This is a genomic window from Rummeliibacillus sp. GQ308, from assembly GCF_059759115.1.
Window position 1 is genome coordinate 115,343 of record NZ_JCAXDQ010000002.1, and the last position, 57,671, is coordinate 173,013.

Sequence of the window (57,671 nt, forward strand, 5' to 3'; positions counted from 1 at the left end):
ATCTCTACAGGTGCTGAATACAAAAAAATGGGTGTACCTGGCGAGAAAGAGCTTGGCGGCCGTGGCGTCAGCTATTGCGCTGTTTGTGACGGAGCATTCTTTAAAAATAAAAACTTGATTGTAGTTGGCGGCGGAGATTCTGCAGTCGAAGAGGGAATCTATCTAACACGTTTCGCGAACAAAGTGACAATCGTGCATCGCCGTGATCAATTGCGCGCGCAAAAAATTATTCAAGACCGTGCATTTGCAAATGAAAAAATTGATTTCATTTGGAACCATACAGTAAAAGAAATCCATGAAAACGATGGAAAAGTTGGCAGCGCAACGCTTGTATCTACAGTAGATGGTACAGAACAAGAAATGCCAATTGATGGTGTATTCGTTTATATCGGAATGCTGCCTTTAACAAAACCGTTTGAAGACTTAGGCATCTTAAACAAAACTGGTTATATTGAAACAAATGACTTAATGGAAACTTCTATTAAAGGCATTTATGCAGCAGGTGACGTAAGAGAAAAATCATTGCGCCAAATCGTAACAGCGACAGGCGATGGCAGTATCGCTGCGCAAGCAGTCCAACATTATGTAGAAGAATTAAAAGAAAAATTTGAGGTTCAATAATTGTAATATAAACTCTACATTGTTGACATCTCTCTGTTAAATAAAAGGGCTATAATATTCGCATAACCCCTTATAAGATTAATATTTCTTGTGGCTGATTCTTTTCGTTTTTTTAGGCGAAAGAGTCAGCTTTTTTTTCGATATTTTTACTAGGAAGAGTTATAGACAGGCTTTGTCCGATGGGGTAAACTGAGCGGATGTTAATTCCTTTGTACTCATGGTGCAGTAGCCTGTATAATATAATTATATGGACAAAGAGAAACGAGGTGTCGTGTGTGCAAAGAATCGCCAATTTATTAGTGATGAAAGACGATCAAGTACTATTATTAAAGAAGCCACGACGCGGCTGGTATGTAGCACCGGGCGGTAAAGTAGAGGGCGGCGAGTCGATTTTTGAAGCGGCGAGCAGAGAATTTTATGAAGAGACAGGCGCTTCTGCCATTCACCCCCATCTAAAAGGTGTATATACAATGGTCATTAAACGAGATGAAGAGATCGTGAATGAGTGGATGCTCTTTACCTTTGTGGCTCAAGATTTAGAAGGTGCCCCATATAAGGAAACACGTGAAGGGATACTTGAGTGGCATCCCGTTGAAGAATTAAAAACATTGCCTATGGCAGAAGGTGACCGTACAAATTTGCTTTATGCTGTTGAACAGACTGGTACTCAATATGGAACGTTTACATATACAGAAGACTTCCAATTGCTGGAGGAGCGCATTCAAATGTCCTCTGAAAGGAATGATGATCATGTCTAATCAAAACGCCGTAAACGAATTAATTATTATCACAGGAATGTCTGGTGCAGGAAAAACCTTGGCTATTCAAAGCTTTGAGGATCTGGGTTTTTATTGTATTGATAATTTGCCACCTGCTTTATTGCCAACATTCCTTAATCTAATGAAAGAATCCAAAAAGGAGATATCACGTATTGCAGCCGTAATGGATTTACGCGGCGGTGATTTTTTCTCCGCATTGAACGAAGCGCTAGAGCAGATTGAAAAAGAAGATTTAGTTGCGACAAAGATTCTGTTTTTAGATGCGGATGACGAGTCGCTTGTCAGACGCTATAAAGAAACAAGGCGTACCCATCCTTTAGCGGATAATGGACTGCCATTGATGGGGATTCAACGTGAAAGGGATCTCTTGGCAGATGTCAAAGAACGTGCGCAATATATTTATAATACAACGAGCATGAAGCCTAGAGAGCTTCGCGAACGCATCCGTGCCCAATTTTCAGAAGTGAATTCACGTCAATTTACAGTGAACGTCATGTCATTTGGCTTTAAACATGGCATGCCAATTGATGCGGATCTCGTGTTTGATATACGCTTTTTGCCAAATCCTTATTATATAGAGGGGCTCCGGCCAAAAACAGGATTAGATGAAGATGTTTCTTCATATGTATTGAAATATGACGATACAAAAGCATTGATTCAAAAGCTAACAGATTTGTTCCAATTTATGATTCCGCTTTATCAAAAAGAAGGGAAAACGCAGCTAGTTATTGCGTTTGGATGTACTGGCGGTCAACATCGCTCGGTTACATTAGCAGAGTACTTTGGCCATCTTTTGGACGAACAGGCTCCAACTGTTATTACCCACCGCGATATAGCGAAGAGAAAGGAATAATGCTATGCAAAAAGCACTTACGCGTGTTGCTATTATCGGCGGTGGCACTGGATTATCTACATTGCTTAGAGGCTTAAAAAAATGTCCCATTGATTTAACGGCAATCGTAACAGTAGCAGACGATGGTGGTAGCTCAGGGAGAATCCGAGATGATTTTCAAATCCCACCGCCCGGCGACATTCGCCAAGTAATCGCTGCGTTATCAGAGGTTGAACCACTGGTAGAAGAAATGTTCCAATATCGCTTTCAAGGAAAAGAAGAGCTAGGGGGCCATTCTCTAGGGAATTTGATGCTTACAGCGTTAACTGCTATAACGGGTGATTTTTCGCATGCAATCGCCGAAATGAGCCGAGTATTAAATGTACATGGCAAAGTGTTGCCTGCAGCCAATCAGAGAATCACGCTTATGGCTGAGCTTGAAAATGGAACGATTGTCAAAGGGGAATCTAAAATCCCTTCGTATAATCAAAGAATTCAGCGTGTATTTTTATCGCCGGCGGATGTGTTGCCGGTGCAGGAAGCAGTGAGCGCTATTGAGAGTGCTGATATCATTATTATTGGTCCTGGTAGCCTTTATACAAGCATCTTGCCTAATTTATTGGTAAATGGTATTCGTGAAGCTGTATTGAATGCAAAAGGCCATAAAATTTATATATGCAATCTGATGACGCAAGCAGGTGAAACCTCTCATTATTCTGCCGCAGATCATGTCCAAGCGCTAATCGATCATGTGGGTGCGAACTTCCTTCATACCATCTTGATTAACAAAGAAGAGCTTCCACTGTCAATTCGAGAAGCATACAGCAAAGAATTAGCGGAGCCTGTCAGGTTTGATGTGCCAAGACTTGAAGGAATGGGGCTAGAGGTCATTAAAAAGGATATAGCATCCATTCATGATGGCGTAGTGCGGCATGATGCCAATAATGTAGCAGCATGGATTGTAGAATATGCAACAAATTATCAACAAAAAAAGCAATCTTCGGCGAATTAGCGTCTAAAATATAACAAGGAAGGAGGGATCGCTATGTCATTTGCTTCTGAGACGAAAAAAGAGCTTACACAAGTGGAAGCAAAGGATAGCAGTTTAAAAGCGGAGCTCTCTGCCCTCATTCGAATGAACGGTTCATTATCGTTTGCCAATCGACAACTGAGCCTAGATGTCCAAACAGAAAATGCGGCTATTGCTCGTAGGATGTATACAATCATCAAGAAATTTTACAACTATCGAATAGAGCTTTTGGTGCGGAAAAAAATGAGGCTGAAAAAGAATAATGTCTACATTTGCCGCGTACGCGAAGGTGCAAAGGAATTGCTAGAAGAGCTGCAGATTGTAACAGGGAATTTTCTGTTTCATCATGATATCGAAGAAAAAATCATTCCTACACCTGATGAAAAAAGAGCTTATTTGCGCGGCGCATTTTTAGCGGGAGGCTCTGTTAATAATCCGGAGACATCATCGTATCATTTAGAGGTGTATTCTCTTTATAAAGAGCACGGTGATGCATTGATGGAACTGATGAATGTCTTCGAACTGAATGCCAAGACAATCGAACGGAAAAAGGGCTTTGTCACATATTTGAAGGAAGCAGAGAAAATTTCCGATTTTCTAAGTCTAGTGGGAGCTCATCAAGCGATGTTGAAATTTGAGGATGTTCGGATTGTTAGAGATATGCGCAATAGCGTGAATCGTCTAGTGAATTGTGAAACAGCCAATTTAAATAAAACAATCGGTGCTGCTATTAGACAAGTGGAAAACATACGCTTTATTGATCAAGCAATCGGGATCGATCAATTGCCTGAAAAACTTCAGGAGATTGCTAGGCTTCGAGTAGAGTATCAAGATGTGACACTAAAAGAGCTAGGGGAAATGGTCTCGACAGGCACAGTCAGCAAATCAGGTGTCAACCATCGTTTGCGTAAGATTGATGCGATTGCAGACTCACTTAGAGGCGGCGAGACAGCGAAAGTATAAAATAAGCTTACTGGAAGGATTGGATGATTGAATGGTAGAACAACAGGCAAAAGTAAATTTGAAATCAGGTTTGCAAGCAAGGCAAGCCGCTTTATTTGTTCAAGAAGCAAACCGCCATGCAGCTGATATTTTCTTGCAAAAAGACGATAAGAAAGTAAATGCCAAAAGTATAATGGGCATTATGAGTTTGGCGCTAGCACATGGAACACCTGTTATTTTAAGCGCAAGCGGAGATGATGAGGATCAAGCTCTTTCTAATCTAGTCCAACTTATTGAAGTTGAAGAGTAACACTATCAACTATTGAAAAAGCCTCTATTCGCAAAAAATGAATAGAGGTGATTTTTTTTATACCGAATTGGGTATAAATAGTATAGTTCTCCCTTATTGCACAGATCCTCATTTCTTGGATTTGTGCGTTGTTTTTGTTTCTTCCTTTTTAGCTACAATAGACATAAGTGGAGAAATAAAAAACGCTGCCCGCCAAAGTTGGCAGCAACGCTTAAGAGGATTTCAATAACGCCCTCGGAGGGAATCGAACCCCCAGCCTAAGAACCGGAATCTTATGTTTTATCCGTTAAACTACGAGGGCATATATACTTAACGACTGTTTTATTATACAGATAAAACAAACAAATATCAATAGAGGAAAAAAACAATCGTAACATTTGACCTTTGTTGACCATAATGTGTAATATAATGGTACAGCTGAAGAAGAAGCTCAGCAAATGTCATTATGTATTCTATTTTTTAATTGAGGAGGCTATTTCTTATGAACTTAATACCTACAGTTATTGAACAAACAAACCGCGGTGAACGTGCCTACGATATTTATTCACGTTTATTGAAAGACCGTATCATCATGCTAGGCAGTGCAATCGACGACAATGTGTCAAACTCAATCGTTTCACAATTGCTATTCTTAGAAGCTGAAGACCCTGAGAAAGATATCTTCCTTTATATCAATTCTCCAGGCGGAAGCGTTACTGCAGGCATGGCAATCTATGACACAATGCAATTCATTAAACCAGATGTCCAAACAGTTGGTATGGGTATGTGCGCATCTATGGGCTCATTCTTGCTAACAGCAGGGGCTAAAGGCAAGCGCTATGCATTGCCAAACTGCGAAGTGATGATTCACCAACCTTTAGGTGGAGCACAAGGGCAAGCAACTGAAATTGAAATTGCTGCGAAACATATTCTTAAAACACGCGAAAAATTAAATGCAATCTTATCTGAACGCACTGGCCAACCAATTGAGGTTATTGCGCGCGATACAGATCGTGATAATTACATGAGCGCTGAACAAGCGAAAGATTACGGCTTGATTGACCATATTATGGAACGCAACGAGCTAAAATAATGAATTAAAAAAGGCTGCAACCATAGTCTAACTCTGGTTGCAGCCTTTTTATTTTATATAGGAAGTAGGGTGCTATTATTTAAAGAATATCTAATTGGGCAACGAGAGCTACTAGAATTTGAAGTAGTAATTGTAGGGAAATTGCAACGTCTGTATCTGTTGTTGTTACATTTACAGAGCGGGAGTTAACGATGACAAGTTTTTGGCGATTTGCTTGACGAATTTGTGCTCTTTGTAATAGCTCTTGTGTCACCGTTTCTGCACGGGAACTATCTGCGATTGTAATATTAACTACGATAGCAATGGCAACTTGTAAAGCTGCCTGAAGCGAAACAGCTACCTGAGTATCAGTTGTTTCAACGGTAATATCACATGAGTCACGAATAATAATAATCTCATTTGAAGATTGGTCAATATCCGCAACTTCAGTAGCATTGTTATTTATGTCCTCATTATTATTGTGGCATGGGTCACATGGGTGGTCCATGCTTGAGTCCATTGCAGACCACTTATTAGAATTCTCATATTCACTCATTTTCACCCCTCCTTTCATCTTTTATAGTAGATGCTTTCACCTTAGTTTTTGTATAGACAAAGAACACGGGTGAGGGATAAAATTTTATTTTTCTGTATCCTCATTTTCTGTTTTTGCCTGCTTCAGCTTTTCTCTTAGTGGGCTTGAAGGCTGTTCTTTAGGTTCTTTTTCAGTAATACTTTTGGTGTTGTTTGAGTTGATGAACTCCTCCACCTGTACTTTTAGTTGATCTACGGTTTTTTTAAGCTTTTCACGTTGATCATCTGATACCTTTGATCTAATTTCATCCATATTGACTTTGTTTTTTGAAAAAATATCCGCTATGAATATTTCAATAAATTGATTTGAAAGGCTGTATAACTCCTCGCGATTGTTCTTAAACAACTATTCCACCTCCCCTCTTATATTGCATATTCATAAGAGAGAAGAATGTCAGGGCAGATGTACCAGAATTTCGGTTATTCGTTTGAAAATAACTGTTTGGAATTAAAAAAACGTGTACCTCATGCAAGATTAGACAATACTAAAACCAAGCAGTCCATCCAATGGTAAATGAATGAACTGCTTGGTTTCAAAATTGTTCGTCGTTCTGTTCAATTCGGACAAGCCGCCAAATATAGTTGGCGATTTCCCTTGCTTCCGCTGCATGAGTTGTTTTGGCGAAAGCTTTACGAAACGGTGTTAAAAGCGCCTCGATAATGAAGTATTTGGGGTTCGATTCGCTTAATTCGCTTAACAAATAGCTTGCATATTCCAGACCCTTTTTGGAATCACATGGTCCTAATCCCTTAATGAAACCATCAAGCTGTTGTGTTACCATCTCCTGACTCATGATATGATGTTCTACATTATTCTTTATAAAATGTATAGTCTCAATACCGATAATGACTTCTTTCGTTTCAAGCATACGGGGGATAATAGCATCGATATTGCGAAGGGACATTTTGATGATAGCTTCTGGCTCTACATAGCGGTCTTCTGCAAAAATTAAAATACGGAGAGTATGCTGAATCATCGCAAATACTTGGATGGCACATTCATAGCTCATAATGCTGATTTCATCACCATATACTTCGACAAGTCTTTTGGCTAGCCATTCAAGTTCTTGGAGATGGTGGCTCATTAGGGCCATTCGTAATGATTCATCCTGTGAATTTGAAACAGATTCAAAAATCCGCATTAAATTTTGCTCACGATTAATCTGCATCAAGACGGCTATTTGTTTAGCCAGTATGTCAATATCCTTTATATCCTGGCCGAAGATTAATTCATGGCGTCGGATACTCGTTTCCTCTCGGCTTTCACGCAAGATGGCGATGAGGCAATCGTTTTTTGAAGGGAAATAATTATAGAAGGTTCCTTTAGAAATCTGGGCTCCCTGGATAATGTCCATTATAGAAGTTTCTTTGAAGCCTTTTTCAATAAAAAGCTGCCTCGCCACATCAAGAACTTTTCTTTTTCGCGTATTCATTTAGTCACCTTTTCGTCATAAATGATTTTAAATTATACCAGTAGTCTATACCAAAAACGCTTTCATATCAATGTTTTTGAGAGGTTAATAATTTTTAGTTGAAAAAAGTGAACTAGCGGTATAAAATAATAAACATCCAATAAAAATGAGATATAAAGAAGAGTGAGGGGAAAATATGAGTAATCAACAAAAACCACCTTATGGAATGATAGCCATTCTATTCGTGGGTGCTTTTGTTTCTTTTTTAAATAATACTTTAATGAACGTTGCCTTGCCGACCATCATGACAGACTTCGATGTTACTTACTCGCAAGTTCAATGGTTGTCAACAGGATATATGCTTGTGAGCGGTGTGTTAATACCGGCATCCGCATTTTTTGTCGTTCGCTTTAAGAACCGCCATTTGTTTATTGCAGCGATGTCTATCTTTACGATTGGTACAATTATCGCTGCTGCAGCGCCAAACTTTAGTGTTTTAATCGCAGGTCGTATGGTACAGGCTGCAGGTTCTGCTGCAATGTCACCACTTCTTATGAATGTAATGCTTGTCAGCTTCCCAGCTGAAAAACGTGGTTCTGCTATGGGGATCTTCGGTTTAGTAATGATCGCAGCGCCAGCAATTGGCCCGACATTATCTGGTTATATTGTCGAACATCATTCATGGCGCATGCTTTTTGAAATGATCATTCCATTTGCAGTGCTAAGCCTTTTGTTTGGTATCTGGAAATTGAAAAACGTAATGGATACAAGAAAAGTATCACTAGATTATCTATCTCTAGTATTCTCAACAATCGGATTTGGTGGCCTTTTATACGGCTTTAGTTCTGCCGGTGATAAAGGGTGGGGCGATCCACTTGTTTACGGTACGATTACAATCGGAGCGATTGCGCTTATTATCTTTATCTTTAAGCAACTTCGCATGGAAGAGCCGCTTTTAGATCTTCGAATTTACAAATATCCAATGTTCGCATTAGCATCAATCATCTCAGCAGTAGTATCTGTAGCGATGTTCTCTGGTATGATTTTAACACCTGCTTATGTACAACAAGTTCGTGGTATCTCGCCATTCCACGCTGGGCTAATGATGCTTCCAGGTGCGATTGTGATGGCATTCATGTCTCCAATCACTGGTAAGCTATTTGATAAATTTGGTCCGCGTATATTAGCTTTCATTGGTTTAACGATTACAACTGTGGCTACGTATTTCTTAACTAAATTAGAAGTAGATTCATCTTACACATATATCATTACTGTTTATACTGTCCGCATGTTCGGTATGTCTATGGTAATGATGCCGATTATGACAAACGGTTTGAACAGCTTGCCAATGTTGAAAAACCCACATGGTACAGCGATCAACAATACTGTTCAACAAGTTTCTGGTGCAATCGGAACAGCGATTTTAGTAACTGTTATGAATAACCACATCAAATCAAGTGCAACAGAACTAGCAGCTGAAGCGAAAGCAAAAGCTGTGAAAGCTGCTAAAAAAGCGGCTGAAGCAGGAATTACACCTTCTTCACCAACAGCGGAACAATTGGCTAAATTGAAAGCCCAAATTACACAAACAGCTTTGTTAGATGGTATTAACTACACATTTATGGTTGCAACCATTATTTCGGCTGTAGCTCTTGTGTTGTCTATATTCCTAAAACGTGTACGTGTCCAAAATATAAATAAACCTGAAATGGAACAAAAATAAGTAATAAAAAAGCGCTTTTGGTATTATGACCAAAAGCGCTTTTTGTATGCTGTTTTTATCCCGCATAATGGGAGTAACATTTGTTCAACTCACTAAAGATGGATGATTGAAGAAAATCCCTATCTCGTGTGAAGTTTCACCTTATTGCAATTGACTGCTTGTAGTGTCGTAGCAATTTGTAATTGTCACCGTATCTTGTGATGATAATTGAGGTACTTGGTAGTAGCCTTTGCGGTTTTGATAAATGGAGACTTCATACGCCATTTCAATGCAATTAGGGATTGAATCTGCTAACACGCGGCGTACAACAGGGTTTGTTGTTTCGAGAGAGGCAGCTAATTTAGCTGTTGCAGTAGCTTTATGTGAGCTCAATAAATAGCCTGAAATCATCTCGTCATTGAGTTCACTAGCTTGTGTAATTGGCTTTTTCGGTTGGCCTGGTTTAATGCCATAAGTAAATTTATTGTTTTCAGTCATTTCATAATGGCCTGTTGGTTGTGATGGATCACGTCCTGTTTTGAAGCATTCCACCAGAGTATTGTATTCGTCAACACAGAATTGATATTGACGGTCCATCATGTTGCGTAGCTCAGGATCTTGAATTTGATCGCGTAGCAATACGCATTGGTCTAAACCGCCGATTACAGTTGATAATGTTTCATGCATGTCCATTACTTCATGTGCGCCATGGTTGTACTTTGCTGAATCCACATGATACATTTCGTTTGATTGGTTTTGTTGGTTTGTCAAAGTAGTACCTCCTTTTTTTCGCGCTCTCACGCAGAAATAGTATGGACTGCTTCAATGCTTCCATACATTCAAAATCGCCAACCGTTTCGGTACACCTAACCAGAAGAATGTTTTATAATTTTTATTAAGGAGAAATAATATAGTAAGAAGACAGGAGGGAATGAATTGAAGAAACTTTTAGCACCTATTATTATCATTATTGCTGTAATTGCACTCATCGCTGCGATGCTAGTGCCACGATATAACAAGCTTGTCTCGATGGATGAGCAAGTTGATTCCAAATATGCACAAGTAGAGAACCAATTGCAAAGAAGGGTAGATTTGATTCCAAACTTAGTGAATACAGTAAAAGGATATGCGAAACATGAAGAAAGCATTATGAAAAGCATCGCTGATTCTCGTGCAAGATTGGCATCAGCCAAAACACCGCAAGACCAAGCGAATGCCAATGATGAATTAACCGGCAATTTGAATCGATTGCTTGTTATCAGTGAAAAGTATCCAGACCTAAAAGCGGATAAAAACTATCGCCAGTTAATGGATGAACTTGCAGGCACAGAAAATCGATTAGCTGTTGCGCGTGAAGATTATAATGAAGGCGTCAAAGAATACAATGGACTTGTACGCAAGTTCCCAGGAAGTCTAGTCGCAGGCATGTTTAATTTCGATAAACGGGAATACTTTAAAGCAAGTGCCAATGCACAAAATGCACCAACTGTTGATTTTGGAGACGATAATCAATGAAAAAGCGCAGATTCCTTTTAGGGGCAGTCTGTGCGCTAATCGCCTTACTAAGTTTTTCAGCAACCTCTCAGGCTAAGGGACAACTGCCTGAAATGGATTATTATGATGACACACCATATGTGCAAGATTTCGAGCATAAATTGTCCGATGACACACAGCAGGAATTAAATACGTTGGCGGAAAAACTAAATAAAGCAACAGGTGCCTCTATTGTCATTCTTACAACAGATACCCTGAATGGCTACGAGGCGCCAGAGTATGGCACTAAGGTAATCCGCAAATGGGGAATCGGCAGTAAGCAGAAAAACAATGGCGTATTAATATTTGCAAGCTTTGCACAAAAAAAGGGAGAGCGGGATGCATACATTTCAGTCGGCCAAGGCCTTGAAGGCGCATTACCAGACGGCAAAATTGGACGAATACTTGATGACTACATGTATCCTTATTTAGCCCAGGATAATTACGATGAAGCATTTCGTTCCGTCTTCATCAAAGTGTATAACGAAATAGCCAAAGAATATAATTGGAATGGGCAGTTAGATAACCCTCAAAAACCGGAAGAAGAGGAAGGCGGTCTTTCGACGACAACGATTATTATTTTAGTTATTGTCGGCCTTATCATTTTCTCTTTCTTCTCCAAAGGAAACGGAGGAGGCGGCCCAGGTGGACCTGGTGGAAGAGGACGCTATGATGACAGTAGCTTCCCTGGAGGCTTTGGAAACTTCGGCGGCTTTGGAAATGGTTCATCCGGTGGAGGTAGCGGTGGTGGCTTCGGCGGATTTGGCGGAGGCTCATCCGCAGGTGGCGGTGCAGGCCGCAAATGGTAACACAGTCTAAATAATGAATGTAGTGAGGATAACTATGGAAATCACGTATTACAGCAGGCCCAACTGCGGTCTTTGTGAAGAAGGGAAATTGCTGTTAAAGCTAGTATGTGAAGATTTTCCCTTCCAACTCAATGAAATTAATATTGAAGAAGATGAAGAAATTCATGAGAAATATATGCTAATGATCCCTGTCGTCATGAAAAACAATGAAATCATTCAGTATGGCCAGCTTGATTATGTAACATTGCTTGAAGGTATACAGGAGTAAGCGTATCGAAATGATTTTACAATAGAATAAGTCACTCAATTGAAATGGGAATAGCGAAGACTTCTACGGGAAAGCGAGACAGACGAGACCTCTCAGCGAGGAAAATCGTCGCTCGCCCGCGGAAGATCAGCTATTCCCACTTCTGCATATAAATATAAGAGAAGACTGCGGAGGAAAAGTGAGAAGGCTTGCCATCCGTCTGGAACAGAAATCAACAGGTACATTTTTCTTGCAAGAGCATCTTCTGGTGAAAAATCATTATATAGTTCAAAAATTTGCAAGTAACGTTCACAAAATGTATACTTATTTCAGGAAGTAAATTTTTTTATAGTAAGTGGGACATTTTTTAAAGTGCTGGGACAAAATTAGTCCCGTTAGTATGAGAGGAGAGAGAAAGGACATTATTACAGTATCTGAAGCTCAATTAAAAATAATGCCGGAAATGTCTGAACTTCTTCATACGCGTTATCGTTTTTTACAAATGATTGATATGTTGGGTCCTGTAGGCCGAAGAGGTCTTGCAGAGAATCTTTCTGTTGGAGAAAGAGAAGCCCGCAAAGAAACGGATTTGCTGCGAGAACAAGGCTTGATTATTGCAAGTCATTCCGGCATGAGAATATCCGAATCGGGTAAAGAAGTATTAGAGATTCTAAAGCCTCTTGTCTATGAATGGTCAGGCATTTCTGTAATGGAAAAACAACTGACTCAAAAATTAGGCATACAAAGAGTGCTTATTGTAGATGGTGATATCAATGAAACGCCTTCTATTAAAATCCTTCTTGGATTAGAAGCGGCCAAAGTGCTGAGCATGGTTGCGAAAGAGAAGGAAATCATCGCTGTGACAGGTGGAAGTACATTAGCTGCAATCGCAGACAGTGTAGCCCCGTCTGACCAGCCGAACAATTTGACTTTTATCGCAGCAAGAGGCGGCATGGGCGTCGATGATATGAGACTACAAGCCAACACGATTGCAGCGACATTTGCCCACAACTCAGGTAATGCTTATCGTACGTTGTACTTGCCAGAGCATTTAAGCGAGACAGCTTATAAAGCAATCATTGAAGAACCAATGGTCAAAGAGATGATTGATTTATATGATCGGACAGATGTTGTTATTCACGGCATCGGGTCGGCGATCGAAATGGCGTCAAGGCGAAATTCCACAGAAACAGAGAAAAGTAACCTTCTCGAGCATGGCGCTGTCAGTGAAGCTTTTGGTTATTACTTCGACGAATCGGGTAAAGCTGTACAAAGGATTCAAACTGTAGGGATCCAACGCGAACAAGTAAATAGGTGTAAAAGTATTATTGCGGTAGCAGGTGGGAAGAATAAAGCAGCAGCGATTCTTTCATACTTTAAACAGGGAGCAAATCAGACGATTCTCGTCACAGATTCTGCCGCAGCGAAGGAAATGCTTCACTTACTAAAATAACAATTTAACTGGAGGAAATAAAAATGACTTTAAAATTAGCGATTAATGGTTTTGGACGTATTGGCCGATTGGTATTCCGCGAAGCGTTTAAACGACAAGATATCGAAATCGTAGCAGTAAATGACTTAACAGATTCAGCTATGCTTGCACACCTTCTAAAATATGATTCTGTACACGGTATTTTAGATGCAGAAGTTTCTGCTGAAGGCGATGATCTAGTTGTAAATGGCAAAAAAGTTCGCGTTTACGCTGAAACAGATCCTGCAAAACTTCCATGGGGTGATTTGAATGTAGATATCGTTGTAGAATCTACAGGTCGTTTCACTGATTATGATTCAGCTCATAAACATGTGGAAGCAGGCGCTAAAAGAGTCATCGTTTCTGCACCTGGTAAAGACATGCCGACATACGTAATGGGCGTAAACAATGATCAATACAATGCAAAAGAAGATGTAGTTGTATCAAACGCTTCATGTACAACAAACTGCCTATCTCCAGTGGCAAAAGTGTTGGATGAACAATTTGGTATTAAACGTGGCATGATGACAACTGTCCACTCTTATACAAATGACCAACGTATCTTGGATTTACCGCACAAAGATTACCGCCGTGCACGTGCAGCAGCGCAATCTATGATTCCAACAACAACTGGCGCAGCTGTTGCGGTAGCAAAAGTATTGCCACAATTAAAAGGCAAATTAGATGGTATGGCGATTCGCGTCCCAACACCAAATGTATCTCTAGTTGACTTGGTAGTTGAATTAGAAAAAGATGCTACACCTGAATCAATCAACAGCGCATTGAAAAATGCATCAGAAAATGAACTAAAAGGCGTAATGGCTTACTCTGAATTACCACTTGTATCAATCGATTACAACGGCAATACTTCTTCATCTACAGTAGATAGCCTATCTACAATGGTGCTTGAAGGCAACCTAGTAAAAGTACTTGCTTGGTATGATAATGAATCTGGTTATTCTACACGCGTAGTGGACTTAGCGGAATACATGGCTAAACAAGGCTTCTAAGTCAAACTAATCGTCAAATGACACTGTGCGTAATCCTGCATGAACGGGCAGCATAACCACTACAAACTTATAGATAAACAAGAAAAACTAGTGGGAGACAACTGCCCGTATATGTGCAAATTATCGAAACGAAAGACAAGGAGATAAAAAATATCCCCTTTGTGTCAAGTTTCACTTATAATGGATTATGGCAAAAAAGGAGAAGCGTATTAACTGACTTCTCCTTTTTTTGCGAATGTAGTAAGCGCTTTATTCAATCATTTGATAATTGGAGGATTGGCAAAATGAATCAAAAAAAGACAATGAATGATGTAGAAGTACAAGGGAAACGCGTATTTGTCCGAGTTGATTTCAACGTACCAATGGAAGACGGTAAAATCACAGATGAAACACGTATTAAAGCAGCATTACCAACGATTCAAGCTTTAGTAGAAAAAGGTGCAAAAGTTATTTTAGCAAGCCATTTGGGTCGCCCAAAAGGCGAAGTAAAAGACGAATTCCGTCTAACAGCTGTTGGCGAACGCCTTTCTGAATTACTAGGCAAAAACGTTCAAAAATTAGACGAGTCTATTGGCGAAACTGTTGAGAAAGCAGTAGAAGCTATGCAAGATGGCGACGTTATCTTACTTGAGAATGTTCGCTTCCATAAAGGCGAAGAAAAGAATGATTCAGCACTTGCAGAAAGCTTTGCGAAGTTAGCAGATGTTTATGTGAATGACGCATTCGGCGCTGCTCACCGCGCACACGCATCTACTGAAGGTATTGCGAAATACTTGCCAGCCGTAAGCGGATTGTTAATGGAAAAAGAATTAGATGTATTAGGCAAGGCTCTTTCTAATCCTGAACGTCCTTTCACAGCTATCATCGGCGGTGCGAAAGTAAAAGATAAAATCGGCGTGATTGAAAATCTTCTTGAAAAAGTAGATCATTTAATTATTGGCGGTGGTCTTTCATACACATTCATCAAAGCACAGGGCTATGAAATCGGCACTTCATTGTTAGAGGAAGATAAGATTGAGTTAGCTAAATCATTTATTGAAAAAGCAGCTGAAAAAGGTGTGAAATTACATATGCCTGTAGATGCTGTGGTAGCAAACGAATTTTCGAAGGATGCAGAAACAAAGGTTGTCGACATTGATCAAATCCCAAGCGATTGGATGGGACTAGATATTGGACCGAAAACAGTTGAAGAATATGCAGACGTAATCAAAAATTCGAAGCTGATTATGTGGAATGGGCCAATGGGTGTCTTTGAAATGGACAAATTTGCAAACGGCACAAAAGGCGTAGCCAAAGCTATGGCAGAGACAAACGGCTATACAATCATCGGCGGTGGTGATTCTGCTGCAGCTGTTGAAAAATTCCATGTAGCAGATCAGATGGACCATATCTCAACAGGTGGCGGTGCCTCATTAGAATTTATGGAAGGCAAGGAATTGCCAGGCGTTGTAGCGCTAAACGATAAATAGTAAAAACAAATTGGAGGACGATTAGTGTGAGAAAACCAATTATTGCAGGTAACTGGAAGATGTATAAAACTTTATCGCAAGCTGTGGAGTTCGTACAAGAAGTAAAAACATCCATTCCTGAGAGTACAAAGGTAGACGCAGTAATCTGCGCACCAGCATTATTCTTGCCATCACTTGTAAAAGAGGCAGAGGGTTCAGCACTTGAGATTGGTGCTCAAACGATGCATTTTGAAAATGAAGGTGCATTTACAGGCGAAATTAGTCCAGCCCAATTAGAAGATTTGAAAGTAAACTATGTGATTTTAGGGCACTCAGAGCGCCGTGAATACAATAATGAAACAGATGAAAGCGTCAATAAAAAAGTGCATGCTGCATTTGAACATGGCATGACACCAATCATTTGCGTTGGCGAAACATTGGATGACCGCGAAAAAAGTCATACGATGGTGAAAGTGTCCTCACAAGTAGGTGCTGCATTAAAAGGTCTTACAAAAGATCAAGTCGCTAAAACTGTGATTGCGTATGAACCAATCTGGGCAATCGGCACAGGTAAAACAGCTACTTCAGAAGATGCCAACACAGTATGTGAAGGAATCCGTAAAACAGTTGCAGACATCGCTGGTGAAGAAGCTGCAGAAGCAGTTCGCATTCAATACGGTGGCAGTGTAAAACCTGCAAACATCAAAGAATTGCTTTCAATGGAACATATCGACGGTGCATTAGTCGGTGGTGCTAGCTTAGAGCCAGATTCTTATTTGCAATTATTGGAGGCGGGTGCAAATGCCTAACAGACCAGTAGCATTAATTATCCTTGATGGTTTCGGCTTCCGTGATGAAGTATTCGGGAATGCCGTGGCACAAGCGAAAAAACCAAACTTTGAGCGTTATTGGAATCAATTTCCGCATAATATGCTGACAGCTTCAGGTGAAGCAGTTGGTCTTCCAGCAGGACAAATGGGGAACTCTGAGGTCGGCCACTTAAATATTGGTGCAGGCCGAATTGTTTATCAAAGTCTTACAAGAATCGATAAGTCGATCCGAGAAGGCGACTTCTTTGAAAACAGCGCATTTTTAGATGCGATAAGATATGCAAAAGAAAAGCAATCTAAACTCCATCTCATGGGACTGTTATCAGATGGCGGCGTACACAGCCATTATGAACATCTATTTGCTTTGTTGAAATTAGCCAAAGACCAAGGGATTAAAGAAGTATATGTCCATGGTTTCCTTGATGGCCGTGACGTGGGTCCGAAAACAGCTGTCACATACGTGATGGAAACAGAACGCCAAATGGCTGAAATCGGCGTCGGCGAGTTCGCAACGATTAGTGGTCGTTATTATGCAATGGACCGAGATAACCGTTGGGACCGTGAAGAAAAAGTCTACAAGGCATTAGTGGATGGAGAAGGCGTCGAGGCAGAATCAGCTGTTGCAGGTGTAGAAGCTTCTTATAAAAATGATGTCACTGATGAGTTCGTTGTGCCATTTGTGATCAAAAAAGAAGGCAAACCTGTCGCAACCATTGAAGACAATGACGCGGTGATCTTCTTTAACTTCCGTCCAGACCGTGCGATTGAGCTTTCAACAGCTTTAACAAATCCATTGTTTGATGGCTTTGAAAGAAGCAAAAATCATCCTGAAAACTTGAAGTTTGTTTCATTCACGCACTATAGCGATACAGTCCTTGCTGAAGTAGCATTCCATAGCATCGATTTGAAAAATACGATTGGTGAAGTATTGTCTAACAACAACCTACGTCAATTGCGTATTGCGGAAACAGAGAAATATCCACATGTTACATTCTTTATGAGCGGCGGCCGGGAAGAGAAATTTGGCCTGGAAGAACGGATTTTAATCAACTCGCCAAAAGTAGCGACATATGATTTGAAACCTGAAATGAGCGCTTATGAGGTAACAGACGCGTTGGTAGAGGCGATTGAAGCGGATCGTTTTGACGGTATCATCTTGAATTTCGCCAATCCAGATATGGTTGGTCATAGTGGTATGCTTGAGCCGACAATTAAAGCGATTGAAGCAGTGGATGAATGCTTGGGACGAGTAGTGGATGCACTTCTTGCCAAAGGTGGCGCTGCGATTATCACAGCAGACCACGGAAATTCAGATGAAGTAGTAACGCTAGAAGGCATGCCAATGACTGCCCATACAACAAATCCAGTCCCTGTGATTGTGACAAAAGAAAATATTGTTGTAAGAAGTGGCGGAATTTTGGCAGATTTGGCTCCGACCATGTTAAAATTACTAGGAGTGGACCAACCACTTGAGATGACAGGAAAACCATTATTTTAAAACCAAGGAGAGTAAAAAAATGCCAATTATTACAGACGTACAAGCTCGTGAAGTATTAGATTCACGCGGTAACCCAACAGTAGAAGTAGAAGTATTTACAGAATCAGGCGCCTTCGGACGTGCAATCGTTCCATCTGGCGCATCTACAGGGGAATATGAAGCAGTAGAATTGCGCGATGGCGACAAAAGCCGCTACCTTGGCAAAGGTGTTTTAAAAGCTGTAGACAACGTAAACAACATCATTGCACCAGAACTAATCGGTAATTATTCAGTGCTTGACCAAGTATCAGTGGATGAGCACATGATCGCTTTAGACGGTACAGAAAACAAAGGTAAATTAGGCGCGAACGCAATCCTAGGCGTGTCTCTAGCTGTAGCACACGCAGCAGCAGATTACCTTGATATGCCTCTATACCAATACATCGGCGGCGTGAATGCAAAACAATTGCCAGTACCAATGATGAACATTGTAAACGGTGGAGAACACGCGGACAATAATGTGGATATTCAAGAATTCATGGTTATGCCTGTTGGCGCTGAATCATTCCGTCACGCATTACGCATGGGTGCTGAAATCTTCCATTCCTTGAAAGCAGTCTTGAAAGAATCAAACTACAGCACATCTGTAGGTGATGAAGGCGGCTTTGCACCAAACCTTTCTTCAAATGAAGAAGCATTATCTACAATCGTGACTGCGATTGAACGCGCTGGTTACAAACCAGGCGAAGAAGTAATGCTTGCGATGGACGTTGCATCATCTGAGCTATACTCAGACGAAGACAACAAATATCACTTAGCTGGTGAAGGCGTGACAAAAACATCAGAAGAAATGGTTGCATGGTATGAAGAATTAACATCTAAATATCCAATCATCTCAATTGAAGATGGTCTTGATGAAAACGACTGGGAAGGTCACAAAATGTTGACTGAACGCATCGGCAACCGCGTACAATTAGTAGGTGACGATCTATTCGTTACGAACACGAAAAAATTGTCTCGCGGTATTGAAGAAGGCGTAGGCAACTCAATCCTGATCAAAGTAAACCAAATCGGTACATTGACAGAAACTTTAGATGCGATTGAAATGGCGAAACGTGCTGGCTACACAGCTATCATTTCTCACCGTTCAGGCGAATCTGAAGATACAACAATTGCTGACATTGCTGTAGCTACAAATGCAGGACAAATCAAAACAGGCGCACCATCTCGTACAGACCGTGTCGCAAAATACAACCAATTACTTCGCATCGAAGATCAATTGGCTGGTACATCTCAATACAACGGTATTAAATCATTCTATAACTTGAAAAAATAATAGAACGATTATTTAAAACCTCCTATATTTTATAGGAGGTTTTTTTATTTATAGTGGCGAAAGATAGCTTATTGTCTTTTTAAGAAGCAATACGGGTTAAGCAGTATGAAACTAATTACAAAGCGAGGTTGATCTAAATGGAAAAGGTGACTCCATTCTTAATGTTCCAAGGTGGCAAAGCAGAGGAAGCAATGAATTACTACACTTCACTTATTGAGGATTCCGTCATTGAAAGTATTGTTCGGTATGGTCCTGGCGAAAATGGGGAAGAAGGAACCGTGATGCAGGCATCATTTTCATTAAAGGGACAAGAATTCATGTGCATAGACAGTGCGCCTGTCCACAATTTTACGTTTACACCCTCCTTCTCTATCTTCATTACGTGTGATTCGGAAGACGAGCTGACTTATCTTTATGAAAATCTCCTTGCAGATGGAGAAGCGTTAATGCCACTAGACAACTATGGTTTTAGTAAGAAGTTTGGCTGGGTGAATGATAAATTTGGTGTATCGTGGCAGATTAATCTTCCAAATGATTAATTGAAATAGAGTTTACAGAAGGGCAATATACGATTTTAAATCTCTCTAGAAGCTAAAAAACAATCAAAGATTTTTCTTAGTACACATTTCTTTACAGCCTCCTATCATTTGTGGGAGGCTTTTATTATAGGGAGAGGACAATATACTCTCTGAGAAATAAAACGTCCGAAACTAAACAATAGGAGTGATTGAATTGATCAGTAAAATGATTTTAGATGATAGAACGATACAATTAACTAATTATGAAGAAGAAAAAGTAAATGGATTATATAAGGTGTCAGTTGAGTTTGATGTGACAAGTGAAGAATATCATGATGTAGCAACACTGCTTTACAAAGGGACGTTTGATGTAAAGATACCGGAGAAAGATATAGCTTTTCGAGGGACCATCCATAACTATTCCACTTCTATTACAAACCTGTATAACGAAGGGGAAGTAGGACAGTATAAATTGACTCTGTTAGAAGTAAAGGATTGAGCTGAAATGAGGTTAAGCATACTAGACCAGTCACCTATTTCTTCAAATCAAACTCCACACGACGCATTGAATGAATCAATGAATTTAGCAAAAGCAGGAGAAAAGCTAGGTTATACGCGATACTGGATTTCCGAACACCATGATCTGCCTGGGCTTGCATGTTCTGCGCCCGAAGTGATGCTAAGCTATATCGGAGCTCAAACACAACATATTCGCATTGGTGCTGGAGCAATTTTATTGCCTTTCTATCGGCCTTTTAAAGTGGCAGAAACCTTTCATATGCTAGCCACATTATTTCCAAATCGCATTGACCTCGGGTTAGGACGAGCTCCAGGAGGATCAGCAGAAGCGACGAATGCATTGTCCGATAACTATTTGCAAAGTGTTTATAAATTTCCTACCGCGGTGAAGGAGTTACTTCATTTCTTAGACGACGACTTCCCAGCGGAAGCGGAATACTCTAAAATCTCTGCATCTCCTTTACCTGAACATCCGCCAGTACCTTGGCTTCTTGGTACAAGTAAAAAAAGCGCATTGCTCGCAGCAGAGAATGGCATGCCATATACGTTCGGCCATTTTATGAGTGACAATGAAGGTGCACCAATCGTCAAAGAATATAGGGAAGCCTTTATACCACGCAAAGAAGGGCAAACGCCACAAGTCATCGTCACCGTCTCTGCGATTTGCGCTGAGAGCACGGAAAAGGCAGAAGAAATGGCACTAAGCTCCCTCATCTGGTCTTTGCAAAAAGACAAAGGAGAAGGGCTGCAGGGTGTTCCTTCCATTCAAGAAGCGAAGCAATATCAGCTGACGGAAAAAGAAAAGGAATCGCTAAATAGTACGAGACAGAACATGATTATCGGGAATCCGCATGAAGTGAAACAGAAATTAAACGAATTGAAAACAATGTATGGAGCAGACGAAATTATGATTAATACCATCACGTACTCTCCGGAAGATCGGATTCAATCCTATCAACTCATTGCGAAAGAAGTATTGGGACTGCCAAACAGTGATAGTAAGAAGCATAGTTAAAATATTATCTCTCCAATCATGCGCTATCCTAGTAAAAGGATAAGCGCATGATTGGGGATAGGTATGACTGTAAGTAGCATGAGACGAAATGCAAATTAGGTAAGTATCACTCAATTCATGGTCAATCAATCAGCCACAGCATAACCTTTTGTGAAGGGAGATAAACTATGACCAAACAACATGTCATAACGAACATTTTATTATTCCTGATTTTTTTAGCCCTCCTGTTTATTGGCTTCCAAATTCACTCTGTATATAACCAGCTTGGAAACTTTAGTGAGCTTATGAGTTCTCTATTCTCGGATCAATAATTAGGGCAAACTTCTAATTTTTAAATTTTCTATCAAAAAATCTAGCAATGGCACTTCAAATTTTTACTTTTTTGTCGTAAAAGCTATAGAAGAATGTTAAAATAAAAGATAACTATAGGTTCTCACCGATGATTCATACAACATGACCGGAATAGTGTTTCGTTTTCCAGTAGGCATAGCTTTTGGTGTTGATCCTAAATTATCAAAACATAGTCTTCAAAAACTTAGTTTGCATTACATACAGCCAAAACTGTCGTGATGTTTTATCTGGAGGTGGAACTTTCTATGCATACAGTCATAATGACGCTTCTTCTAATTGTATCTTTAGGTTTGATTATTCTTGTGTTGCTGCAATCAAGCAAAAGCGAAGGGCTTTCAGCACTTTCTGGTGGCGCAGAGCAGCTTTTCGGTAAACAAAAAGCACGCGGAATGGATCTAATCCTTGCTCGTATAACAGTCGTGTTAGCTGTTTTATTCTTTATCTTAGCCATCGCCATTGCGAAAATTTAATGCATATATTCGCCTAGCCGCTTTATGGTTAGGCGTTTTTGCATATTTAGCTTATAATTAGTGGAATAGAGTGCGATTTGCGCTAGCAGATGAATGAGTTAGAAGGAGTGGACGCTTAATGAAAATCGTATTACCAGAACCATTCTTTTTCGAAGCAGGCCCACGCGCCGTATTACTATTGCATGGCTTTACTGGGAATTCAGCGGATGTACGGATGCTTGGCCGATATTTGGAAGAGAACGGCTACACATCACTTGCTCCTCAATACAAAGGACATGGCGTACCGCCGGAAGAACTGATACATACCAATCCAGATGAGTGGTGGCAAAGCGTACTGGATGCTTATCACACATTGTTGGATGCAGGCTACAAGGAAATTGCTGTGGCAGGATTGTCTCTTGGAGGCGTTTTTTCGTTAAAATTAGGTTATTCTTTTCCGGTTAAGGGAATTGTGACTATGTGTGCCCCGATGAGTATGAAGACGACCGATTTGATGTTTGAAGGTGTTCTTCAATACGCGGAACGATTCAATCGTTATTTTGAAAAAAATGATGAAGCGGCACAAAAAAGAATAGACTATCTAAAAGAACAAGGAATGCCTTCCTTAAACGAATTGCGGGAACTCGTATATGATGTACGCGAACACGTAGATGAAGTATATGCGCCAATCTTAGTGGTGCAAGGCAGGAAAGATAACGTGATTGATGTCCAATCTGCACCGTATATTTTTGAGACTGTAGAATCAAATGATAAAAAAATCAATTGGTACGAAGAGTCAGGGCATATCATTACATTAGATAAAGAACGTAAACAATTGCAAGAAGATATTCTAGATTTCTTAGAAACGCTTGATTGGTATGAGTAAAAAAAGTGACTTTGCAAATGCTACTTAAAGGAGGGAAGAACGATGAATACAGAATCAGTATTTGAAAAAAAATTATTAGAATTAATGAAAGACGAGGATTATAAGCCGCTGACTGTCTCAGAGCTAGAGGAACAACTCGGCTTGCAGGATGCGGTGGACTTCAAAGAACTTGTCAAAACGCTCGTTCAATTAGAACAGCAAGGAATGATTGTGCGTACAAGAACCAATCGTTACGGCATGCCAGAACGCATGAACTACCTGCAAGGGAAGTTTATCGGTCATGCAAAAGGGTTCGGGTTTGTTGCACCAGCAGAAGAAGGCATGGATGATGTGTTTATCCCGCCAAGCGACATCAACGGTGCTGTCAACGGAGATACCGTGCTGATACGCATTTCTTCAAATTCGTCAGGTGATCGCCGCGAGGGTTCGATTGTAAAAATCCTAGAACGTGGAATCACAAAGGTCGTAGGTACATTCCAAGCGAATAAAGGATTTGGCTTTGTCGTACCAGACGAGAAAAAATTGCCAATGGACTTATTTATTTCGAAGAACCATACGCTAGGTGCGATGGATGGCCATAAAGTAGTGGCTGAAATCATCGAATGGCCAGAAGACAATCGTTCTGCCACAGGGATGATTACCAAAATACTAGGCCATAAAAACGATCCAGGCGTTGATATCCTGTCGATTATCCACAAGCATGACATCACAGTGGATTTCCCGCAGGAAGTATTAGATGCAGCGAAGGCTGTACCGGAGGAAATCTCAGACAAAGATCGTGAAGGCCGCCGCGATTTGCGCGATCAAATGATCGTGACGATTGACGGTGAAACAGCGAAGGACTTGGATGACGCTGTCACTGTGACGAAAAACGATGATGGCACATACCGATTAGGTGTTCATATTGCCGACGTCAGTTATTATGTGCAGGATGGCTCAGCTTTAGACCGTGAAGCATATGACCGTGCTACAAGTGTTTATTTAACAGACCGCGTAATTCCAATGATTCCGCATCGTTTGTCCAATGGGATTTGTTCATTGAACCCACAAGTGGATCGATTGGCGCTTTCATGCGAAATGACGATCAATAAAAACGGTGAAGTGATTGACCATGAGATCTTCCAAAGTGTCATCAAAACGAGAGAACGTATGACATATACGAATGTGTATAAAATTCTGGAAGAAAATGATGAAGAATTAAAAGAACGCTATGCCGATCTTGTTCCAATGTTTGAAGATATGAGAGACTTAGCCAAAATCCTTAACAACCGCCGTATGAACCGCGGAGCAGTGGACTTTGACTTCAAGGAATCTTATGTCACAGTGGATGAAGAAGGCTGGCCGACAGATATCTTGTTACGTGAACGTACAGTCGCTGAGCGATTGATTGAAGAGTTCATGCTTGTTGCCAATGAAACAGTGGCAGAGCATATTGACCGCATGAATTTGCCGTTCATCTACCGAATTCACGAAGATCCTAAACCAGAGAAATTGCAACGCTTCTTCGAATTTATTACGAACTTTGGCTTAATCGTTCGCGGTACAGGGAATACAGTAGAGCCAAGAGCACTACAGGAAATCCTTGAGTCTGTGAAAGATATGCCGGAATATCCAGTAATTTCGACGATGATGCTTCGTTCGATGCAACAAGCCAAATACAGCCCTGAATGTCTAGGCCACTTTGGTTTATCAACGGAATACTACACGCACTTCACGTCACCAATCCGACGTTATCCTGACTTAATTGTCCACAGATTGCTGCGCACATATCTGATCAATAATGACAGAAGCCGTGAAACAGTCAGCTACTGGGGCGGACAGATGGATGAAATTGCTGAGCATACATCCAGCAGAGAACGCCGTGCAGTAGATGCAGAACGCGATACAGAATCGCTCAAAAAAGCACAATACATGGCAGACAAGATTGGCGAGAAATTTACAGGTATCGTCAGCTCGATTACAAACTTCGGTATGTTTATCGAACTTGAAAATACTGTCGAAGGCCTTGTGCATATCAGCAATATGACGGATGATTATTATAACTTTGATGATCGCCAAATGATCATGGTCGGCGAACGTACAGGTCGCATCTTCCATATCGGCGATGAAGTCGAAATCAGTGTATTAGAAGTAAACGTTGAAGAATCAGCGATTGATTTTGAAATCGTCGGCATGCCAGAAGCCAAACGCCGTACGAGAAAACAAGCGCCTGTAGTCATCCGTGCGAAATCTAAGAGCGGAGAGCAAGGCAGAGAAAAAGGCAAAAACAAGAAATATCAACCAAGCGGCGCAAAAGTGAATGGCAAAACCCGCAAGCAAGAACGTAAAGCCTCAGGTAAATCTGGCGGTAAAAAAGCGTACTATGAAGGCATTGCCAAGAAACAGCAAAAACGCCGTAGCAAGAAGAAAAAATAAGAGAAGAGCGTTTCGCTCTTCTCGCATCCATATTTAATAGAGGTGAGTTACTATGCCAAAAGGTTCTGGAAAAGTATTAGCACAAAACAAAAAAGCCGGATTCGATTATTTTATTGAAGAAACCATCGAAGCAGGCCTTGTCTTAAACGGCACAGAAATCAAGTCCATCCGCCAGGGGAAAGTGCAATTGAAGGATTCCTTTATCCTTATCCGTAACGGCGAAGCTTGGATATCTAACATGCATATCAACACATACGAACAAGGAAACATCTTCAACCATGATCCGTTGCGTGTCCGCAAATTGCTATTGCACAAAAAGCAGATCAACCAGCTGCGTGTCGATGTTAAACGTGATGGCTATACCATTGTACCGTTAAAAATGTACATAAAGGATGGCTATGCCAAACTGTTGATAGGTCTAGGTAAAGGTAAGAAAAACTACGATAAGCGTGCAGACCTGAAGAAAAAAGAAGCAAACCGCGAAATGGCTCGTGCAGTCAAAGCGAAAAATCAATTCTAATATTTACCGCTTGAAGGTTAGCAAGAGCTGTACTATACTCTAATTCCGGCCTTGATGAGAAACAGTTCAAGAGCCGTGGTCAAAAGCGTATGACTTGAATTTCAGCACGATTTATCATATACTATCACTATAGCAATGCCAGTTCATAGTATGTCCTCATACTATTCCGAAACAGCTGTTCATTCAGCACCTTAATGGTTTTCCGCCTCTGTAAGTTCTACTAGGCAGAATAGACGGAGCCTATATTAAGGGGACGTTACGGATTCGACAGGGATGACTTGGACTTGAGTTGCGCGTCGGAGGTCTCGGCTTCGTCAACAACGGAAGTTATATAATAACTGGCAAAACAAACAACAACTTAGCTTTCGCAGCGTAAGCTCGAAACTGCCTGACTGCTCTATCGCCCATGTAGCGTAGCCGGGCTCAACTTTAGTGGGATACGGTTGCTAGTGCCACTTGAGCTAGCAGCAAGAGACTCCCAAGTTAGCGCACAGGACGCCTGTTTGTCGGCATAATGCTTGCGCGAATCCGCAAATAGACAAACTACACGCGTAGTAGCTTGAGTTACAGTGTCTTTGGACGTGGGTTCGACTCCCACCGTCTCCATACAGTGAAATGTACTGAATTTCATGGGGTGTCATAAATGTTGATTTATCAACGTTTATGGCACTTTTTTAATGCCTTTAATTCGTCTCTTTATGACCAATTCTGTATTGTACTTCTTTAATTGTTGCCCCTGCTTCAAATAATAAGGAATAGTGAGTATGGCGTAATCAGTGAGCTGCCAATAATATTATTTTAAATAGTGTCGCAAAGACTCTAGGTATATTGATAAAAACACACCTATAATTAAAGAACTAGAAAGAATAGATAAATTGAATATCTGGTTTTTATAACCACTATTTTATAAGGCCACACTAAAACTCAAATAACTGTTGCTTCTGACAAATACAATACATTATGAAAAGAAACTTTCATCTCCAACCAAAATAACTTTTTCTTTTCTTTTGACTTATTCAAACAGTTGATTTAAGAAATCATCAAAATTCTCAGCAATTTTATGAAATTCCCATTCTTCTTCACCTGAAAGATAGTTCTCAACTATATATACAATAGTTGGATGTTCCTTTTCGATTCGATAGTCTAGAACGAGCCATTCATGTAAGTCTGTCCAAAGAACAATTAATCCTTGTGGAAGATTTGCTTCTTCTAAAAGCTTTTCGGAAGATAATATACTTATATCATCTTTTTCAAAATGAATCGGCTCTATGCTAGGAAGTGCGTCTTTGTATTCCGTGTAATAAGGAAAGTTTAATTCGCCTCCATTTTGCTCTTTCATCAGTTGAATAAAGGATGAGGGGAATTGAACGTCCAAAATATTTTCAGCTCTTCTTATTATTTCATCGTTAATCGGATATTCGATACGATTATTTTTCGGTTTCTTACTCCAAAAATTCTCGCCCCTATAAAAATCTTTATTCAACAACAAAAACACCAACCTTTTAATCTTTCAACTGATTATAACGTACTATAAGATTCTTAACACATTGCAAAGCTGCTGTTGAATGTCTAATCCGACAGTACCAGGCATCAAAACAAACGTGAATGAATAACATTCACGTTTGTATTAACAATCAGTACACTTTAAGTATCTTGAATCAAAATAGATGAGAGAAGAAATGCATACACAAAGGTGTATAGTAAATATCAAAAAAAGGCTATGCCCTGACAAAACCAACTCCTAAACAAGGGAACCACTCCTTGTTTTTTTATTATACAAGTATTTACTTAATAGAATTAATCCTTACAAATAATAACGAAAAGATATTCAGTGAAGCGTAAAAATAATATTTTTAAAGGTATAGTGGGAGAAAATATCTATGTATTATACTAATTTTATGATATGCTAGTTTGCATGCTGTCAAAAGCAAACTAAGAGAGGAAGATTTTATGCGAAATTATTTTAAACTCTTTATTTTAACCATACTATGTATGATTCCAGCCCATTTCTTGCATGTTTCAGCGGAAGAATTGGCAAACGATAAATATGAATATATGGTAGAGAATAATGAAGTAACCATCACAAAGTATATCGGGACAGAGACGGCGGTATCTATTCCAGCACAAATTGATGGCCTTCCTGTAACCAAAATTGGGGGACAGGCATTCAGCTATGCTCATTTAACCGAAGTGATATTTCCACAAAGTATAAAAGAGATTGATTATTGGGCTTTTAGGGGCAACGCACTCACGACTGTAAACCTGCCGAAAAACCTTGAGAAAATAGGCTCAACTGCTTTTGCATATAATGCATTAACTGCGATTTCTATTCCAAAAAGTGTATCAACGATCGGAAACGGTGCGTTTACCGAAAATAAGTTAACAACAGTGAATTTCCTAGGAACAATAGAGACTATTTCTGGAGAGGCGTTCGCACATAATGCATTGACCCACATCACATTGCCGAAAACCGTGAAATCAATTGGTCCAAAAGCTTTCGAATACAATAAGCTTACAAGCATTGAAATTCCAGAAGGCATAAAAGAAATAGCGGACAGCACATTTTTCTACAATCCCAAATTAGAAGATGTCACATTGCCGAATTCACTTGAAAAGATTGGACAAAAAGCATTTAGGAGCAATAACTTAAAAACAATAAAATTGCCGAAAAAGCTGAATTATATAGGAAAAGAAGCCTTCCAATCCAATCAAATAATAGAACTGGCTATTCCAGAAAGCGTTGATACGATTGAGGCGAGGGCTTTTAGAATGAACCAAATAATAAAGGTAGATTTGCCGAAAAAATTGACGACGCTTGGCGCAGGGGCATTTAACAAAAATCAAATTAATAATATATCTATTCCTCAAACGTTGTCAGTATTGAATTCCGGGGTTTTTCAAGATAATAATTTAACAGAGTTAAGCATCCCTTCTACAATTGAAAAAATAAGCACATTCGCATTTGAGAGCAATCAAATCAAGAAATTGACGATTCCGAAAACGGTTAAGACGCTTGGCTCACATGCGTTTAATTCAAATCAGCTAAAGAGCATTACAATCCCAGAGACAGTTGAAGTGCTAGGTGATTCTGTATTTTCGTATAATCAATTAACTTCTGTGAAAATGCCGGAAAACATGACAAAAATCCCACGTAGTTTATTTGAAAACAATGAATTAAAAAATGTAACCATTCCTGAGAACGTAAAAACGATTGAAGCGAATGCATTTGCTAGTAATCAACTAACAACGATTTCCTTGCCCAAAAATGTTGAAACTATAGGTTATGAATCGTTTTCTTACAATAAGCTCACAACAATCCATTTCCCATCTTCCTTAATGAAAATAGATTATGGTGCATTTAGAAATAATCAGTTAACCGAAGTGACACTTCCAAGTAGTGTCACAAATCTTGAGGGAGCTGTTTTTTATGACAATCCACTTAAAAAGGTCGTGTTGCCGAGCACTGACATAAAATTAGGTTACAATATATTTGGCAGTGAAGTACGTACTGAGTTGAAAAATGAGCAAGGCTTTGTCCGAAGTTTTAATGGCATGTATACAGACGCAACATTAACAAACAAATGGGACGAAAAAACAACCGGACTCACTTTATATGCCAAATGGTTGCACAATGCACAAATTAAAGGTATTCATTATGAAAGGGTTGTAATTGGAAAAACCTTTGACCCACTAAAAGGCGTGACAGCCATTGATGAAATTGACGGGGATATTACTTCAAAAATAACGATTGAGAATGAAGTGGATACATCAACAGTAGGCGACTATAAGGTTTTTTATAAAGTGACAAACAGCGAGGGACATGAAACATTTGAAGAACGGAATATAAGTGTTTCAGAAAATACGTTGCCAGTTATTAACGGCGTAAAAGATGCTACATTTTTGCTTGGGGAACCATTTAAAGTGAGAGAAGGAATTACTGCAACAGATGCAGAAGACGGTGATATTACAAATTACTTGCAAATCTCATCTTGGGGATTCTATAGCCCGAAAGAAGTCGGTGTATATGAATTAGTATATGAAATCACAGACAGTGACGGCAATCGGGTGGAAGCGAGCCGTATTGTATCCGTAAGACCGCTCCCTGTGACAAAGGTGGAAGAATCTTATCGTGCAAGCAACGAAATGGCTTTCCATTGGACTGAGCAAAATGGTGTACGGGACTATAAGATTTATATATACGATAAAAAAGGCAAGCTTTTGAAAACAGTGAAGGGGCCCAATGATACATTCATACAAGGCTTAAAAGCAGGAGAAAATTATCAAGTAAGAGTGCGGGCGTTTAAAAAAGAAAATGGCAAAACGGTGATTGGCGATTATAGCAAACCATTATCTTTTATCACATCACCAGCCATTGTATCGATTAAGAGTATTCAAGCAACTAGCAAAACAAACGCAATGATTAAGTGGAAAAAAGTATCGACTGCGTCTTATTACCAAATTCAATATGCAACGAACAGCCAATTTAAAAATAGCAAAATTAAAAAGGCATCTAATCAAATGACTGAAATCAAACTCGCAGCTTTACAAAAGGGAAAAAAATATTATATTCGAATGGAAGCAGTTCAAAAGTTTGCTGGCAAAAATTACTATAGTGATTGGAGTGCTACGAAAAGTGTGATGCTGCCTAAAAGGTGATTGTACAAATAATCAGTGGTAAGTAGACAATCAAAAACGATTGTACAATTGAATGATTCAAGGAGATGGCGATTGCCATCTCTTTTTTTAGCTTAATGCCAGGCACCCAGACAAACATTAATAAAACAATATTTACGTTTGTTTAAACAATTATTGCAATTTATGTGTTTAAAAAGGAGTGTTGAGAAGAGCTTATTACTTCTTCCACTGTTATCCTTCTAACATCCTTAAATCAACGTAATCGTTCCTTGAAGTGGTGTTTCAACCGTTTTGTGTTTCTCTACGTAACAGAGTAGTGCCTCTGCACCATGAATATCTAAATCCCTCCTGTGTCCCCATAAGAATCCTGCACACCTTGGACAGTAACAAATGCAACGTCATATAATTTCTTTTTGTCCACACGTTACCCATCAATGAATAGGTCGTGGATTTGCTGTCTTCTAGATTTTCCCACTTCGCATAAAGCTTCAAGTCGAGAGTCTGCTTGACATAACGGCCCATTTGATAGATCTTTCATGGTTAAAGAGCCTTGCGCTAGAGGGACTTAGTTGGCAGTGCCACTTGAACTTCGGCAATAGGCTCCCGTGTTAGCGTCATAATGCCTTTATATCGTGTTTTTTTGCTAAATATAAAACGCTAAAGTTGTCGAAAAAAACCATAATCTAGTATATATTTAGCACTATTTTGGTATTTTTCAATTACATAGAAAGGATTTTTCTTTATAATGAATGGTAATAAATGAGAGAGGGTGTAAAAAGGTGAAGTATATTAAATATGTATTAGGTTTAACCAGTCTCCTAGCAATTCTTTTCATTGAAGCACAGCTACCAGCTTCCGCAACAACATTCCCTACCCAAGGATTAATTGCCGATACAGACGGCGATATGGGTGAAATATCAGGAAACTTTATTTTTAATTGGAGCAAGTCGGACTGGTATGATGAGGAAGATAATCCAGGAAACGATCCCATGCAATTTAAGCTCTTCTTAAATAATGGGTCAACAAAACCATTCAAAACGTATACTGGCTACCGCCACAATGATTACCGTTTTGTCTATAGCATTCCTAAAAATACAAAGCTCCCAAAAAATGAAACATTATATTTTAGGACTTATTACGCTCGTGATAACTCAGGGAAATACTACGAAACTAGTTATGACCCTTATAAATACCCGGTTATTGACAATATCAACAATGAGAAGTTAACACGCAGCGCTTCCGTAAAATTTCCTGAGGGGTTCAATGTCAGAATTAATCCGCGAAAAACGATTTCGATGATTTCACATGATCGCTCCTTTAAAGTGTTCATATCTTATGCCGATAAAAACGGAAAAACGATTGAAAAACTAGGCGTCATGTCAGTTACATTCAAAAACAAAGTGATTCGAATGCCAAAACTTCCGGCAAAAGCCAAATCATTAAAAATCTTTGCGATTGAAGGAAACAGGATTTCGAAAGATCCAATCGTTGTACCACTTTCTAATATAGCCAAAATAATGGAGAATTATCCGAAGAACCGTTCCTTCAAAGATATCAATAAAGAAGCAGGTATCTATGCAGGAAAACTCAAATGGGATGGCATGGGGAATGAAGACAAATTCTCAAAGTACACCATTTATTCATTTGAGCCACCACGTGTAACTACTAATCTTTGGAGGGCTGCCGCTAATAACCTAGTCAAATTAGGAGAAGTGAAAGCAACGGGGAAAAAACGTTATCAGTTTACATTGCCTCCAACAAAAAAGCATTATTTAAAGCTGGTGATTCTCCCAGAGATTAAAGGACAATATATATCAGCACTAGATGTGGATATCCATAAAACGAATAAATATTATAATCAAAGAATCCGCCGCTATAAAGTAACAGATAACTACTCTTCAACAAAGGAAAATCTAACTTTAACAAAGGACATGTTGTATTACCTGGATAAGACAAATTTTCTTGGATTCCAAATTCCGGAAGACCAATACTTCCCTATTACGTTAAAATTATATGATTCAAAAGAGGGTACCGAGCCATTCCAAACGTTTACTCAAAATCCAAAAGATAAATATTATTTGGGGTCCACTCGATTTCCGCTAGCGATCAAATCTAAAGACCTGTATGTCGAATTTTCAAATAAACTGGGACATACTAGTAACCGAATTCACTACAAAGTCGATCCAAAAGAAACCCAGGTCACGCCAAAACTAACAAGTAAAGACGTTGTATTCTTTAACAGAAAAAATCAAAGCGATTATATTCTTGTAAAGAATGTGACACGCGGAGATGTCGTTTACGCTGGGTATGGCAGGGCAGAGGTGAGAAGAGAGCAAATCCGCAAAGATGGCTCTTTTAAAATTACAACAAGCCTAGACGATAATGGCGGCACACTCAATATTAAGTATCAAAGAAATGGTTACTTTACCTCTGAGGAAGCAGCGATTCCTTATGGAAAAGCGAAATAATAAAGAAGGATAGCCGCTTAAGTGGCTATCCTTTTTTTGCATAGTTGGAAAACAATCATAGCTTTTCAATAGCTATAATCCCAGGTGTCCCCGCGATATCTCATGTGATTGAACGTTTATTTTAAGAGAACTTCTGTAACTCTTTTCGCATACCATTGGTAAAATCGTTCTGCATCTTGGATTGGTATGTCTGATAGGGATTCGTATCGCACGGGTTTTGCTCGGTTGATAAAGCCGATTGTGGCAAGACCCATCCATTGTTGCAATTTTGAGCGTTTCACCGACACTTCAGCAATTTTGTCGCGCCGCGTGATGAACGTTGTTTTTTCGAACATTCCTTGGCTTAGTTGAATTTGACTGCCCGTAAGCGCATAACGTGTGTTATGATAAACAATCAACCGCCTGGCTACTATGAAGGCTAGCAAAACGGCAGATGCGATTGCCCAACCATATGTAAAGTCCAACAATGCAGGTTTGAAATGCACAAGAAGGATAGTCGCAATCAGCCAGAACCAATACGGTTTTAGGAGTCGGGCGGCCAATGATTTGCGCGGCAGCTTCTTCATTTGTTGGCACACTTCATAGTCTGGCAGCAATTCGGAAATGATCGAATATGTTCGTTGCATAGGCAAAAATGGATAGAGTGTGCTGACTTCGTTGTCATCATCCCCGAGGTCTCCTATGCTAATCAACTTCACTTCTGCTAGTCCGAGCAACCGTTTCATAAACGATTGTGTAATTTCCACAGCTTGCACACGGTCTTTCGCAATCGAAAAAGCTGTTTCATCCAATACCCCTTTTGAAATATAAATCCGTTTGTCATCAGAAGCAATTTCATACTTTCCATACTTCACGAACGTGATAAGAATGCCCACACTGATAGATAGCATAATTACGATCGCTAGGAATCCTGCAATCATCCATCCAGATGATAGAATTGACTCGAACCAACCTTCTGCCGTGTCTTCAAGATGAAAAAGTGCACCGATTTTTGCTAATAATGAAGAAGCAATGGCGATGAAGAATAGGAAACTGAGTGAGGTAAATGATGCTTTGACAAGATCTTGGTGTGTCGGCGTAAAATGAATTACTCGCTCCGTTTCGTTCCAACGGCCACCATCGGGCTGTGGTTCATCATTCATAATTTGGGAATCCGGATGGCTATTCCTTTTCATCAAACTTTCTAATCGATCTGCTTCTGACCGGGTCAGCACGGGAAAGGGAACATTCGCATTCACACCTGATGTACCTGTTTCAAAAGTGATGGAAGTCATACGCAATAGTTTATGCAAAAAGGATGTATATCGTTGTACGTTCTGGATTTTTTCATAATTGATCGTGCGTTCTGTCTTTTCAAATATGCCCGATTTCAGATGAAACGCCCGTTCATCTGTGCCATATCGATTCGTAAACAGCTTCCATATGCTTGTGATTACTGTGTAGACAAAAGAGACAAGCAAAACCCAGCCCATAATATGGAAAAAGGTAGAATCTGAGCCTTTATTTAAAAAGAGAATCACAGCAAGAATTCCAAAGTTCTTAAAAAAACCAATGATATCAAAAAGTACTGTCAGTGGGTGGTAGTGTTTCATATCCATTAATCATCCACTTCCCTGATTTTTGCCATCCGTGCAATGTGGTTTCGAACTTCAACTGCTGTATCCTTTGGCAGAGCCGGAATTTCATGGCTCGATCCCATCGTCTCAATAGCCAGTGAATACAGACCAAATTTACGTAAAATGGGTCCCTGATTCATTGAAACAGCTTGAATCTTTGCCATCGGCACCAATTCATGGCTCTCGTAAAATGCTCCTGCTTTTAGCTGTAAAAAGTCCTCGTCGATGCCATAGCGGAAATGGCGCACTAAGAAAACAGGACGTAGCCCCACAGCCCAAATCGCAGACAACAGAATCAATTCTGCTAATACAAACAGTACCCAACTCACCCAATTCCACCACGAGAAATAGGTTGCTATACCATACAAAAAGGCAACTACACCAAACGAAATCGCATGTGAAACCGCCGATCCCCAGCGCAGGGCGGGCACGGCTTCTTTTATTAACCGCATTTCTGGTGCTTTAATTTCATTTTCCATTGTAACCCCTCCAAGCGGTCATTTCTCCTTATTACAACAAATTTCGCATGTGTTTTCAAGGTGTGCTGGAGAATGGAAGGGTTTCCAGGATGCAGTTTCCCTAACAAGTTTTGCTGCAAATTATGAAGCTAACGTAGCGGGGGCACAACTTTATTTTGCGATTGTAAATGGAGGGGGAAGAGTTGTAAAACTTGTGAGAACGGTTGTAAATGTGTGCTGAGCGGTGGTAAATATCCCGAATTCGGCTGAAAGCATACGCTGGCATATCGAAATGAGCTGACTTTTAGTATTTTACCAGAAATTTCTGTATAATTAGAATATACATTCAAAGGAGGAGAATGAAATGGTGCAAACAAAAGAATACATACAAACTTGGGATTTGGATCAGATTTTTACTGGGGGAAGTCAATCTCAGAGTTTAAAAGAGACCATATCAAAATTAACGAAAGAAATGTCGCAGGTAGATGAAAGTATCGAACGGTTTAATCCTGAAAAAGCTTCAGCAAATGATTTGGTAGAAATCATCAATCAGTTGGGACCATTACAGAAACAATTGCGTGATGTCTTTGCCTATATTGGCTGCATCAGTGCACAAGATGTAAATGATTCAGATGCAGCAGTATTAGTAGCCAAGTCCGGGGATTTAGCTGCGAAAATGGGGACAGTAAGCTCTAAACTGAATCAAAAGCTAAAAGATATTAAAGAAGAGGCTTGGACGGATATGATGCAGTCTCAAGAATTAAAAGAGATTGCTTTTTCACTTAGCGAAGCAAGACGTAAGGCAAAAGAAATGTTGCCGATAGATCAAGAAGTATTAATCAATGATTTGGCTGTTGATGGCTATCATGCATGGAACCAGATGTACGATACGATTGTTGGCAGTATGTTTGTCACTGTGGAGGAGAAGGGTGAAAGTAAACAGTATTCAATGGGACAAGCATCCAATATGATGTCCAATTCTGACCGCCATGTACGGAAGAAGACATTTGATTTAATCCAACAGGAGTGGCAGAGAAATGCTCCATTGTTTGGGCAATCCTTAAACCATCTGGCTGGATTCCGATTACAAGTATATAAACATCGTGGATGGGATGATGTATTAAGAGAACCACTAGAAAATAATCGCATGCAAAAAGAAACGCTTGATGCCATGTGGACAGCGATCGAGCAGAACAAAGAACCATTTGTAGCGTTTTTAAATAGAAAAGCAAAGTTACTCGGTGTGGAAAAACTGAGTATGTATGATATTGGCGCCTCTCTCGGAAAAAGTGAAACAAAAGTATCTTACAACCAAGGAGCTAATCGGATTATCGAGCAGTTCCAGAAGTTTAGCACACAAATGGCCGATTTTGCGAAGATGGCATTTGAAAATCGCTGGATTGAAGCAGAAGACCGAGCCGGGAAACGCCCAGGAGGATTTTGTACAAGCTTTCCAAATAAAAAACAGACTCGAATCTTTATGACATATTCAGGAACAGAATCTAATATCGCGACACTGGCCCATGAACTCGGACATGGTTTCCATCAACATGTGATGAATGATTTGCCAATCCAAAATCAACGGTACGCTATGAATGTGGCAGAAACTGCCTCGACTTTTGCCGAAATGATTCTGGCAGATGCAGCAGTTCGACAAGCAACAACTAAAGAAGAAAAAGTAGCATTGTTAGAAGATAAAATACGTCGAGGCATCACATTCTTTATGAATATCCATGCTCGTTTCTTATTTGAAACAAACTTTTATGAGGAACGTAAAAATGGTATGGTCCCGGTAGAAAGGCTCAATGAATTAATGGCCAACGCACAGAAAGAAGCATATTGTGATGCGCTTGATGAATATGATCCAATGTTCTGGGCTTCCAAGTTACATTTCCATAAGACAGGAACACCATTTTATAACTTCCCGTATACATTCGGTTATTTGTTCAGCCTTGGCATCTATGCACATGCCTTGGAACAGGGCAATGATTTTGAAAATGAATATATCGCTCTATTACAAGACACCGGTCGTATGACGGTGGAAGATTTGGCGAAAAAGCATTTGAATGTCGACCTAACAAAACCAGACTTCTGGGAAAAGGCGATTCATTTATGTATTGAGGATATCAATGAATTCATGCAACTTACGGAATAATTGATTTGGATATTTAAAAACTAGTGTAATAATAGAGGTGAAACAAAAGGAGTTCCTGGAAGATGTCAGTAACTCCTTTTTGTTGATATAAATAAAGAACATCAGTTTTATTGCATTAGGGCCATAGAAATACTCAACGCTAAATTTCATGGCAATATATGAATTTTCATTTTGTACTATATAATACCCTAAAACTCTTAAATTGTTCTTCCAATAATGAAGTCAAAAATGTGTACCCTGAAATCATCGTTACCTTTCAGTTCTCTTGAATGCATGCGATTTCATTGGTTTGCCAAGTATGAGTAACTGTGTATTCGTCACGGATACAGTAGGGGTACTGAGTCTATCTGTATACTTTGCTGTTTTGTTTGGTCGTACTCTAAAGTGGATAAAGATGTTTTTTATACTCTTAATTAGTAAATAAATGGATTAAAGAACTTATTTTGTAGTTAATCCAAAAATTTATAAAAAATAATAGAAATATATCTACTTTTCGATATAATAGAATCAGATTTGAAAAAAATATACCAAAATGGAGAGAGAGTTTATGAAATTCAAATTAAAATTATTAATCCTTTTTACATTTGCTTTTATTTTTATTCCCTTAGCGACCAAGACAGCTCATGCTGTAGAACCAATTCAAGACGGTGATTATAAATACACTGTATCAAATGATGAAATTGAAATTGCGGGTTATACAGGAAATGCCACAAATATCGTCATCCCTGAAGCTATAAATGGAATGCCTGTCACGCAAATTGGTGATCGTGCATTTAGAAAGAAAAATTTAACCGATGTTTCAATCCCTAACAGTGTAAGAAGCATAGGAAGCGAAGCATTTTACGAAAACGAGCTGACAAACATTCACCTCCCTAAAAATGTAACGACAATTGGGGGATCTGCTTTTTCATATAACAAATTAACTGCTCTTACCCTTCCAGATGGTATATCCTCTATAGGAAATTCCGCATTTAGTAGCAATAAGTTAACAACGATTGCCATTCCAGAAAGCGTAAAAAAAATTGAAGATTTTGCATTTAGGGCTAATCAATTAACAAGCATCCAATTATCTGATGGCAATGCAATCGCTGCAAGAGGTGTTTTTGAAAGGAATCAATTAACGAGTGTAATTATTCCGAAAAATACCACTTCTATTGGCGATTATGCATTTCAAGATAATAAATTATCTAGTATATCTATTCCAGAAGGCGTGAAAGAGATTGGAGAGCTAGCTTTTGCTGGTAACGAGATTACTGATGCCACATTTCCTGACAGCCTCACTAGAATAAGGCATGATGCATTTGCCAATAACAAATTAACTAGCATTTCGTTACCAAAAAATATTGAAGAAATCGGCAGTGGTGCGTTTCAAAGTAATCAATTAATCTATGTAGAAATGCCAGACAGCCTGAAGATTGTAGAAAGCGCTGCATTTAAAGACAATCAAATAAACGATGTTGTATTTCCGAAAAATGTAAAAGTAATAAGCGCAGCGACATTTGAAAATAATCCATTATCACATATCACGATTCCAGATGGCATTACTGAGATAGGCGACAGTGCATTTCGGAATACCAAGTTAATAAGTATAAAAATTCCAAACAGTGTTGATTTTATAGGGACAGATGCATTTAGCCATAATTTGCTTACACATGTTGATATTCCAAATGGCGTTAAGACGATAGGCGTTTCAGCATTCGAAGAAAATCACTTGGAAAGTATATCTCTTCCAGATAGTGTAACAAATATCGGGTGGTATGCATTTAGACAAAACAAATTAACCAATGTTACAATTCCTAAAAGTTTGAAGACCATTAATATTGGCATGTTTAGCTCCAACAGATTATCAAGAGTGTTCATCCCGGCTAATATAGAGTCAATAGAAAAAGAGGCGTTTGAAAACAATCAAATAACTCAGGTTTCCATTGCCGATAGTGTAATTAGCATAGGAGATTATGCATTTATAGATAATCAAATACAAAATATCGTCTTACCTGATAGCGTAGAAAATCTGGGAAAGCAGACGTTTGCTAATAATCAATTAACAAATGTGAAGCTATCAAGAAATTTAAGTAATTTTGGCACGTCTCCATTCATTAATAATCCTTTGAAAAGCTTAGAAATTCCAAATGGTATTAAAACAATTGGAAGATATGCGTTCGACGGTAGCCAATTGACACATGTCTTGATTCCAAATAGTGTAACAAAAATAGGTACAAATGCTTTTAACGATAATAGATTGGCAAATGTAACGATTCCTACTAGTGTTGTGACAATTGGTTCTTCAGCATTTAGTGGCAATCTGTTGACTAAGATTGATATCCCTTCTAGTGTCGTAAAAATAGACGATTCTTCTTTTAGTGGAAATCAGCTAACAAGTGTTAAAATTCCAGATAGTGTAACAGATGTTGGTCATGGAGCTTTCAGTGACAATCAAATAACAAGTGTTGACCTTTCAGCGAATCTCAAAAAAATTGAGCGAACCGTTTTTTATAAGAATCAGTTAACACATATTGTCATCCCGGAAGGCGTGGAATCCATTGGCGACTATGCTTTTGGAGACAATCCAATCAGTTCTGCCGTTCTTCCTGATAGCCTGAAGGATATAGAGTCACTAGCTTTTAAATCCTCACAAACGCCAAATGGGGAGTTGCCTGTTACTGTTAAAGATTTGCAAATTAAAGAACTTGGTTCGAATTCATTGAAGTTTATATGGTCAAAACAAAGTGGCATCACTGGTTATGAAATATTCCAGTACGATGAAAAGGAAAAAAACTATAAACTTTTAACGACCATCTTATCGAGTGAAAGAGATAACTATATTGTTAACAACTTAAATGCTAGTACAAAATATCAATTTAAAATACGAGCTTTTAATAAAGGAAATACACTCAACTATTATAGCTATGACAGCAAAACAGTGGCAGCTATCACGTATCCAGGAAAGGTTAATGGGGTAAAAGTTGCAAGCAGAAGCAAAGACTCTTTAAAACTAACTTGGAAAAAACAAAAAGATGTAACCGGCTATAAAGTATATCAATATGACAGCAAAGGGAAGTTGCTAAAAAGTGTAAGCACTAATTCAACTACTCAGATATTTACAAAACTGAGCGTCGGCACGACATACAAGTTTAAAGTCCGAGCTTTTAAAACAAGAGATAAGAAGAATAACTTTGGACCGTATAGCGAAACGTTACTAACGACGACAACACTGAAGCGTGCCGAAATAACAAGTCTTAAAATGAGAAGTTCAAATAGCATGAAACTAATCTGGAAAAAGACTCCTAATGCTACGGGTTATGAAGTACAATATTCTACTAACAGCAAATTTGCCAAAAGCTATACTAGTAGTGATATCAGTTTTGTTCTGACTAAATACATTCAGCCTGTGAAAAAAGGAAAAACTTATTATGTTCGAGTGAGGGCATATAAAAGATTAGTAGGTGATAATTATTATGGTGATTGGAGTTCTATAATAAGCAAAAAAATTAAATAAATTGAAAAACTTACTAGACATTGATTTTGTCCTGATTTAATTCGGAAATGAAATGAGGCAGCTGAGCGTTTCTGGGGGCGAGAGGTAAGCCCCTCTCGTTCGCTTCGCTGAGGTCACTGAAAAAGTCCTTTTATACTTAGATTCGCAATTTGGTTTCGAACCTAACTAACACTTTCTACTATGTTATTTTGTCTTAATTCCCTTCATCATTGTTTTTAGCCTATGAATGTATTCTGAGGAGGTTAGCAAAATAGAAAAACAACTATGTCCCAAGTGTACGGGAATCAATATAAAAAAGGGATTTCTTGGTGCAGGTGTTCAAATGGTCCGCATGTTTCCCGAACAAAGAAGTGGAGCCTCATCACCTGTATCAGCGGAATATTGTCATGACTGCGGATATATAGTGTCTCTCTTTGTTGATCAGCCAAAGAATGTGAGATAGTAAAAGAAAAAGGACATGGTATTTTACCATGTCCTACATACATATAGTTTACCCTCGTCCAGCTTGGAAAGAAGGATATTTTGTCATACCGCCATCCACAAATAGGGTAATCCCTGTTACATAGCTTGCCTCTGAAGATGCTAAAAATGCGGCTACAGATGCTACTTCCTCTGGCTTACCGATGTAACCCATTGGAATCATGCTTTCAACGTCAGCACGTTGTACAGGATCAGCAAATTTTTCTGCGTTGATTGGTGTATTCATGGCACCTGGCCCGATATTATTAACGCGGATTCCTTTTGGCGCGTATTCAAGAGCTAATGTTTCAGACATTAATTTAATACCGCCTTTACTTGCTGCATAGTGAACAAATAATGGCCAAGGAATCATTTCATGCACACTAGACATGTTAATAACGTTCCCTTTAATATCATTTTCAACAAAATACTTGATGGCTTCACGACTTCCTAAGAAAGCGCCTGTTAAATTTGTATCTAATACTTTGTTCCAGTTATCTAAGGATAACTCATGCGAAGGTGATGGATTTTCAACACCTGCGTTATTAATCATAACGTCTAAGGTACCAAATTCTTTAATAGCCGTTTGCACAAGATTTACGACGTCTTCTTCTTTTGTTACGTCTCCTTGAACAGTAATGGCTTGTCCACCGGCTGCTTCTATTTCTTTTTTGACCTCTAATGCATCATCTTTACTTTTGTAATAGTTGATTACGACTTTTGATTGCTCTTGACCAAAACGAACGGCCATTGCTCGTCCTAAACCTGTTGATCCACCTGTGATGACAACTACTTTACCTTTTAAATCAGTATACAAAATAATTCCTCCTCGTGTTAATTTGATTCTTATTCCATCCTTAACTTTTCGCCAATCCAAGGAAGACTCCACCTAAAACAATGAGTACAATCCCGATATAAATTGCAATCAGCTGGGTTCTTGTCTTTTTTTCTCCTAGTAAGAAAATACCGCCAAGCGTTGATATAACTATTCCCATTTGGGACAATGAGAAACTTGTGGCGACACCAACTTTTGGTTGGGAGATGAATAAAAACATGTTTCCTGCCGCCCAGATGAGACCGGGGATAATATTGCGAATGGCATATTTATTAAAGGGTTTATGCTTGTACGTCAGGATTAATCCACCAATAACCATACCGATGGCTTGTGGGAATAAGGCCGACCATCCGCTGACATCAAACAAGCGAGCGACTACTACATAAACCAGATATCCGATGGTTGAAACAATCAGTGTCAAAACACCTTTTTTAAATTGTCCTGATTGTTCTTCATTTTTTCCTGATTCTAGTGACGTTAACACGATACCAATCACAATGAAGATAAGGGCTAAAACACCTAAGATAATCGTTTTTGCCGTTGACCATTCATGGAAAACGATGACGCCAAACAAAGCTGTGGATACCAACTGCATACCAGTCGAAATGGGCATTGTTTTGGAAACGCCGATATAGTCAATCGATTTTAGCTGATTACTTTGTCCCAGTGCCCAAAATAAACCGGAAACAACGCCTACAATAAAAATTAGCGGCGTTAATTCGGGCCGGACTACTAGATAAATCACAGCTGAAAAAATCAGTGCGCCTAGTGTAGTCCCTAGGGTTTGCGTGTATGGGCCTCCACCTAACTTAACATTGAACAAAACGATGCTTCCCCAGAAAATAGCGGGAAGTATGGCTAAAAAGATATCCATTTGATAGTAACCTCCTTTCCCAAACGAATTATTATCTTTTCCTAGAATAGACACCGTTATGTATCTGGTGTTTAAATTCTTTTAACGTGCGGGACATATTTACAGGAATCAGATTCTACTTTCGTATTATTTGATGCATACAAAGAAACAATACAGATATGACAAGTAAATGTTTCTGATTCTATAAAAAAAGAAGCACTCCTATTGATTGCCCATAAAGCCATATTCTAAAACTTAGTCTTAGGCTTAAACAGGAAATCAATTTGAGTGCTGTAAATTCATGCATATTTTTAGTGGGGGTAAACTCTATGTATATAATGCTTTGTGAATGACATATTTGGCTTCTTCCACATTTTTTTTATTGACCAAGATGGCGTACTGCGTTTGATATTTCGAGTTAATCCCGAAATTTCCAAAGCTTCCTCGACTCGATCCAAGGCCAAACCAGCCAGAGGACAAGTCTTTTATCTTATACGTATATTTGATGCCTCCTGTTGCTAAGGCACCTCTTACCTTCGCTAAATCTTCTAGAGAATATGTAGCATAAACTTCTTCTTTGAAGAACGCCATATAATCCCTCCTCTAGTAAAGATTATTCGTTGCAGTTTTTAAAGATACCTCTCCATTTTCCAGCTAAGTTCAACTAATCTGCAAAAAATTATAAGAGCTGCGCATGATAAAAAAGGAATTCTCCATTTTCTTAGAGAATATATAGTACTAATATTTTCAGCAATACACTGAAAAAAATTCCGTCAGCTTTCGAGGAGGTTCACCATGACAAAACCAATTATCGGTATCACTAGCTCATACATAAAACAGGGGATGTATATGGAAGGTACTTATGTACATCACGATTATCAAAAGGCCATTTTTGAAGCGGGAGGCGTGCCGATCGTTTTGCCTGTTGCGCCTTCTGATGTACTGGATCGTTATGTGGACATGTGCGATGGCTTTATTTTTAGCGGCGGGGAAGACGTGGATCCACGATTTTATAATGAAGATCCTCATCCTAAACTGGGCTTCTTTTATACAGAACGCGATGAGTCGGAGCTTTATTTGATTAAAAAAGTGTTAGAAAAGAAGAAGCCTGTATTTGCGATTTGCCGTGGAATTCAGCTGCTCAATGTAGCATTGGGTGGGACTGTCATTCAAGACATTCCTTCTCAAAGAAAAAGTGCCATGCAGCATTCTCAAACAATCCAACGTGATAAAACGAGCCATGTGGTTCAGATCAATGAAGACAGTAAGCTGCATCAGCTGTTAAACAGGGAAACTGTAATGGTCAACAGCCTGCACCATCAGGCGATCAATCAGCTAGCCGATGGATTGATTACTACAGCGACTGCTCGAGATGGCATGATTGAAGCGGTAGAACTAGAGGGGAATCCATTTGTGATGGGCATTCAGTGGCATCCCGAATCCATGGTGCGGAAAGATAAAACCATGATGGTGTTGTTTGAGGAATTCGTTCGAGAGGCAGGCTCGTCTACTAAATCTTAAGTCAGAAGGAGAAGATCATGGACTGGATTGTCGGGATAGCACTCATCGTCCTCGTTTTCTTTTCAAGCAGTATTATTGAAAGGCATTTGAAGGATATTAAGAAACAAAACAATGAATTGATCAAACTTTTAAAAGAAAAGAATAGTGAAAAGTCATAAGCCTTTCCGCTCTAGCGGAAGGCTTTTTTATTGATAGTTGCTTCGCTTATATAAAAATCAAATGTTTATCTCTGCATAAAAGAGGCTATAGAAGGAATAATAGGGATAATGTATTCTTTATGCTACATTAACGGACAGTGAATCGAAGAGATAAACTTCCCGTAAGCCCGATTGGTTCAACTAACACTCCATAGAGGGTGAGGTTTCACTTTATACAAATTGTGAGGAGATGATTTTTTGAAGGCTGTAACGTTTCAAGGAATAGAAGATGTGAAAGTAAAAGAAGTTCAGGATCCAACTATCCACAAAAAAGATGATATTATTGTTCGCATTACTTCCACGGCAATTTGCGGCTCTGACCTACATATCTACAAAGGGTCAATGCCAGCTCAAAAAGATATGGTGATTGGACATGAGCCAATGGGGATCGTGGAAGAAGTGGGGCCTGACGTGACACGCGTGAAAAAAGGCGACCGGATAATCTTGCCCTTCAACGTATCATGCGGGGAGTGCTACTATTGTAAAAATGAAATGGAGAGCCAATGCGACCATGCCAACGAAAATCCAGAAGTAGACGCGGGTGCTTACTTCGGTTATACAGAGCGGTATGGTAACTATCCAGGCGGACAAGCGGAATATTTACATGTACCATACGGGAACTTCATGCCGTTCGTCATTCCTGAATCATGCGAACTTCCTGATGAAGCATTGCTATTTTTATCTGATGTCATTCCAACAGCTTGGTGGAGTGTTGAATCAGGTGGTGTAAAAAAAGGTGACACTGTCGTCGTATTAGGCTGCGGACCTGTTGGCTTAATGACGCAAAAGTTTGCATGGATGAAAGGTGCTAAGCGAGTAATCGCAGTCGATCATGTACCGTACCGCCTGCAGCACGCGAAAAAAATGAACAATGTAGAAATTGTCAATTTTGATGAACAAGACGAAGCTGGATTATATATTCGTGAAATTACAAAAGGCGGAGCGGATGTAGTCATCGACTGTGTCGGCATGGATGGAAAGAAAAACGCTCTTGAAGCAGTTGGACAAAAGCTGAAAATCCAAGGTGGTACGACGAGCGCATTGAAGATTGCGAAGGAAGCCATCCGTAAATTTGGTACACTGCAAGTAACTGGCGTGTACGGCGCGAAGTACAATCAATTCCCACTCGGCAATCTATTTGAACGAAACATCATTATGAAAATGGGCCAAGCACCTGTTATTCATATGATGCCAATGCTGTTTGATATGATTACAAAAGGTGAGTTTGACCCGACTGAAATCATCACGCATAAGATTGCATTGGATGAAGCAGATAAAGCATACAAGATTTTCAATGATCATGAAGATGAATGTATTAAAGTTATCTTACAACCATAAGAAAAACAAAAAGGGATCTCACATTGATCCCTTTTTGTTTTGGAGAAATTTATTATGCCATTTGGTGAAAATAAGGAGTGCTAAAATAGTGCCGATAAGTGCCATGGTCATATCCCATTCCGAATCCCACTTGTCACCCTGTAAGCCAAGGAAGCCTTTGGCAAATGATTTTCCTTGAACCATCTTATAGGTAAGCATTTCCACGATTTCATATAGTGCAGAAATCATCATCAGAATGCTAAAGCAGTAAAAAGTGAGCCAAAACCCTTTTCGGATATGAGCAATACGAATTAAGACTTCACGAAAGATGATGGCTGATAATCCCATCATCAAGTGGCCTAAGCGATCATAGTAGTTGCGCTTTAAATCATACTTCTCTTTTAGCCAATGAAAGAACGGCTCGTCCTGAAAGGTGTAATGTCCGCCGATGAATTCTAGGATGGCAAGAATAGCCAGAAAGGTATAGGAAAGAGAAGTAAAGGTAAATTTTTTATATGTAAAAAGAGCAACGATTACAATAATCGCAAAAGGACCAGCATCCGCAGCCCAGCCGCCATAGGATTTTGGATTAATTAAGGACCAAACCATAAAGCCAAGAACAATAATAGCTAAAAAAAGGTGATAATAATTCCTTTTGTTTTCTCGCAAGGTGATCCCTCCTCTTTTTTTTCAGTATGCCCATATCCACGTAGGGTAAGTCATTAAGTTGGAACAATGGGGAGGTCACAGCGTCTTATAGAAATAGCTAAACTTCTGTCTGAATAGCCCCAAGGAACTCCTTATGGCATAATAAAGTTAACTAGTTGTAAGAGGTGGAAATGTGGAAAAAAGAAAACGATTATTACAAGGTATTTTAGTGATAGCAATTATAGAGATTTTAAGTTTTTATTTTATTGGCAGAGACTATCTGTTTATCAACGGTTTAGATAATATGATTGCCTATGTGGTGGCAGGCGGTATATTCTTTGCGGTGAGTTACTTTTTATTAGTGGAAGTGAGCAACTTCCGTAAAAAGTATATATTGATCGGGATTGCCTATGTATTATTAGTGATCGCTCCGTTTATCTATAAAAATCATCTCCCGCACTTCAAAGTGGAAGATGCTGAGCAAATCATTCTGCGTACAGAAGGTGGACGCGTAGTGAAAGACCGAGAGCTGGGACAAACCATGTTGAATTACGCAGGCGAAGAAGTATACATTATTGCATTGAAGAAAGACGGCAAATTGAAACGCTTTGCCTTTAACCCAACAACAGAAAAGTACTTTTCAATTACGGATTAGAGAGGGGAACATCTAATGGCAGAACATCTATTTAAATTAAAGGCAAACTGGCCAGGAGGACGAAACGAGGTAGGCGAGATTGAAGCGGGACAACTGAAAACCCAAATTTCAATCCCACCTGAGATGGACGGACCTGGAATTGGCACCAATCCAGACGAAATGCTGCTAGGTGCTGCTGCTACATGTTATATTATCTCACTAGCAGCCATGATTGAACGAGCAAAACTCAAAACCATCTCGCTCAACATGGAATCAGATGGAGTGGTGGACGTCACAAACGGCGTATTCACCTATAAAAAAATCACCCACAAACCCAAAATCATCATCCCAAGCTCCTACACAGAAAAAGAAGAGCGCCATATCGTAAAACTAGCAGAAAAAGCAGAAAAAACCTGCATGATCAGCAAAGCTATCCAGGGAAACGTAGAATTGGCATTAGAAGTTACGATAGAGGTTGAACAATAACAGCAATTAAATAAAACGAAAACATAGCATGGCAATTCTTCGTGATGAGCCATGCTATTTTTGTGATTGAAAGCCGCGAATTAGCATTTATCATTTGGAAATGAATTGAAGTGGAAACAACGTAAACTCCTGCGGGATAGCGAGACAGGTGAGACCCCGCAGCGCAGCGAGGAGGCACAACGCTCGCCCGCGGAAAGCGAAGTTGTTTCCACTTCTTCTCTAACCATTTTTTAGTTGCCTTCAAATTAGAGGCTTACGCCATGCTCGCGGAAAGCGACCGCCTGTAGTGGAAATCAACATGACATAGCCAACAAACCCTTCCAATTCTTCATTTCACCCCTTTAACACATTAAAAAAGCAGTCTGCTAGCATGCGACAAATTTTGCCTATTTCCATAGAAAAAGCAGAAAATTTGTGTAATGATAGGGTTAACAATACAAAGGGGGTACTGTTATGGGAATATCAGATGAAAAAGTAATTCGTTACAGAGGGAAAGAACTACATACAAAAGGGTGGCTACAAGAAGCAGCACTTCGCATGCTCATGAACAACCTAGATCATGAAGTAGCAGAGCATCCAGACGAGCTAGTTGTCTACGGGGGCATTGGGAAAGCCGCTCGTAACTGGGAAGCATTCGACGCTATCGTCAAATCACTGAAAGAATTAGAAAACGATGAAACACTACTTGTACAATCAGGCAAGCCAGTAGCCATTTTCAAATCACACGAAAATGCGCCGCGCGTCTTAATCGCCAATTCAAACATCGTGCCAGCCTATGCGAACTGGGAAACATTCCATGAGCTAGACAAAAAAGGCTTGATGATGTATGGCCAAATGACTGCGGGAAGCTGGATTTACATCGGCTCACAAGGAATTGTACAAGGCACATACGAAACATTCGCAGAGCTTGCAAAACAACACTTCAACGGCTCGCTTGCACATACGATTACAGTAACAGCAGGCCTTGGCGGAATGGGTGGAGCACAACCACTTGCAGTCACAATGAATGGCGGGGTATGTATCGCAATTGATGTCGACGAAACAAGAATTGACCGTCGTATCGAAACACGTTACACAGATGTGAAAGTCAAAACATTAGATGAAGCTATTGAAATGGCTGAAAAAGCAAAAGCAGAAGGTAAAGCGCTTTCAATTGGTTTGCTAGGAAATGCTGCTGAAATTCTGCCAGAAATGATTGCACGTGGCTTCAAACCGGACGTGTTAACAGACCAAACTTCTGCGCATGACCCATTAAATGGCTATACACCTGTAGGCTATACACAGGAAGAAGCAAGTAAATTGCGTAAAGAAAATCCAGATGAATACGTGAAGAAGTCAAAAGATTCAATGAAAAAACATGTAGAAGCTATGGTTAACATGATGGACCTTGGTTCTATCACATTTGACTATGGTAACAACATTCGTCAGGTTGCTTTTGATGAAGGATTTGAAAGAGCATTCGACTTCCCAGGCTTTGTACCGGCGTATATCCGTCCACAATTCTGCGAAGGAAAGGGACCATTCCGCTGGGCTGCCTTATCAGGAGATCCAGAAGATATTTACAAATTAGATGAAGTCTTATTACGTGAATTCAGCGATAACGAGCATTTGTGCAATTGGATTCGTATGGCACGCGAAAAAATCGAATTCCAAGGCCTACCATCACGTATCTGCTGGTTAGGATACGGAGACCGTGCGAAATTTGGTCGCATTATCAATGATATGGTGGCATCAGGAGAAATCTCAGCGCCAATCGTTATTGGCCGCGATCATTTAGACTCTGGATCTGTTGCTTCACCGAACCGCGAAACAGAAGCAATGAAAGACGGCTCTGATGTGGTAGCGGACTGGCCAATTCTAAATGCACTAATCAATGCCGTTGGCGGTGCGACTTGGGTATCTGTCCATCATGGCGGCGGTGTCGGCATGGGCTATTCATTGCATGCGGGCATGGTAATCGTAGCAGATGGAACAAAAGAAGCTGAAGAACGTATCCAACGTGTATTAACAACAGACCCGGGTATGGGTGTTGTAAGACATGTGGATGCTGGCTATGAATTAGCAGAAAAAACAGCAAAAGAAAAAAATATCAAAATACCAATGATGAATAGGAAGGGTTTAAATGTCTAAAGCAGTTTGGATTCAACACGCAGCACAGCTAGTGACGATGCATTTGCCGGAGCATGTCGGACCACGGACTAAAGGGGATATGTCTGAGTTGGGCTTGATAGAAGATGGCTCCGTATGGCTTGAAGATGGAGTTATTCAAGCAGTCGGTACGACATCAGAATTGAAAGAAATCTATGAATCTAGAGCACAAGAAGCAGAGATTGTAGATGCAACAGGACACCTTATTACACCAGGACTTGTGGACCCGCATACACATGTGGCATTTGGCGGCAGCCGTGAACGTGAATTTGAAATGCGTTTAGAAGGCGCTACGTATATGGATATTATGAATGCTGGCGGCGGTATTCATGCCACAACAAGAATGACAAGAGAAGCAAGTGAAGAAGAATTGATTGAGCAAACTTCAAAACGTCTTGATTCATTCCTAGCGCACGGTGTCACAACAGTCGAAGGGAAAAGCGGCTATGGCCTGGATTTAGAAACAGAAATGAAGCAATTGCGCGTTATGAAATATTTGCAAGAGCATCATGCTATCGACTTGGTTCCTACATTCATGGGTGCACACGCAGTCCCGGCAGAATATAAGGGCAAAGAGGAAGAGTATGTCAACCTCATCATTGAAACGATGCTACCAAAAGTAATGGAGGAAAAGTTGGCTGTATTCAACGATGTGTTCTGTGAAGTAGATGTATTTACACCAGAACAATCAAAAAGAATCTTAGAAGCTGGCAAGGAGCTTGGACTTACTCCGAAAATTCATGCAGATGAAATTAAACCGTATGGCGGTGCTGAATTGGCAGCGGAAGTTGGCGCAATTTCAGCTGAACATTTATTAAAAGCATCTGACGAAGGAATCGAAAAGATGGCTGAAGCAGGAGTCATCGCATGCTTGCTACCAGCAACAGCTCTTTATTTACGAGAAGAAGCCGCTCGTGGCAGAGTAATGGTAGACCGTGGAGTGCCTGTGGCCATTTCAACAGATTGTAATCCAGGCTCTTCTCCAACGACTTCAATGCCTTTAGTCATGAACCTAGCTTGCATTTCAATGCGCATGACGCCTGCAGAAAGTCTTTGTGCTGCTACTTATAACGCAGCCTGCGCTATTGGCATGGAAGATAAAGTCGGTTCGATTGAAGTAGGCAAACAAGCGGATATCGTACTTTGGGACGTAGAAAATTATCAAAAATTACAATACCTATTTGGTGTAAACCACGTACAACAAGTATGGAAAAAAGGCGTACAGGTAGTAGGATAATTATTTCAGGAGGAGATGTAGAGCATCTCCTCTGATTCTGAATCAGACCTAGAATCACTGCTGTAATCTCGCAACACTTTGCAGTTAAAAAGAAATTCTCATTGGCTGATACAAGATTCATAGATCATCAGAGGTAGACATGAAGGGAGCAAGGAGCAATGGTAGTATTAAACGGCAGCCAATTAACAATTGAACAAATGAAAGCTATTCTTTTTGAAAATGAAGGCGTTGAAATCGCTGAATCTGCTCGAGAAGCCGTAATCAAAAGTAGAACGGCTGTAGATCAAATTGTACAACAAAATAAAACGGTTTATGGCATTAACACAGGGTTTGGTAAGTTCAGCGATGTGAGTATAGCAGAAGAGGATACGAGACTTTTACAGCTTCACTTAATCCGTTCGCATGCATGTGGTGTTGGTGAACCATTCAGCGAAGTAGTATCGCGTGCTATGGTCGTTCTTCGACTGAACGCATTATTGAAAGGGTTCTCAGGTATCCGCTTAGAAGTACTAGAGCGCTTAGCTTACATGGTTAACCATCGCATCCACCCAGTCATTCCACAGCAAGGCTCTCTTGGGGCATCTGGCGATTTGGCGCCATTGTCACACCTTGCGCTTGTGCTAGTAGGAGAAGGCCTAGTATTCCAAAGCGGAAGACATGTGCCGTCTGCAGAAGTATGGCGCGATGAGCTTCTATTGCCAATAGAGCTAGAAGCAAAAGAAGGCTTGGCGTTAATCAATGGTACGCAAGCAATGACAGCTCAAGGGGTAGTCGGTTATATTGAGGCAGAAAAGCTTGCTTACGATGCAGAGTGGATTGCAGCTATGACTGTCGAAGCTTTGCGCGGTATTACTGACGCTTTCCATCCAGCAATTCATGAAGCAAGAGGCTATAAAGAGCAAATCGAAGTAGCAGAAAGAATGCTAGAGTGGTTGAAAGACAGCAAGCTTACAACCGTGCAAGGTGAATTGCGAGTGCAAGATGCATATTCACTACGCTGCATCCCGCAAATCCATGGTGCAAGCTGGCAAGTGCTAAACTATGTTAAAGAAAAACTAGAAATTGAAATGAATGCAGCAACAGATAACCCACTTATCTTTGATGATGGAGAAACAGTTATCTCAGGTGGTAACTTCCATGGACAACCAGTTGCATTTGCGATGGATTTCTTGAAAATAGGCATTGCTGAATTAGCGAATGTATCAGAAAGAAGAATCGAAAGACTTGTAAATCCGCATCTAAATGATGGTTTACCACCTTTCTTAAGCCCACAGCCAGGTATGCAATCAGGTGCGATGATTATGCAATATGCAGCAGCCAGCCTTGTTTCTGAAAATAAAACATTGGCACATCCGGCTTCAGTGGACTCTATTCCATCATCAGGCAACCAAGAAGATCATGTAAGTATGGGAACAATTGGATCAAGACACGCATACCAAATTATACAAAACAGCCGTCGCGTACTAGCAATCGAAGCCATCTGTGCGGCGCAAGCAGTTGAATATAGAGGCGTTGAAATGATGTCACCAAAATTGGGTGGCAAATGGCAAGACGTGCGAAATGTTGTGTCTAGTTTTAATAGAGACCGTAACTTCAGCGTAGACATTGAAAGTGTTGCGAGTTATTTGGGACGTATTACTGTACAATAATATAAAGTGTTAGATTTAGAGAAGAGACGATTTTGCATATGTGTTATGCAAGCCGTCTCTTTGTTTATGTTTATTGAAATACCCAATTGAATTGAAATATCACCTATATTGAGTGATAATCTTGACGTTATCCATCAACAGTATGTAGGATAGAGTAAAAGTATGGTAGAAGAAACTAATTATATCCAATTGCTCTTAGGTTAAAGTGCAATAATATAGAGAATGAAAAATAATAAATTACATAGCGATGACAAATGAAGAAATATCCTGAATGAGGAGGTTTTGTAAATGTTTAAACGTACGCTATATTGCTCTATTTGCAACCGAGAAGTTCGTGATGGAGAAGAAATTTACGCGAAGATGAAAGCTCCGAAGCATTCGATTATGGTCGAAATTAAATCTTATTTAAAAAAAGAAAGTATGATTTTTTGTACAAATTGTATTAATAAAGTGAATTAATGAATTTATGGCGGTACAGCAAGGTGGTGTTGCAATGAAGAATATTAAGGATGCTTTAAGTATAGCTTTAGGGTTAATTATTATTAAGTTAGTTTTCAGACTGATTCCACCCTCACAGGGGTTCTTCAAGCCCTTTGAGGATGGATTTTGGGTGGGGATAGGTATTGTTTTAACTTCTTATATCCTCCTATTTGTGGTCGTATACATAGTAATTATTATTAGAAGACGTAAAAAAGCTGATAAAAATTAACTGTCATAAAAAGGTGGGGGATAAATATGATTGTTATGTTAATCGTCATCGCATTATTCATAGGGATCGGTATTATATTCATCAATGGCAAAGGTTCCTCTTTGATTGCAGGCTTCAATACAATGTCACCTGAAGAAAAAGAAAATTACGATACGGTTGCACTTTGCAAATTTATGGGGAAAATGATGTTTATATTATCATTCTGTATGTTGTTCTGGCTTCTTAGCGAGGTGTATGCATCAGATTGGCTATTCACCGTAGGAATCGTTTTATTCATTGGTGTTGTAGCATTTATGCTCATTTACGCTAATACGGGAAATAGGTTTAAGAAGTAAAGGATATTGTTTTTGAAGCATCTTAGAGTGGCGGTCTCGTCACTCTATTTATTTTTCAAAGAATGATGAATGTATTCTATTAGGCTTAGAAGTTATCAGAGGTAAACGTTCAAAACGATTTTTGTTATAATCATAGTATACTTGTATTTAGAATGGAGATTTTTATTTTGGATAAGCAACCACATTTATTGCTCATTGATGGAATGGCGCTATTGTTTCGTTCGTACTTTGCAACAGCACCCATGCATCAATTTTTTAGAAAAAGTGATGGCACGCCGACTAATGGTGTCCAAGGATTTGCCAGGCATGTGCTAAGTGCACAGTCAATTATGCGCCCAACACATATTGCTGTTTGCTGGGACATGGGGGTTCATACATTCCGTAATGAATTGTTTGATGGGTATAAAGCGAATCGCCCAGCTCCTCCGGACGAACTTAAGCCGCAGTTTGATATGGCAAAGGATGTATCCGAGATGATCGGTTGGCAAAACTTCGGTATTGTCGGCATGGAAGCGGATGATACGATAGGGTCGATTATCGACCAATGGAGCGACAAAGCTAGAATCACAGTCATAAGCGGGGATAAGGATTTACTTCAATTATTGAATCCTTCCACTACCATTGCATTAACTAAAAAGGGCTATACAGAATATAACATTTATAATGAAGAACGATTTATGGAAGAGTATGCTATTGATCCGCCACTTTTTGCGGATGTTAAAGCATTCATGGGAGATCCGAGCGATGGGTATCCAGGTGTGAAAGGAATTGGTCCAAAGACAGCATTGAAGCTGATTCAAACATACGGTTCTGTTGATGGAGTGTTAGCATCTATCGATGATTTGAAGCCAGCACAACGCTCTAAAATCCAAGAGCATGAAGAAACCCTGAAACTGTCGCTACAATTAGCCAGAATTAATAAAAATGTACCGATAGATGGTACACTTGATGATTGTGAACTGCCTATTTGGGATCATTCAAAATTAGAGCAGCTTACAATGGAAGGCTATTCACTCATTTCTCGTCATGCTCGTTCCCTCATGTTTTAGGGGAATTAGCTTAAAGAAACGAAGAATAGCGCGGTTCTTATGATAAGAGATTTCACGGATTTGGCTATCCTGATAAGGGCTGCCATTATCATGGATGATTAAAATTAAATCATCCTTTTTCTTTTCAAAACCTATCATTGGCACATAATGATAATCAAAATCGCCTTTCGTAAAAAAATGAAGGCTAAAGTAGCGATCAAATTTCAGAATTACAGGACGTCCTTCATTTATTTCATTTAAAGCATCATCAACACTACATTTGCGCACGTCATAGGATGGGCTCAGCAACTTCCGTAAGTTTCGGGTCAAGCGATGGGAGAACAAGCCAATCGGCGTGCATCCTAGCGATTGGTAGAGTTCATTGATGCTTTTATATTCTTCTTGAGAAAGGTAGCGAAGAATCACAAATACGGTAGTAGGTCCGCATGCGGAGTTACGGTACTTCTCAAGGATGGATGGTGCATATTGTGATTGGCCAACTAGGGGCAACTGTATTCGCATTTTTTACCTCCATTAAAATAATTAGAGAACGATTGAAAAAAGGCCTACTGTTAGAAGTAGGCCTTTTTTGTGTCTTAAGCTTGTTGTGCGTCTAAGAATGCCATTACATCAGTTGGCGTTTTTGCATTTGCTGAGTGCAAGTGAGCTAATTTTTCGCCGTCTTTGAAAATCAATAGGCTCGGAATGCCCATTACTTGATATTTTTCAGCAAGCTCAGGGAAATCATCACGATTGATTTCATACCATGTATATTGGTTGTAGTCTGAGATTATTGGATCAATAAACATATTCATGCGTGTGCAATCTGGGCACCAGCCTGCAAAGAATTTCACCACAACGGGTTGAGCGGATGAAATGATTTCGTTAAATTGTTCTGTTGTTGTAATTGGTTGCATTATTTACACCTCATAGTCTTTATTATATAAACTCTTTGCCATTTGAGTAAGCCAAAAGGAAAAGTCTCATTTATATCTAGTATGTTATCACAAAATGCTCGTATACAGGTAATTACCTGTTTCGCAAAAGAATTGCGTGAGGTGCAGGGTTTTCCTTCAATAAAAAAAGCCGCCATTATCTTAAATAAAGGCGGCTAGTCTTATTCGTATAACGTATGTTCAAGTTTCCCATCAGCATAATAAACATCAAGTATACCATCATGTTTATTTACATAAGGTTTCCCTTTAGAAAGTAAATCTTCTTTGGAGCTTTCAGTAAAAATGGCATGCGCACTGTCTGATTTTTTCAAGACCCAATCATGGTCGCTTGGCTTTGCTTCGAAGCGAGGGCGCTCATTGCTGCTTCCTTCCACATATTCATGTGCTTTTGCAGTTGCAATGGCAATCGCACGCCCTTCTTCATAACCTTCATCCAGCAGGGCATTGGCGATCTCAATCGCTTTGTTTCGGACATCTGTTTCTAAATTTTTCATGGAAACGGGATAATCCTTTTTAGTCCATGGCATATAAAACACCTCCTGCTGGCTAAATTCCCGTTATAGCAAAGTGATAAACGCTGGAGGCTTTCTAAACGAATGACAGCCTATTTTTTACGTTAACTTGGAAAGAAACATTGTAGCAATGCCAAAATAAATAAGCAGCGACAAGATATCGTTGATTGTCGTAATCAGAGGTCCTGACGCCACTGCGGGATCTACCTTAAATTTATTCAAGATAAGTGGAATTACTGTACCCGCTATTGTGCCGATGATTAAAGTACATAAGAGTGAGGAGCCGACAACAAGTCCAAGGATCATACTTCCTTGCCAAATAAACGCGATGATAGATATGACTACTCCGCAAATAATGCCAAGGCTCACCCCAACAATTAATTCTCGGAGAATAAGCTTTAATGCGGCCCTAAATGTTATATCCTCAGAAGCAAGTCCGCGAACTACTACGGCGAGCGACTGTGTCCCCGTATTGCCCGTCATGCCCGCGATAAGTGGCATGAAAAAAGCGAGAGCTACAACTGCTTCAAGTGTTGCTTCGAAACGAGAAATGATACTTCCTGAAACTAAACCAATGAATAATAGCAATATGAGCCATGGAAGTCGTCGGTAAGTAGCGACAAATGGTTTCGTGCGAAAGTCAATTTCTTTCCCAGAAGCAAACAGCATTTCAATATCTCGATTAGCTTCACTCACAACAATATCAAACACTTCATCTGCCCGAATGATGCCTACTAATATATTATCCTCATTTACCACTGGCAGAGAGACGAAATCATAGCGGCCGATCATTCTAGCAACCTCTGCTTGAGTTGTTGTATCAAGCACCTTGGCGATGGATGTCTCCATCACATCTGCAATACATTCGTCTGGCTGCGCTAAAAGAAGATCACGGTAGGAGATAACGCCAATGAGCTGCTTTTCATCATTAATAATATACACATAGTTCAAGTAATGGGCGAAATCCTTATAATGCTTTAATTTATCGATAGTTTTCGAAACAGAATATGATTGATGTACCCACACATAGTTAGTGACCATAATACGGCCCGCTGCATCCTTAGGATACTTCATCCTCTTACGTATATTTCTTTTTTCTTCTTGCCTCAATTCAGCGATTAACTTTTCTACTTGCTTATCAGGAAGATCAGAAAGCAAATAGGATAAATCCTCGCTTTTCATTTTATCCAGCAGTTCTGTTGACCGGATAGG

General features: G+C 39.7%; 55 protein-coding genes, 1 tRNA gene and 1 other RNA gene (2 of these 57 running past the window's edge). 41 read left to right on the forward strand and 16 right to left on the reverse strand.

What is annotated here, in order from left to right; translation table 11 throughout:
- The 6 genes from trxB to AC6CHJ_RS11775 all read left to right on the forward strand — a co-directional run.
- Positions 1–621, forward strand: partial view of a thioredoxin-disulfide reductase gene (gene trxB, locus AC6CHJ_RS11750; RefSeq protein ID WP_147196293.1) — the 3' portion only. The gene continues 327 nt to the left of window position 1, outside the view; only the last 621 of its 948 coding nucleotides appear in the window; the start codon falls outside the window, past its left edge; it ends in the stop codon at positions 619–621.
- Between the two features lie 275 nt (positions 622–896).
- On the forward strand, positions 897–1,379 hold the full coding sequence (locus AC6CHJ_RS11755; protein ID WP_249774700.1) for an NUDIX hydrolase: 483 nt from the start codon (positions 897–899) through the stop codon (positions 1,377–1,379).
- The gene (rapZ, locus tag AC6CHJ_RS11760; protein ID WP_066789497.1) at positions 1,366–2,253 is read left to right on the forward strand and encodes an RNase adapter RapZ; all 888 of its coding nucleotides are present in this window, start codon (positions 1,366–1,368) and stop codon (positions 2,251–2,253) included. Before AC6CHJ_RS11755 ends, rapZ begins: the two co-directional genes overlap by 14 nt.
- 4 nt (positions 2,254–2,257) lie before the next feature.
- Complete coding sequence (gene mgfK / locus AC6CHJ_RS11765; protein ID WP_147196297.1) at positions 2,258–3,244, forward strand: gluconeogenesis morphogenetic factor MgfK; 987 nt, start codon at positions 2,258–2,260, stop codon at positions 3,242–3,244.
- Positions 3,245–3,277: 33 nt separating this feature from the next.
- Positions 3,278–4,225 (forward strand): DNA-binding protein WhiA, encoded by a 948-nt coding sequence (gene whiA / locus AC6CHJ_RS11770; RefSeq protein ID WP_147196299.1) that lies wholly within the window; start codon positions 3,278–3,280, stop codon positions 4,223–4,225.
- 31 nt (positions 4,226–4,256) lie between these two features.
- Positions 4,257–4,514: an HPr family phosphocarrier protein gene (locus AC6CHJ_RS11775; protein ID WP_066789485.1), complete on the forward strand. Its 258-nt coding sequence runs from the start codon at positions 4,257–4,259 to the stop codon at positions 4,512–4,514.
- Between the two features lie 229 nt (positions 4,515–4,743).
- On the opposite strand, the gene AC6CHJ_RS11780 is transcribed toward AC6CHJ_RS11775, so the two are convergent.
- Positions 4,744–4,815: transfer RNA gene (locus tag AC6CHJ_RS11780), tRNA-Arg, on the reverse strand.
- 180 nt (positions 4,816–4,995) lie between these two features.
- On the opposite strand from AC6CHJ_RS11780, the gene clpP reads away from it, so the two are divergent.
- Complete coding sequence (clpP, locus tag AC6CHJ_RS11785) at positions 4,996–5,586, forward strand: ATP-dependent Clp endopeptidase proteolytic subunit ClpP (RefSeq protein WP_066789483.1); 591 nt, start codon at positions 4,996–4,998, stop codon at positions 5,584–5,586.
- Positions 5,587–5,665: 79 nt separating this feature from the next.
- Here the strand turns inward: clpP and AC6CHJ_RS11790 are convergent, their stop codons facing one another.
- The 3 genes from AC6CHJ_RS11790 to AC6CHJ_RS11800 all read right to left on the reverse strand — a co-directional run bounded on the left by AC6CHJ_RS11790 (position 5,666) and on the right by AC6CHJ_RS11800 (position 7,592).
- A complete protein-coding gene (locus AC6CHJ_RS11790; protein ID WP_066789481.1) occupies positions 5,666–6,121 on the reverse strand; it encodes a spore coat protein in 456 nt (151 codons plus the stop codon).
- An 84-nt stretch (positions 6,122–6,205) separates the two neighbouring features.
- Positions 6,206–6,505, reverse strand: a complete 300-nt coding sequence (locus tag AC6CHJ_RS11795; RefSeq protein WP_498288681.1) for a hypothetical protein — start codon at positions 6,503–6,505, stop codon at positions 6,206–6,208.
- A 187-nt stretch (positions 6,506–6,692) separates the two neighbouring features.
- Entirely contained in the window at positions 6,693–7,592 is a 900-nt protein-coding gene (locus AC6CHJ_RS11800; RefSeq protein WP_066789477.1) for a TetR/AcrR family transcriptional regulator, read from the reverse strand.
- 175 nt (positions 7,593–7,767) lie between these two features.
- On the opposite strand from AC6CHJ_RS11800, the gene AC6CHJ_RS11805 reads away from it, so the two are divergent.
- Complete coding sequence (locus tag AC6CHJ_RS11805) at positions 7,768–9,294, forward strand: DHA2 family efflux MFS transporter permease subunit (RefSeq protein WP_251647528.1); 1,527 nt, start codon at positions 7,768–7,770, stop codon at positions 9,292–9,294.
- A 141-nt stretch (positions 9,295–9,435) separates the two neighbouring features.
- On the opposite strand, the gene AC6CHJ_RS11810 is transcribed toward AC6CHJ_RS11805, so the two are convergent.
- Positions 9,436–10,014 (reverse strand): spore coat protein, encoded by a 579-nt coding sequence (locus AC6CHJ_RS11810; RefSeq protein ID WP_147196477.1) that lies wholly within the window; start codon positions 10,012–10,014, stop codon positions 9,436–9,438.
- A gap of 195 nt (positions 10,015–10,209) precedes the next feature.
- Here AC6CHJ_RS11810 and AC6CHJ_RS11815 point away from each other — a divergent pair, with 195 nt between their 5' ends.
- The 17 genes from AC6CHJ_RS11815 to ssrA all read left to right on the forward strand — a co-directional run bounded on the left by AC6CHJ_RS11815 (position 10,210) and on the right by ssrA (position 26,716).
- On the forward strand, positions 10,210–10,788 hold the full coding sequence (locus tag AC6CHJ_RS11815; RefSeq protein WP_066789473.1) for a LemA family protein: 579 nt from the start codon (positions 10,210–10,212) through the stop codon (positions 10,786–10,788).
- Positions 10,785–11,615 carry a TPM domain-containing protein gene (locus tag AC6CHJ_RS11820; RefSeq protein WP_498288684.1) on the forward strand — a complete coding sequence of 277 codons (831 nt, stop codon included), beginning with the start codon at positions 10,785–10,787 and terminating at the stop codon, positions 11,613–11,615. The genes AC6CHJ_RS11815 and AC6CHJ_RS11820 overlap by 4 nt, the downstream gene beginning before the upstream one ends.
- Before the next feature lie 34 nt (positions 11,616–11,649).
- Complete coding sequence (locus tag AC6CHJ_RS11825) at positions 11,650–11,883, forward strand: glutaredoxin family protein (protein WP_066789471.1); 234 nt, start codon at positions 11,650–11,652, stop codon at positions 11,881–11,883.
- A gap of 379 nt (positions 11,884–12,262) precedes the next feature.
- Complete coding sequence (locus AC6CHJ_RS11830; protein WP_498288686.1) at positions 12,263–13,315, forward strand: sugar-binding transcriptional regulator; 1,053 nt, start codon at positions 12,263–12,265, stop codon at positions 13,313–13,315.
- 23 nt (positions 13,316–13,338) lie between these two features.
- The gene (gap, locus tag AC6CHJ_RS11835; RefSeq protein WP_066789465.1) at positions 13,339–14,343 is read left to right on the forward strand and encodes a type I glyceraldehyde-3-phosphate dehydrogenase; all 1,005 of its coding nucleotides are present in this window, start codon (positions 13,339–13,341) and stop codon (positions 14,341–14,343) included.
- Positions 14,344–14,627: 284 nt separating this feature from the next.
- Positions 14,628–15,812, forward strand: a complete 1,185-nt coding sequence (locus tag AC6CHJ_RS11840) for a phosphoglycerate kinase (protein WP_498288688.1) — start codon at positions 14,628–14,630, stop codon at positions 15,810–15,812.
- A 26-nt stretch (positions 15,813–15,838) separates the two neighbouring features.
- A complete protein-coding gene (tpiA, locus tag AC6CHJ_RS11845; RefSeq protein ID WP_066789460.1) occupies positions 15,839–16,600 on the forward strand; it encodes a triose-phosphate isomerase in 762 nt (253 codons plus the stop codon).
- The gene (gene gpmI, locus AC6CHJ_RS11850; RefSeq protein ID WP_251647515.1) at positions 16,593–18,119 is read left to right on the forward strand and encodes a 2,3-bisphosphoglycerate-independent phosphoglycerate mutase; all 1,527 of its coding nucleotides are present in this window, start codon (positions 16,593–16,595) and stop codon (positions 18,117–18,119) included. The genes tpiA and gpmI overlap by 8 nt, the downstream gene beginning before the upstream one ends.
- A gap of 19 nt (positions 18,120–18,138) precedes the next feature.
- Positions 18,139–19,434, forward strand: a complete 1,296-nt coding sequence (gene eno / locus AC6CHJ_RS11855) for a phosphopyruvate hydratase (protein WP_147196315.1) — start codon at positions 18,139–18,141, stop codon at positions 19,432–19,434.
- Positions 19,435–19,571: 137 nt separating this feature from the next.
- The gene (locus AC6CHJ_RS11860) at positions 19,572–19,973 is read left to right on the forward strand and encodes a VOC family protein (protein ID WP_498288690.1); all 402 of its coding nucleotides are present in this window, start codon (positions 19,572–19,574) and stop codon (positions 19,971–19,973) included.
- A 193-nt stretch (positions 19,974–20,166) separates the two neighbouring features.
- Positions 20,167–20,451, forward strand: a complete 285-nt coding sequence (locus AC6CHJ_RS11865; RefSeq protein ID WP_498288692.1) for a DUF3219 family protein — start codon at positions 20,167–20,169, stop codon at positions 20,449–20,451.
- 6 nt (positions 20,452–20,457) lie between these two features.
- Positions 20,458–21,486, forward strand: a complete 1,029-nt coding sequence (locus tag AC6CHJ_RS11870; RefSeq protein ID WP_498288694.1) for an LLM class flavin-dependent oxidoreductase — start codon at positions 20,458–20,460, stop codon at positions 21,484–21,486.
- Positions 21,487–22,082: 596 nt separating this feature from the next.
- Entirely contained in the window at positions 22,083–22,307 is a 225-nt protein-coding gene (secG, locus tag AC6CHJ_RS11875; RefSeq protein WP_147196323.1) for a preprotein translocase subunit SecG, read from the forward strand.
- A gap of 118 nt (positions 22,308–22,425) precedes the next feature.
- Entirely contained in the window at positions 22,426–23,172 is a 747-nt protein-coding gene (locus tag AC6CHJ_RS11880; protein ID WP_498288696.1) for an alpha/beta hydrolase, read from the forward strand.
- A 42-nt stretch (positions 23,173–23,214) separates the two neighbouring features.
- Positions 23,215–25,587: a ribonuclease R gene (gene rnr / locus AC6CHJ_RS11885; protein WP_498288698.1), complete on the forward strand. Its 2,373-nt coding sequence runs from the start codon at positions 23,215–23,217 to the stop codon at positions 25,585–25,587.
- A 52-nt stretch (positions 25,588–25,639) separates the two neighbouring features.
- Entirely contained in the window at positions 25,640–26,107 is a 468-nt protein-coding gene (smpB, locus tag AC6CHJ_RS11890) for an SsrA-binding protein SmpB (RefSeq protein WP_066789429.1), read from the forward strand.
- Positions 26,108–26,356: 249 nt separating this feature from the next.
- Positions 26,357–26,716, forward strand: a transfer-messenger RNA (tmRNA) gene (ssrA, locus tag AC6CHJ_RS11895).
- Positions 26,717–27,119: 403 nt separating this feature from the next.
- Here the strand turns inward: ssrA and AC6CHJ_RS11900 are convergent.
- The gene (locus AC6CHJ_RS11900) at positions 27,120–27,590 is read right to left on the reverse strand and encodes an SMI1/KNR4 family protein (protein WP_498288700.1); all 471 of its coding nucleotides are present in this window, start codon (positions 27,588–27,590) and stop codon (positions 27,120–27,122) included.
- A 467-nt stretch (positions 27,591–28,057) separates the two neighbouring features.
- Between AC6CHJ_RS11900 and AC6CHJ_RS11905 the strand changes: the two genes are divergently transcribed.
- Positions 28,058–30,763, forward strand: coding sequence for a leucine-rich repeat protein (locus AC6CHJ_RS11905; RefSeq protein ID WP_498288702.1), 2,706 nt, complete (start codon positions 28,058–28,060; stop codon positions 30,761–30,763).
- A gap of 758 nt (positions 30,764–31,521) precedes the next feature.
- The gene (locus tag AC6CHJ_RS11910; RefSeq protein WP_498288704.1) at positions 31,522–33,210 is read left to right on the forward strand and encodes a hypothetical protein; all 1,689 of its coding nucleotides are present in this window, start codon (positions 31,522–31,524) and stop codon (positions 33,208–33,210) included.
- 116 nt (positions 33,211–33,326) lie between these two features.
- On the opposite strand, the gene AC6CHJ_RS11915 is transcribed toward AC6CHJ_RS11910, so the two are convergent.
- Both AC6CHJ_RS11915 and AC6CHJ_RS11920 read right to left on the reverse strand, forming a co-directional pair.
- Positions 33,327–34,808, reverse strand: coding sequence for a PH domain-containing protein (locus AC6CHJ_RS11915; RefSeq protein ID WP_498288706.1), 1,482 nt, complete (start codon positions 34,806–34,808; stop codon positions 33,327–33,329).
- Complete coding sequence (locus AC6CHJ_RS11920; protein ID WP_498288708.1) at positions 34,808–35,305, reverse strand: PH domain-containing protein; 498 nt, start codon at positions 35,303–35,305, stop codon at positions 34,808–34,810. Before AC6CHJ_RS11920 ends, AC6CHJ_RS11915 begins: the two co-directional genes overlap by 1 nt.
- A gap of 343 nt (positions 35,306–35,648) precedes the next feature.
- On the opposite strand from AC6CHJ_RS11920, the gene AC6CHJ_RS11925 reads away from it, so the two are divergent.
- Together AC6CHJ_RS11925 and AC6CHJ_RS11930 are read left to right on the forward strand one after the other, a co-directional pair.
- Positions 35,649–37,439: a M3 family oligoendopeptidase gene (locus AC6CHJ_RS11925; RefSeq protein ID WP_498288710.1), complete on the forward strand. Its 1,791-nt coding sequence runs from the start codon at positions 35,649–35,651 to the stop codon at positions 37,437–37,439.
- Between the two features lie 547 nt (positions 37,440–37,986).
- The gene (locus tag AC6CHJ_RS11930; protein ID WP_498288711.1) at positions 37,987–40,935 is read left to right on the forward strand and encodes a leucine-rich repeat protein; all 2,949 of its coding nucleotides are present in this window, start codon (positions 37,987–37,989) and stop codon (positions 40,933–40,935) included.
- Positions 40,936–41,425: 490 nt separating this feature from the next.
- On the opposite strand, the gene gdh is transcribed toward AC6CHJ_RS11930, so the two are convergent.
- From gdh to AC6CHJ_RS11945, 3 genes are all read right to left on the reverse strand, one after another.
- Positions 41,426–42,211, reverse strand: coding sequence for a glucose 1-dehydrogenase (gdh, locus tag AC6CHJ_RS11935; RefSeq protein ID WP_498288712.1), 786 nt, complete (start codon positions 42,209–42,211; stop codon positions 41,426–41,428).
- A gap of 40 nt (positions 42,212–42,251) precedes the next feature.
- Entirely contained in the window at positions 42,252–43,103 is an 852-nt protein-coding gene (locus tag AC6CHJ_RS11940) for a GRP family sugar transporter (protein ID WP_147196346.1), read from the reverse strand.
- 306 nt (positions 43,104–43,409) lie between these two features.
- Positions 43,410–43,673, reverse strand: a complete 264-nt coding sequence (locus tag AC6CHJ_RS11945) for a hypothetical protein (protein ID WP_066789349.1) — start codon at positions 43,671–43,673, stop codon at positions 43,410–43,412.
- Positions 43,674–43,877: 204 nt separating this feature from the next.
- Here AC6CHJ_RS11945 and AC6CHJ_RS11950 point away from each other — a divergent pair, with 204 nt between their 5' ends.
- The 3 genes from AC6CHJ_RS11950 to AC6CHJ_RS11960 all read left to right on the forward strand — a co-directional run bounded on the left by AC6CHJ_RS11950 (position 43,878) and on the right by AC6CHJ_RS11960 (position 46,138).
- Positions 43,878–44,603, forward strand: coding sequence for a gamma-glutamyl-gamma-aminobutyrate hydrolase family protein (locus tag AC6CHJ_RS11950; RefSeq protein WP_446739047.1), 726 nt, complete (start codon positions 43,878–43,880; stop codon positions 44,601–44,603).
- Positions 44,604–44,620: 17 nt separating this feature from the next.
- Positions 44,621–44,761 carry a hypothetical protein gene (locus AC6CHJ_RS11955; RefSeq protein ID WP_249774666.1) on the forward strand — a complete coding sequence of 47 codons (141 nt, stop codon included), beginning with the start codon at positions 44,621–44,623 and terminating at the stop codon, positions 44,759–44,761.
- A 237-nt stretch (positions 44,762–44,998) separates the two neighbouring features.
- A complete protein-coding gene (locus AC6CHJ_RS11960; RefSeq protein ID WP_150285072.1) occupies positions 44,999–46,138 on the forward strand; it encodes a zinc-dependent alcohol dehydrogenase in 1,140 nt (379 codons plus the stop codon).
- Between the two features lie 18 nt (positions 46,139–46,156).
- Here the strand turns inward: AC6CHJ_RS11960 and AC6CHJ_RS11965 are convergent, their stop codons facing one another.
- Positions 46,157–46,786, reverse strand: a complete 630-nt coding sequence (locus AC6CHJ_RS11965) for a DUF2238 domain-containing protein (RefSeq protein WP_392995944.1) — start codon at positions 46,784–46,786, stop codon at positions 46,157–46,159.
- Positions 46,787–46,958: 172 nt separating this feature from the next.
- Between AC6CHJ_RS11965 and AC6CHJ_RS11970 the strand changes: the two genes are divergently transcribed.
- The 9 genes from AC6CHJ_RS11970 (at position 46,959) to AC6CHJ_RS12010 (ending at position 55,012) form a co-directional block, all read left to right on the forward strand.
- Positions 46,959–47,420, forward strand: coding sequence for a hypothetical protein (locus tag AC6CHJ_RS11970; protein WP_251647436.1), 462 nt, complete (start codon positions 46,959–46,961; stop codon positions 47,418–47,420).
- A gap of 15 nt (positions 47,421–47,435) precedes the next feature.
- Entirely contained in the window at positions 47,436–47,885 is a 450-nt protein-coding gene (locus tag AC6CHJ_RS11975; RefSeq protein WP_392995942.1) for an OsmC family protein, read from the forward strand.
- A 453-nt stretch (positions 47,886–48,338) separates the two neighbouring features.
- The gene (gene hutU, locus AC6CHJ_RS11980) at positions 48,339–50,015 is read left to right on the forward strand and encodes a urocanate hydratase (protein WP_066789333.1); all 1,677 of its coding nucleotides are present in this window, start codon (positions 48,339–48,341) and stop codon (positions 50,013–50,015) included.
- Positions 50,008–51,270, forward strand: coding sequence for an imidazolonepropionase (gene hutI, locus AC6CHJ_RS11985; protein ID WP_498288715.1), 1,263 nt, complete (start codon positions 50,008–50,010; stop codon positions 51,268–51,270). Before hutU ends, hutI begins: the two co-directional genes overlap by 8 nt.
- A gap of 158 nt (positions 51,271–51,428) precedes the next feature.
- Positions 51,429–52,919 (forward strand): histidine ammonia-lyase, encoded by a 1,491-nt coding sequence (hutH, locus tag AC6CHJ_RS11990; RefSeq protein ID WP_150285076.1) that lies wholly within the window; start codon positions 51,429–51,431, stop codon positions 52,917–52,919.
- 288 nt (positions 52,920–53,207) lie between these two features.
- Positions 53,208–53,378 (forward strand): hypothetical protein, encoded by a 171-nt coding sequence (locus AC6CHJ_RS11995; protein ID WP_158512595.1) that lies wholly within the window; start codon positions 53,208–53,210, stop codon positions 53,376–53,378.
- A 34-nt stretch (positions 53,379–53,412) separates the two neighbouring features.
- Positions 53,413–53,628, forward strand: coding sequence for a hypothetical protein (locus tag AC6CHJ_RS12000; protein WP_498288716.1), 216 nt, complete (start codon positions 53,413–53,415; stop codon positions 53,626–53,628).
- A gap of 26 nt (positions 53,629–53,654) precedes the next feature.
- Positions 53,655–53,963, forward strand: coding sequence for a DUF3784 domain-containing protein (locus AC6CHJ_RS12005; RefSeq protein ID WP_498288718.1), 309 nt, complete (start codon positions 53,655–53,657; stop codon positions 53,961–53,963).
- Between the two features lie 152 nt (positions 53,964–54,115).
- On the forward strand, positions 54,116–55,012 hold the full coding sequence (locus tag AC6CHJ_RS12010) for a 5'-3' exonuclease (protein ID WP_498288720.1): 897 nt from the start codon (positions 54,116–54,118) through the stop codon (positions 55,010–55,012).
- On the opposite strand, the gene AC6CHJ_RS12015 is transcribed toward AC6CHJ_RS12010, so the two are convergent.
- The 4 genes from AC6CHJ_RS12015 to mgtE all read right to left on the reverse strand — a co-directional run.
- Positions 54,974–55,513, reverse strand: a complete 540-nt coding sequence (locus AC6CHJ_RS12015) for a C39 family peptidase (protein ID WP_498288722.1) — start codon at positions 55,511–55,513, stop codon at positions 54,974–54,976. The genes AC6CHJ_RS12010 and AC6CHJ_RS12015 overlap by 39 nt on opposite strands.
- A 74-nt stretch (positions 55,514–55,587) precedes the next feature.
- Positions 55,588–55,908 (reverse strand): thioredoxin family protein, encoded by a 321-nt coding sequence (locus AC6CHJ_RS12020; protein WP_392995929.1) that lies wholly within the window; start codon positions 55,906–55,908, stop codon positions 55,588–55,590.
- A 200-nt stretch (positions 55,909–56,108) separates the two neighbouring features.
- Positions 56,109–56,474: a DUF2188 domain-containing protein gene (locus AC6CHJ_RS12025; protein ID WP_392995927.1), complete on the reverse strand. Its 366-nt coding sequence runs from the start codon at positions 56,472–56,474 to the stop codon at positions 56,109–56,111.
- Between the two features lie 84 nt (positions 56,475–56,558).
- A protein-coding gene (gene mgtE, locus AC6CHJ_RS12030; RefSeq protein ID WP_498288724.1) for a magnesium transporter crosses the window boundary here: on the reverse strand, positions 56,559–57,671 show its 3' portion. Its footprint extends 249 nt past the window's final position; only the last 1,113 of its 1,362 coding nucleotides appear in the window; its start codon lies off the right edge, out of view; the stop codon is at positions 56,559–56,561.

Bases quoted from the DNA above. Each gene is read 5' to 3' on its own strand.
- gpmI (WP_251647515.1), top strand. From the start codon at position 16,593: ATGCCTAACAGACCAGTAGCATTAATTATCCTTGATGGTTTCGGCTTC.
- AC6CHJ_RS12005 (WP_498288718.1), top strand. From the start codon at position 53,655: ATGATTGTTATGTTAATCGTCATCGCATTATTCATAGGGATCGGTATT.
- AC6CHJ_RS11830 (WP_498288686.1), top strand. From the start codon at position 12,263: ATGAGAGGAGAGAGAAAGGACATTATTACAGTATCTGAAGCTCAATTA.
- hutU (WP_066789333.1), top strand. From the start codon at position 48,339: ATGGGAATATCAGATGAAAAAGTAATTCGTTACAGAGGGAAAGAACTA.
- AC6CHJ_RS11955 (WP_249774666.1), top strand. From the start codon at position 44,621: ATGGACTGGATTGTCGGGATAGCACTCATCGTCCTCGTTTTCTTTTCA.
- AC6CHJ_RS11945 (WP_066789349.1), bottom strand. From the start codon at position 43,673: ATGGCGTTCTTCAAAGAAGAAGTTTATGCTACATATTCTCTAGAAGAT.
- mgfK (WP_147196297.1), top strand. From the start codon at position 2,258: ATGCAAAAAGCACTTACGCGTGTTGCTATTATCGGCGGTGGCACTGGA.
- rapZ (WP_066789497.1), top strand. From the start codon at position 1,366: ATGATCATGTCTAATCAAAACGCCGTAAACGAATTAATTATTATCACA.
- AC6CHJ_RS11820 (WP_498288684.1), top strand. From the start codon at position 10,785: ATGAAAAAGCGCAGATTCCTTTTAGGGGCAGTCTGTGCGCTAATCGCC.
- AC6CHJ_RS11860 (WP_498288690.1), top strand. From the start codon at position 19,572: ATGGAAAAGGTGACTCCATTCTTAATGTTCCAAGGTGGCAAAGCAGAG.
- AC6CHJ_RS11915 (WP_498288706.1), bottom strand. From the start codon at position 34,808: ATGGATATGAAACACTACCACCCACTGACAGTACTTTTTGATATCATT.
- AC6CHJ_RS11975 (WP_392995942.1), top strand. From the start codon at position 47,436: ATGGCAGAACATCTATTTAAATTAAAGGCAAACTGGCCAGGAGGACGA.
- AC6CHJ_RS11905 (WP_498288702.1), top strand. From the start codon at position 28,058: ATGCGAAATTATTTTAAACTCTTTATTTTAACCATACTATGTATGATT.
- AC6CHJ_RS12010 (WP_498288720.1), top strand. From the start codon at position 54,116: ATGGAGATTTTTATTTTGGATAAGCAACCACATTTATTGCTCATTGAT.
- AC6CHJ_RS12000 (WP_498288716.1), top strand. From the start codon at position 53,413: ATGAAGAATATTAAGGATGCTTTAAGTATAGCTTTAGGGTTAATTATT.
- AC6CHJ_RS11995 (WP_158512595.1), top strand. From the start codon at position 53,208: ATGTTTAAACGTACGCTATATTGCTCTATTTGCAACCGAGAAGTTCGT.
- whiA (WP_147196299.1), top strand. From the start codon at position 3,278: ATGTCATTTGCTTCTGAGACGAAAAAAGAGCTTACACAAGTGGAAGCA.
- AC6CHJ_RS12015 (WP_498288722.1), bottom strand. From the start codon at position 55,513: ATGCGAATACAGTTGCCCCTAGTTGGCCAATCACAATATGCACCATCC.
- AC6CHJ_RS11840 (WP_498288688.1), top strand. From the start codon at position 14,628: ATGAATCAAAAAAAGACAATGAATGATGTAGAAGTACAAGGGAAACGC.
- gap (WP_066789465.1), top strand. From the start codon at position 13,339: ATGACTTTAAAATTAGCGATTAATGGTTTTGGACGTATTGGCCGATTG.
- AC6CHJ_RS11925 (WP_498288710.1), top strand. From the start codon at position 35,649: ATGGTGCAAACAAAAGAATACATACAAACTTGGGATTTGGATCAGATT.
- AC6CHJ_RS11810 (WP_147196477.1), bottom strand. From the start codon at position 10,014: ATGTATCATGTGGATTCAGCAAAGTACAACCATGGCGCACATGAAGTA.
- AC6CHJ_RS11950 (WP_446739047.1), top strand. From the start codon at position 43,878: ATGACAAAACCAATTATCGGTATCACTAGCTCATACATAAAACAGGGG.
- rnr (WP_498288698.1), top strand. From the start codon at position 23,215: ATGAATACAGAATCAGTATTTGAAAAAAAATTATTAGAATTAATGAAA.
- AC6CHJ_RS11790 (WP_066789481.1), bottom strand. From the start codon at position 6,121: ATGAGTGAATATGAGAATTCTAATAAGTGGTCTGCAATGGACTCAAGC.
- AC6CHJ_RS12025 (WP_392995927.1), bottom strand. From the start codon at position 56,474: ATGCCATGGACTAAAAAGGATTATCCCGTTTCCATGAAAAATTTAGAA.
- AC6CHJ_RS11800 (WP_066789477.1), bottom strand. From the start codon at position 7,592: ATGAATACGCGAAAAAGAAAAGTTCTTGATGTGGCGAGGCAGCTTTTT.
- secG (WP_147196323.1), top strand. From the start codon at position 22,083: ATGCATACAGTCATAATGACGCTTCTTCTAATTGTATCTTTAGGTTTG.
- AC6CHJ_RS11870 (WP_498288694.1), top strand. From the start codon at position 20,458: ATGAGGTTAAGCATACTAGACCAGTCACCTATTTCTTCAAATCAAACT.
- AC6CHJ_RS11940 (WP_147196346.1), bottom strand. From the start codon at position 43,103: ATGGATATCTTTTTAGCCATACTTCCCGCTATTTTCTGGGGAAGCATC.
- clpP (WP_066789483.1), top strand. From the start codon at position 4,996: ATGAACTTAATACCTACAGTTATTGAACAAACAAACCGCGGTGAACGT.
- AC6CHJ_RS11825 (WP_066789471.1), top strand. From the start codon at position 11,650: ATGGAAATCACGTATTACAGCAGGCCCAACTGCGGTCTTTGTGAAGAA.
- AC6CHJ_RS12020 (WP_392995929.1), bottom strand. From the start codon at position 55,908: ATGCAACCAATTACAACAACAGAACAATTTAACGAAATCATTTCATCC.
- AC6CHJ_RS11920 (WP_498288708.1), bottom strand. From the start codon at position 35,305: ATGGAAAATGAAATTAAAGCACCAGAAATGCGGTTAATAAAAGAAGCC.
- AC6CHJ_RS11930 (WP_498288711.1), top strand. From the start codon at position 37,987: ATGAAATTCAAATTAAAATTATTAATCCTTTTTACATTTGCTTTTATT.
- hutH (WP_150285076.1), top strand. From the start codon at position 51,429: ATGGTAGTATTAAACGGCAGCCAATTAACAATTGAACAAATGAAAGCT.
- AC6CHJ_RS11805 (WP_251647528.1), top strand. From the start codon at position 7,768: ATGAGTAATCAACAAAAACCACCTTATGGAATGATAGCCATTCTATTC.
- hutI (WP_498288715.1), top strand. From the start codon at position 50,008: ATGTCTAAAGCAGTTTGGATTCAACACGCAGCACAGCTAGTGACGATG.
- AC6CHJ_RS11775 (WP_066789485.1), top strand. From the start codon at position 4,257: ATGGTAGAACAACAGGCAAAAGTAAATTTGAAATCAGGTTTGCAAGCA.
- eno (WP_147196315.1), top strand. From the start codon at position 18,139: ATGCCAATTATTACAGACGTACAAGCTCGTGAAGTATTAGATTCACGC.
- smpB (WP_066789429.1), top strand. From the start codon at position 25,640: ATGCCAAAAGGTTCTGGAAAAGTATTAGCACAAAACAAAAAAGCCGGA.
- AC6CHJ_RS11880 (WP_498288696.1), top strand. From the start codon at position 22,426: ATGAAAATCGTATTACCAGAACCATTCTTTTTCGAAGCAGGCCCACGC.